The 57,671-nt window shown below is 40.7% G+C and carries 50 protein-coding genes and 1 pseudogene (1 of these 51 only partly in view); 21 read left to right on the top strand and 30 right to left on the bottom strand.

Annotation, left to right across the window (positions count from 1 at the left end; genetic code table 11):
• Positions 1 to 75: 75 nt before the first annotated feature.
• Genes AC1EU2_RS17230 through gspC form a run of 12 tightly spaced genes read right to left on the bottom strand, consistent with a single transcriptional unit; the run spans position 76 to position 11,805 of the window.
• Positions 76 to 834, bottom strand: coding sequence for a type II secretion system protein N (locus AC1EU2_RS17230; RefSeq protein WP_480299516.1), 759 nt, complete (start codon positions 832 to 834; stop codon positions 76 to 78).
• Between the two features lie 15 nt (positions 835 to 849).
• Positions 850 to 1,329, bottom strand: a complete 480-nt coding sequence (locus AC1EU2_RS17225; RefSeq protein ID WP_129945327.1) for a type II secretion system protein M — start codon at positions 1,327 to 1,329, stop codon at positions 850 to 852.
• Positions 1,330 to 2,532, bottom strand: coding sequence for a type II secretion system protein GspL (gspL, locus tag AC1EU2_RS17220; RefSeq protein ID WP_480299515.1), 1,203 nt, complete (start codon positions 2,530 to 2,532; stop codon positions 1,330 to 1,332).
• Positions 2,533 to 2,588: 56 nt separating this feature from the next.
• Complete coding sequence (gene gspK / locus AC1EU2_RS17215) at positions 2,589 to 3,611, bottom strand: type II secretion system minor pseudopilin GspK (protein WP_480299514.1); 1,023 nt, start codon at positions 3,609 to 3,611, stop codon at positions 2,589 to 2,591.
• Between the two features lie 36 nt (positions 3,612 to 3,647).
• Complete coding sequence (gspJ, locus tag AC1EU2_RS17210) at positions 3,648 to 4,427, bottom strand: type II secretion system minor pseudopilin GspJ (RefSeq protein WP_480299513.1); 780 nt, start codon at positions 4,425 to 4,427, stop codon at positions 3,648 to 3,650.
• The gene (gene gspI, locus AC1EU2_RS17205; protein WP_480299512.1) at positions 4,408 to 4,785 is read right to left on the bottom strand and encodes a type II secretion system minor pseudopilin GspI; all 378 of its coding nucleotides are present in this window, start codon (positions 4,783 to 4,785) and stop codon (positions 4,408 to 4,410) included. The genes gspJ and gspI overlap by 20 nt, the downstream gene beginning before the upstream one ends.
• Positions 4,766 to 5,362: a type II secretion system minor pseudopilin GspH gene (gspH, locus tag AC1EU2_RS17200; RefSeq protein WP_480299511.1), complete on the bottom strand. Its 597-nt coding sequence runs from the start codon at positions 5,360 to 5,362 to the stop codon at positions 4,766 to 4,768. Before gspH ends, gspI begins: the two co-directional genes overlap by 20 nt.
• 1 nt (position 5,363) lies before the next feature.
• Entirely contained in the window at positions 5,364 to 5,798 is a 435-nt protein-coding gene (gene gspG, locus AC1EU2_RS17195) for a type II secretion system major pseudopilin GspG (protein WP_480299510.1), read from the bottom strand.
• Between the two features lie 51 nt (positions 5,799 to 5,849).
• Positions 5,850 to 7,070, bottom strand: a complete 1,221-nt coding sequence (gene gspF / locus AC1EU2_RS17190; RefSeq protein WP_480299509.1) for a type II secretion system inner membrane protein GspF — start codon at positions 7,068 to 7,070, stop codon at positions 5,850 to 5,852.
• Between the two features lie 3 nt (positions 7,071 to 7,073).
• On the bottom strand, positions 7,074 to 8,642 hold the full coding sequence (gspE, locus tag AC1EU2_RS17185) for a type II secretion system ATPase GspE (RefSeq protein WP_480299508.1): 1,569 nt from the start codon (positions 8,640 to 8,642) through the stop codon (positions 7,074 to 7,076).
• 3 nt (positions 8,643 to 8,645) lie between these two features.
• Complete coding sequence (gene gspD, locus AC1EU2_RS17180; RefSeq protein WP_480299507.1) at positions 8,646 to 10,859, bottom strand: type II secretion system secretin GspD; 2,214 nt, start codon at positions 10,857 to 10,859, stop codon at positions 8,646 to 8,648.
• A gap of 25 nt (positions 10,860 to 10,884) precedes the next feature.
• Positions 10,885 to 11,805, bottom strand: coding sequence for a type II secretion system protein GspC (gene gspC / locus AC1EU2_RS17175; RefSeq protein WP_480299506.1), 921 nt, complete (start codon positions 11,803 to 11,805; stop codon positions 10,885 to 10,887).
• A 259-nt stretch (positions 11,806 to 12,064) separates the two neighbouring features.
• Here gspC and hslR point away from each other — a divergent pair, with 259 nt between their 5' ends.
• From hslR to AC1EU2_RS17155, 4 genes are all read left to right on the top strand, one after another.
• Complete coding sequence (hslR, locus tag AC1EU2_RS17170; RefSeq protein WP_480299505.1) at positions 12,065 to 12,484, top strand: ribosome-associated heat shock protein Hsp15; 420 nt, start codon at positions 12,065 to 12,067, stop codon at positions 12,482 to 12,484.
• Between the two features lie 9 nt (positions 12,485 to 12,493).
• Positions 12,494 to 13,354 carry an Hsp33 family molecular chaperone HslO gene (hslO, locus tag AC1EU2_RS17165; RefSeq protein ID WP_480299504.1) on the top strand — a complete coding sequence of 287 codons (861 nt, stop codon included), beginning with the start codon at positions 12,494 to 12,496 and terminating at the stop codon, positions 13,352 to 13,354.
• Positions 13,355 to 13,668: 314 nt separating this feature from the next.
• Positions 13,669 to 14,211 carry a hypothetical protein gene (locus AC1EU2_RS17160; RefSeq protein WP_480299503.1) on the top strand — a complete coding sequence of 181 codons (543 nt, stop codon included), beginning with the start codon at positions 13,669 to 13,671 and terminating at the stop codon, positions 14,209 to 14,211.
• A 243-nt stretch (positions 14,212 to 14,454) separates the two neighbouring features.
• Entirely contained in the window at positions 14,455 to 15,996 is a 1,542-nt protein-coding gene (locus AC1EU2_RS17155; RefSeq protein WP_480299502.1) for a phosphoenolpyruvate carboxykinase, read from the top strand.
• A gap of 189 nt (positions 15,997 to 16,185) precedes the next feature.
• Here the strand turns inward: AC1EU2_RS17155 and AC1EU2_RS17150 are convergent, their stop codons facing one another.
• A complete protein-coding gene (locus tag AC1EU2_RS17150) occupies positions 16,186 to 16,578 on the bottom strand; it encodes a flagellar basal body-associated protein FliL (RefSeq protein ID WP_480299501.1) in 393 nt (130 codons plus the stop codon).
• Positions 16,579 to 16,656: 78 nt separating this feature from the next.
• Between AC1EU2_RS17150 and AC1EU2_RS17145 the strand changes: the two genes are divergently transcribed.
• A complete protein-coding gene (locus tag AC1EU2_RS17145; RefSeq protein ID WP_480299500.1) occupies positions 16,657 to 17,217 on the top strand; it encodes a chorismate--pyruvate lyase family protein in 561 nt (186 codons plus the stop codon).
• Here AC1EU2_RS17145 and AC1EU2_RS17140 read toward each other — a convergent pair.
• Both AC1EU2_RS17140 and AC1EU2_RS17135 read right to left on the bottom strand, forming a co-directional pair.
• The gene (locus AC1EU2_RS17140) at positions 17,201 to 19,387 is read right to left on the bottom strand and encodes an MGH1-like glycoside hydrolase domain-containing protein (protein ID WP_480299499.1); all 2,187 of its coding nucleotides are present in this window, start codon (positions 19,385 to 19,387) and stop codon (positions 17,201 to 17,203) included. The genes AC1EU2_RS17145 and AC1EU2_RS17140 overlap by 17 nt on opposite strands.
• Before the next feature lie 82 nt (positions 19,388 to 19,469).
• Positions 19,470 to 20,063 carry a YhgN family NAAT transporter gene (locus AC1EU2_RS17135; RefSeq protein WP_480299498.1) on the bottom strand — a complete coding sequence of 198 codons (594 nt, stop codon included), beginning with the start codon at positions 20,061 to 20,063 and terminating at the stop codon, positions 19,470 to 19,472.
• 228 nt (positions 20,064 to 20,291) lie between these two features.
• Here AC1EU2_RS17135 and AC1EU2_RS17130 point away from each other — a divergent pair, with 228 nt between their 5' ends.
• The 3 genes from AC1EU2_RS17130 to AC1EU2_RS17120 are packed head-to-tail and all read left to right on the top strand — an operon-like array spanning position 20,292 to position 23,172.
• Positions 20,292 to 21,809 (top strand): ZIP family metal transporter, encoded by a 1,518-nt coding sequence (locus AC1EU2_RS17130; protein WP_480299497.1) that lies wholly within the window; start codon positions 20,292 to 20,294, stop codon positions 21,807 to 21,809.
• Between the two features lie 48 nt (positions 21,810 to 21,857).
• Complete coding sequence (locus tag AC1EU2_RS17125; RefSeq protein ID WP_480299496.1) at positions 21,858 to 22,427, top strand: lysophospholipid acyltransferase family protein; 570 nt, start codon at positions 21,858 to 21,860, stop codon at positions 22,425 to 22,427.
• A gap of 1 nt (position 22,428) precedes the next feature.
• The gene (locus AC1EU2_RS17120; RefSeq protein ID WP_480299495.1) at positions 22,429 to 23,172 is read left to right on the top strand and encodes a glycosyltransferase family 25 protein; all 744 of its coding nucleotides are present in this window, start codon (positions 22,429 to 22,431) and stop codon (positions 23,170 to 23,172) included.
• 40 nt (positions 23,173 to 23,212) lie between these two features.
• On the opposite strand, the gene AC1EU2_RS17115 is transcribed toward AC1EU2_RS17120, so the two are convergent.
• Complete coding sequence (locus AC1EU2_RS17115; protein WP_480299494.1) at positions 23,213 to 24,280, bottom strand: CDP-glycerol glycerophosphotransferase family protein; 1,068 nt, start codon at positions 24,278 to 24,280, stop codon at positions 23,213 to 23,215.
• Between the two features lie 139 nt (positions 24,281 to 24,419).
• Between AC1EU2_RS17115 and AC1EU2_RS17110 the strand changes: the two genes are divergently transcribed.
• Positions 24,420 to 25,262 carry an adenylyltransferase/cytidyltransferase family protein gene (locus AC1EU2_RS17110; RefSeq protein ID WP_480299492.1) on the top strand — a complete coding sequence of 281 codons (843 nt, stop codon included), beginning with the start codon at positions 24,420 to 24,422 and terminating at the stop codon, positions 25,260 to 25,262.
• A gap of 55 nt (positions 25,263 to 25,317) precedes the next feature.
• On the opposite strand, the pseudogene AC1EU2_RS17105 reads toward AC1EU2_RS17110, so the two are convergent.
• The 5 genes and pseudogenes from AC1EU2_RS17105 to AC1EU2_RS17085 all read right to left on the bottom strand — a co-directional run bounded on the left by AC1EU2_RS17105 (position 25,318) and on the right by AC1EU2_RS17085 (position 31,128).
• A pseudogene (locus AC1EU2_RS17105) lies at positions 25,318 to 26,385 on the bottom strand (glycosyltransferase).
• A gap of 387 nt (positions 26,386 to 26,772) precedes the next feature.
• Positions 26,773 to 27,897, bottom strand: coding sequence for a glycosyltransferase (locus AC1EU2_RS17100; protein ID WP_480299490.1), 1,125 nt, complete (start codon positions 27,895 to 27,897; stop codon positions 26,773 to 26,775).
• Positions 27,894 to 28,955 (bottom strand): glycosyltransferase, encoded by a 1,062-nt coding sequence (locus AC1EU2_RS17095; RefSeq protein WP_480299489.1) that lies wholly within the window; start codon positions 28,953 to 28,955, stop codon positions 27,894 to 27,896. Before AC1EU2_RS17095 ends, AC1EU2_RS17100 begins: the two co-directional genes overlap by 4 nt.
• Positions 28,956 to 29,063: 108 nt before the next feature.
• A complete protein-coding gene (locus AC1EU2_RS17090) occupies positions 29,064 to 30,086 on the bottom strand; it encodes a CDP-glycerol glycerophosphotransferase family protein (protein WP_480299487.1) in 1,023 nt (340 codons plus the stop codon).
• A 19-nt stretch (positions 30,087 to 30,105) separates the two neighbouring features.
• A complete protein-coding gene (locus AC1EU2_RS17085) occupies positions 30,106 to 31,128 on the bottom strand; it encodes a glycosyltransferase family 9 protein (RefSeq protein ID WP_480299485.1) in 1,023 nt (340 codons plus the stop codon).
• Positions 31,129 to 31,205: 77 nt separating this feature from the next.
• Between AC1EU2_RS17085 and AC1EU2_RS17080 the strand changes: the two genes are divergently transcribed.
• A complete protein-coding gene (locus AC1EU2_RS17080) occupies positions 31,206 to 31,919 on the top strand; it encodes a 3-deoxy-D-manno-octulosonic acid kinase (protein WP_480299483.1) in 714 nt (237 codons plus the stop codon).
• On the opposite strand, the gene waaA is transcribed toward AC1EU2_RS17080, so the two are convergent.
• Positions 31,901 to 33,169, bottom strand: a complete 1,269-nt coding sequence (waaA, locus tag AC1EU2_RS17075) for a lipid IV(A) 3-deoxy-D-manno-octulosonic acid transferase (protein WP_480299481.1) — start codon at positions 33,167 to 33,169, stop codon at positions 31,901 to 31,903. The two genes, AC1EU2_RS17080 and waaA, sit on opposite strands and share 19 nt — an antisense overlap.
• Before the next feature lie 140 nt (positions 33,170 to 33,309).
• On the opposite strand from waaA, the gene AC1EU2_RS17070 reads away from it, so the two are divergent.
• From AC1EU2_RS17070 to glpE, 4 genes are all read left to right on the top strand, one after another.
• Positions 33,310 to 33,963, top strand: coding sequence for a TetR/AcrR family transcriptional regulator (locus AC1EU2_RS17070; protein ID WP_480299479.1), 654 nt, complete (start codon positions 33,310 to 33,312; stop codon positions 33,961 to 33,963).
• 208 nt (positions 33,964 to 34,171) lie between these two features.
• Positions 34,172 to 35,368, top strand: a complete 1,197-nt coding sequence (locus AC1EU2_RS17065) for a glycine C-acetyltransferase (protein WP_480299477.1) — start codon at positions 34,172 to 34,174, stop codon at positions 35,366 to 35,368.
• A gap of 50 nt (positions 35,369 to 35,418) precedes the next feature.
• Positions 35,419 to 36,444: an L-threonine 3-dehydrogenase gene (tdh, locus tag AC1EU2_RS17060; protein WP_480299476.1), complete on the top strand. Its 1,026-nt coding sequence runs from the start codon at positions 35,419 to 35,421 to the stop codon at positions 36,442 to 36,444.
• Positions 36,445 to 36,503: 59 nt separating this feature from the next.
• Positions 36,504 to 36,809: a thiosulfate sulfurtransferase GlpE gene (gene glpE, locus AC1EU2_RS17055; RefSeq protein ID WP_480299475.1), complete on the top strand. Its 306-nt coding sequence runs from the start codon at positions 36,504 to 36,506 to the stop codon at positions 36,807 to 36,809.
• On the opposite strand, the gene AC1EU2_RS17050 is transcribed toward glpE, so the two are convergent.
• From AC1EU2_RS17050 to sctR, 4 genes are read right to left on the bottom strand one after another with little or no spacing between them, the layout of a single operon-like run.
• On the bottom strand, positions 36,802 to 38,001 hold the full coding sequence (locus AC1EU2_RS17050) for an EscU/YscU/HrcU family type III secretion system export apparatus switch protein (RefSeq protein ID WP_480299473.1): 1,200 nt from the start codon (positions 37,999 to 38,001) through the stop codon (positions 36,802 to 36,804). The genes glpE and AC1EU2_RS17050 overlap by 8 nt on opposite strands.
• Before the next feature lie 11 nt (positions 38,002 to 38,012).
• Positions 38,013 to 38,819, bottom strand: a complete 807-nt coding sequence (sctT, locus tag AC1EU2_RS17045; RefSeq protein ID WP_480299471.1) for a type III secretion system export apparatus subunit SctT — start codon at positions 38,817 to 38,819, stop codon at positions 38,013 to 38,015.
• Positions 38,820 to 38,821: 2 nt separating this feature from the next.
• Positions 38,822 to 39,091 carry a type III secretion system export apparatus subunit SctS gene (gene sctS / locus AC1EU2_RS17040; RefSeq protein WP_480299469.1) on the bottom strand — a complete coding sequence of 90 codons (270 nt, stop codon included), beginning with the start codon at positions 39,089 to 39,091 and terminating at the stop codon, positions 38,822 to 38,824.
• Complete coding sequence (sctR, locus tag AC1EU2_RS17035) at positions 39,088 to 39,738, bottom strand: type III secretion system export apparatus subunit SctR (RefSeq protein ID WP_480299467.1); 651 nt, start codon at positions 39,736 to 39,738, stop codon at positions 39,088 to 39,090. The genes sctS and sctR overlap by 4 nt, the downstream gene beginning before the upstream one ends.
• 278 nt (positions 39,739 to 40,016) lie before the next feature.
• Between sctR and AC1EU2_RS17030 the strand changes: the two genes are divergently transcribed.
• The gene (locus AC1EU2_RS17030; RefSeq protein ID WP_480299465.1) at positions 40,017 to 41,468 is read left to right on the top strand and encodes a M14-type cytosolic carboxypeptidase; all 1,452 of its coding nucleotides are present in this window, start codon (positions 40,017 to 40,019) and stop codon (positions 41,466 to 41,468) included.
• On the opposite strand, the gene hemG is transcribed toward AC1EU2_RS17030, so the two are convergent.
• The 4 genes from hemG to pepQ all read right to left on the bottom strand — a co-directional run bounded on the left by hemG (position 41,458) and on the right by pepQ (position 45,648).
• Positions 41,458 to 41,982, bottom strand: a complete 525-nt coding sequence (gene hemG, locus AC1EU2_RS17025) for a menaquinone-dependent protoporphyrinogen IX dehydrogenase (protein WP_480299464.1) — start codon at positions 41,980 to 41,982, stop codon at positions 41,458 to 41,460. The genes AC1EU2_RS17030 and hemG overlap by 11 nt on opposite strands.
• Positions 41,983 to 41,990: 8 nt before the next feature.
• Positions 41,991 to 43,448 (bottom strand): TrkH family potassium uptake protein, encoded by a 1,458-nt coding sequence (locus tag AC1EU2_RS17020; RefSeq protein WP_480299463.1) that lies wholly within the window; start codon positions 43,446 to 43,448, stop codon positions 41,991 to 41,993.
• 257 nt (positions 43,449 to 43,705) lie between these two features.
• Entirely contained in the window at positions 43,706 to 44,323 is a 618-nt protein-coding gene (locus tag AC1EU2_RS17015; RefSeq protein WP_480299462.1) for a YigZ family protein, read from the bottom strand.
• A 5-nt stretch (positions 44,324 to 44,328) separates the two neighbouring features.
• Positions 44,329 to 45,648, bottom strand: a complete 1,320-nt coding sequence (gene pepQ, locus AC1EU2_RS17010) for a Xaa-Pro dipeptidase (RefSeq protein WP_480299460.1) — start codon at positions 45,646 to 45,648, stop codon at positions 44,329 to 44,331.
• 350 nt (positions 45,649 to 45,998) lie between these two features.
• Here pepQ and fadB point away from each other — a divergent pair, with 350 nt between their 5' ends.
• The 6 genes from fadB to AC1EU2_RS16980 all read left to right on the top strand — a co-directional run.
• The gene (gene fadB / locus AC1EU2_RS17005; protein ID WP_480299459.1) at positions 45,999 to 48,146 is read left to right on the top strand and encodes a fatty acid oxidation complex subunit alpha FadB; all 2,148 of its coding nucleotides are present in this window, start codon (positions 45,999 to 46,001) and stop codon (positions 48,144 to 48,146) included.
• A gap of 18 nt (positions 48,147 to 48,164) precedes the next feature.
• A complete protein-coding gene (fadA, locus tag AC1EU2_RS17000) occupies positions 48,165 to 49,328 on the top strand; it encodes an acetyl-CoA C-acyltransferase FadA (RefSeq protein ID WP_480299458.1) in 1,164 nt (387 codons plus the stop codon).
• A 179-nt stretch (positions 49,329 to 49,507) separates the two neighbouring features.
• Positions 49,508 to 52,207 carry a ubiquitin carboxyl-terminal hydrolase gene (locus AC1EU2_RS16995; protein WP_480299457.1) on the top strand — a complete coding sequence of 900 codons (2,700 nt, stop codon included), beginning with the start codon at positions 49,508 to 49,510 and terminating at the stop codon, positions 52,205 to 52,207.
• Positions 52,208 to 52,359: 152 nt separating this feature from the next.
• Positions 52,360 to 54,552 (top strand): hypothetical protein, encoded by a 2,193-nt coding sequence (locus tag AC1EU2_RS16990; protein ID WP_480299456.1) that lies wholly within the window; start codon positions 52,360 to 52,362, stop codon positions 54,550 to 54,552.
• A 118-nt stretch (positions 54,553 to 54,670) separates the two neighbouring features.
• Positions 54,671 to 54,922: a sulfurtransferase TusA gene (gene tusA, locus AC1EU2_RS16985; protein ID WP_480299455.1), complete on the top strand. Its 252-nt coding sequence runs from the start codon at positions 54,671 to 54,673 to the stop codon at positions 54,920 to 54,922.
• Positions 54,923 to 55,302: 380 nt separating this feature from the next.
• Positions 55,303 to 57,671 carry the 5' portion of an amidohydrolase family protein gene (locus AC1EU2_RS16980; RefSeq protein ID WP_480299454.1) on the top strand. Its footprint extends 802 nt past the window's final position, so only the first 2,369 of its 3,171 coding nucleotides appear in the window; the start codon lies at positions 55,303 to 55,305; the stop codon falls past the right edge of the window.

The following is a 57,671-nucleotide window of genomic DNA, read 5'->3' as shown; positions in this document are numbered from 1 at the left end:
AGCTTAATCTAAATAAAAATTAATCATTGGCTTGATAGAAAATAAAAAGCCGCTAAAAAGCGGCTTGAGGATTAACTATAAAGGCAGTCGTCCTTGATAATTAATTTTATAGTACCCTTGGCTATCAGGTTGACCAAGGTACTGTAAATTATTACGAATCATTTCTGGCAAATTCTTCGTTGGTTTCAATTTTGCTGCTACTTTATATTGATTGTTTTCACCGATACTCACTGTACCTGAGACACCAAGTTGATTATCAGACTCTTTGGCTGTCAATACAGCTTCCCCTTGCTTACAGCTCAAATCAAATGCTAAGTCACCCAGTGGAAAAGCACCAAACTGATTTTTCACATTCACATGATGCAGTAAAACCTTACCCGCAAGTGCTTCACACATTGGCGCACCTTGTGCAAACTCACTAATGTGTAAAGTGATATCACCACTGGCTTTGGTACCAAATGGCAGTCGTTGACCGGCGAGCAAAAAGTCTGCATTTGTACCCAAATTTAAGTTTTCAATTTGAACACCTGAAAATGAATAACTGATATGACCTTTGGTATTAAATGACGTTGCTTTACTTCCAACGGTAATATCGGCACTGACTTTTCCAATTAATAAGGCCCATGGATTCAAATTCCAATGCACTTGATCAAAGGATTTTCCCATCACTTGTATGCTACTGGCACGGCCTTGCCACAGGCTGCCATCGATATTCGCCACTTTTACATTGCTCGGAAGTGGAACGAATGTCATCACCACTTTTGCTGGAATCAACACCACTAAAAACACAAAGTAAATGGCGACACCAATTATGATTTTCTTCGATAAACTCACGTGTTCATTCCTTCCTTATCGAGAAAACTGGATACGTCTAACTTTGACAATACCCGCTGCATCTGTTTCAGCAATATCAAGGTTATCCAGTGATAACCCTTTCTTCTGCACGACGTCATCTAAGTAACCCAGTAAAGCATCAAAAGGGACTTCGTCCATCCATACTTGAATTTTGTTGCCTTGTGGCTGCATGCGTGAAATCGCTAATCCATAAGTGCTTGCGGTAGTATTCACAATGCTGCTCAAGCTTCCACCTTTCGACGTTTTTGCACCCGATTTTTTAAGGGCAATTATTCGATTCGCTTTTTGCTTAACTTCCGTCAAGGTTCGCTGCTGTTTTTGCAGATCCTGTTGTGCGTTTTCCTCAGCATTACTTAAAGGAGTCCAAATGCCCCAATAGAAAATACCGATAACGAAGAACACTGAACACACACCTAATAATTGTTGTTCACGATAGGCTAAGCTATTCCACCAAGCCAGCAAATTATCCTTCATTTATTTGCTCCTCAAGGTGAGTGATGTAGTCACTCGATCATCTTCATTGCTGATCACGCCAGCATCAAAATCAAAGTTAGGTTGAAGTGCCGCTTTAAACTTATCAACATCCGCATAATCTTTCGCACTGATCTGCATTCTCAGCTCATTACGACGCGCATCGAAACGCAACGCTGTCGGCTTAACGTCAGCAAGTTTAGTAAACACAGGATCTAACTTATTAAGCATATCGAAGAAATTGGATGTCGTACCTGAACCTTGTAATCCCTTCAACATATTGTTCATCTGGAAAATAAGGTTTGTCGTATTTCTTCGACCTGTCGCTTTTTTATAAATGGCAGCTTGTTGCGATTTCAATTCATCAATTTGTTGGTGTGTTTGATAAATATTAATCCCTTTACTCACCATGCCCAATAACAGTGCCACACCTACAGCTATAGCGGCATTTTTCCATACCAGAATATTTTTACTGTATTCTCGTTGCGGGCGATATGGACCTGTCAGAAGGTTAATTGGATTCAGCAATGCACCTTTTGCCAATGTCAGCATCGGTAATTCAATCGGTTGCGGATGAAGCTCTGCACCCTCGAGTTCTAGATCCCCATAATTTGCAATGGTAATTCTGTCTTGCTCGTCTTCGGTATCTTGTACAGGCAACAGCCTTGGCAATACGACCTGTTGCCAGTCGGCAGGAATACTGTAGCCAAGACCATTTGCAGTCCTTAACAACAAGTCATTCCCCATAGTTAATGCTGCCCACTCACATTCCATACGAGGCAACGCTAAGCTATCTGGTAACAAACGTTTGACGATTAAGCCTGCATCTTTTATCCAGCTTAACCAAAGTGCCATTTGCTCGTGTGATACGGCCGCAACAGAGACATTGTTTCCCTCTTTTGCTCCCGTCACAAAATGCATTTGCTCAACATCCTCCGCTATCGATTCCTCAAGCATATAAGGCAAGGCTTTGAGCGCCTGTCGCTGTCCTTTCTCAGGTAACGAAACCTGAGTCAGCACCATAGCCGAAGTAGGCGCGAGTACATCCACGGGTCGATTCCCAGCTCTTTCTGCTAGCGTTGATAATAGTTCCGCATTCGCTAACTCACCAGATGCAATGATCTCTTGTTCTTGCTCAGACCAAACTAACCAAGAACATGGGTCCTCAACATTCGTGCCTAAACGTATAAAAAGGCGTTCACTCACTGTGTTTCTCCACCTTACCTTTAATCTTGAAAGATTCACCTATTTAGGTGCTTTCGTTATTTTTGTCCACCGTATTGACGTGTTAACACATCAACAACGTTATTTTTACCTACTTTTAAGACACTTTCCAAGCGAAAAACAGCATCGTCGACTTTCGCAGCCGCATCCAGTAAAAAGTATTCGCTTTTTACCGAGAATGCTGACTTTAATAATTGATTTTGCCCGGCGATACCGGACAGTTCAGGTGTATTCCAAAAATCAGTAATTTCATCATAACCACTGCCTGAACGCTGGTTAATCACGCTTTCAGCTTCTCCGACAGAGATTTTATTTTGCAGCATTGCAGCCAATAATGCGGCGTGTTCCACTTTTATGGTATTTACATTAAGAACTTGCTGGTTGTTACCAGGTATCGCACAAACATAAGGCTGTAGTTTGCGATATACATCTTGAGTAACACCAATCACGGCTCGTAATTCGCTTCGATGACTCATCAAGGTACGGGCCGCACGATAAGGGACATCCCTTGATTCATAAGCAGCATCCCCACCACCAAATGGGTTAGGTTGTGTACCATCATCAATGTAATCTTTTATGTTATAGGCCAACTTCTCAGCATTAAATGCTTCCATACCTAAATTGATAAGCAGATCAGTAAATTGCTCAACGGCGAGTGGCTTCTTCTGCTGCTGCCCATTGTTTTGGCTTGGCTTAGGAGCATTTACACTGAGCGCATTCACATTAAAGCAGCTGCGCATATCTGAAATAGTGCCTTTAATTTGTCCATTTTCAACAGGAAAAATGACATCCGATTGTGCCCAATACTGCTGTAAATGAACTTTACCTTCAGAGTCTTCTAAATCTTGTTTCAATACTTTTTTAGCTAATTCTTCCGCTGAAATCGCATACCAATACGCCTGATCATAATCGGCTAAGTTAATCGTTCGCTTCACTGCAATTTGGTTGCGCGTGGTAATATTCGCCGCAACAGCTGACACAACTGCCACTATCAATAGTACGATAATGAGTGCGATACCTTGTTGCTGGCGTTTCAACGTCGACTTATATAAACGAGTCATCAGCGCATACCTAACTTTTCATTTGAGAGCTGTAAACTAACCACCTTTACTTCCCCCATTGTCTTGATTGGTATTGTTATTGCTGCCGTTATTATTGTTGTTCCCGTTGTTATTGCTGTTATTTGTACCACCAGAATTATTATTCTGATTGTTATTGGTGTTATTACCGTTATTGGCATTATTTTGCTTAGCATCTTCTGCTTTTGCGCCTAACGGTAAAATAAATTTACGTTGGATCTTTCCGATCCCTTCAATATCAACTTCAATTGCGATGGCTTTAGGTAACTTGGTTGCATCAAATTGTTTTTGCCAAGATTTTCCATCAAAAAAAGCATAATCAATTTCGTTTACATTTTTAATGATGACAGTCTTTATCGGCTCTCCACCAATCTCTGGTTCCGGATAAGGAAAATACCAACGTTCAAGCTCATTGTTCGTCATGACGTATGCAACGGATTGAATGCTACCTCTTGGTAACATGCCATCTGGATTCAACCAGCCCAGTCGATAAAAGACTAAAGCCTTACCGTCAACGTTTGGAATGATGTCGCCAACTTGCATAACCGTATTACCACGGCCACCTTCAATTAACCTTGGCGTTCGTGCCACGATTTGTCCGAGATCGCGCTCAATAATCCCAAAACCTTGCTGTAGTGACTTCAGCTTTTGTGCAAATTGTTTTGTTACATCGTCATTGGTCAGCACAACACTTAACACTGAATTCGCCGCTATGCCCAACATCGCAAAGATTGCTATAGCAATCAGCATTTCAAGTAAGGTGAAACCTTGATGATGTTTAATTTGCTTTGAAAACATAGGTACTTACCTGTGAAATGATGCGCTGATAGCGGTCATCATCGCTAACACTGACTTTTATGAGACGAAAATCATCATCGTCGCTGGTTTTGATGACCTCTCGACGCCAATACCATTCTTTGCCTGCCATTTCAGCTCGGCCTTCTTTTTTGCCAACATCAGGGATGGTTTCTTCTAACTTGCTATCAACCAACACATTATCAGCGACCCACTGTGCGTAGGTACGTTCTTCGAGTATCGGCATATTGGCAATCAGCTCACCAAGGCTTTTAGTAATTGCCACTGCGGCTACAGCAAAAATTACGAGTGCAACCATGACTTCAAGCAGAGTCATGCCTTTAGCGTTTTTTAGTTTCATCTGGCCTCCCAAGAGTCAGCTGACCTAAAGCGCTGCCCGTGACGAGCTTATCAACCTCATTACCATCATCATTTTTAGTAACAAAGTGCAATTCGAATGGCGTCAGTTCACCACTCGGGAAAATCATAATTTGAGGTTCAGGGAATTTCTTTTTTTCATCGTCAAATTTGTCATCACTACCCGCAAACGGATCGTCATCATCAAACCATGACTCATTTTCTTCATCACTTTGAGTAAGAGGCAATCCATCTACCACCACTTCAATGGAAATCCCTTCGTCCATTTTGTGTTCAGTGACCAGACGATCTGACGTCATGGGTTGCCATTTCTGATCTTTGTACACCACAAAATGATAACCATCAGGGTCAACGACAATTCCGACAAATTGACCACTTAACACGGTTTCGTCCATGACCAGCTCAGTGAGAGCGATGAACTTTTTCGCTTGGCCTTCAAGTTTCTGCTCAGGACCAGCAGAACCAATTGAAGGAATAACAGCCACTGCCATCAACCCCATAAGGACCACCACGATCATCATTTCAAGCAGGGTGAACCCTCGGGGTTGGCGTAATGTCATGTTATTGGTAATCGCTCAGGTTCCAGTTACCGATATCATCATCGGTGCCAGCCTGCCCAGAAGGGCCTGCGCTGAAAACGTCAATCTTTCCATGCTCACCAGGACTAAGGTAAAGGTAATCATTTCTCCAAGGATCTTGAGGTAAACGCTTAATATAACCATCTTCACGATAGTTTCTTGGCTCAGGAGAAATCGTAGGCTTATGAACCAATGAGTCTAAACCTTGCTCCGTAGTCGGATATACACCGTTGTCTAATTTGTACATATCTAGTGCGTTTTCAATCGATACAATATCTGCAACCGTTTTTTGCTTATCCGCTTTTTCTTTATTACCTAATACATTCGGTAATACCATCGCAGCAAGTAGACCTAGAATCACTACTACTACCATGATTTCAAGTAACGTAAATCCTCGTTGACGTCTTTGTTGTTTCATTGAAAACTCCTTAATATAAATCGAATCTGTTTCACTTAGCGGCTGATTGCTTTATCCACTGACTAAGTTATTCAGTGCCAAAATAGGCTGCAAAATGGCTAATACAATAAATAATACAACGACTGCCATACTGATCACGAGTGCTGGTTCAAATACACCTAGCGCAATCGTCACATTTGCTTCAAATTGTCTGTCTTGATTGTCAGCAGCACGTTCTAACATTTGCTCAAGCTCACCACTCTTTTCACCCGATGAGATCATATAGAGCATCATTGGTGGAAAAAGTTTAGTCGCTGTTAACGAAGCACCAAGGCTACTACCTTCACGTACACTCGCTGTCGCTTCTTCAACGGCGAGTTTAACTTTGTTATTCAATAGCACATCACTCGCAATACGCATGCCATCAAGTAAAGGTACCGAGCTAGCAGATAGAATACTCAGCGTTCTCGCAAAGCGCGCTGTATTTAAGCTTTTACTGACTTTACCTACTACAGGCAATTTAAGAATGGCAGAATGATATTTCATTCGAAAATTTGGTTTTTGTACTGCTCGTTGAAAGATGACAATACCAAGCACAATGGTCACGACAATGCCAATGCCATAGTCTCGGACAAAGTCTGACATTGAAATCAAGGTTTGAGTCGCCCAAGGTAAATCTTGCCCCATATGCTGGAACTGACTCGCCACTTGAGGTACAACCACAGCTAATAAGATTGAAACAACTAAAATAGCCACAACTGTAAGCGCTGTAGGATAAATCATTGCTTGTTGCAGCTTCGATTTAAGCTGTTGGCGGCGCTCGGTATAGTCAGCCAGTCGATTGAGTACGACATCTAAGTAACCTGACTTCTCACCTGATGCAACCATAGCACGATAAAGATCATCAAAGATGTGTGGGAATTCAGCCATTGAATCAGCAAGACTATAACCTTCGACAACACGAGAGCGCACTGCCATGATCATACTGGCAAGTCGTTCTTTTTCGCACTGTTGGCCGACGGCTTTCAATGCTTCTTCAATCGGTAATCCTGCCGCCACTAAGGTTGCGATTTGACGTGTGATCAGGGCTAATTCAGCCACCGATATACGTTTTTGAAATAATGAAAAGCTATTTTGTTTCGCTTCTTTCTCTGTAACTGGCTCAATACTGATCGGCGTTAATCGCATTTCTCGCAACTGGCTACGAGCATGTCTTGCGGTATCGGCCTCAATAACACCTTTGGTTTGCTTTCCAGTACCGATTTCTAACGCTTTATATTCAAATGCTGCCATCGATTACTCCTCACGAGTGACACGCAGGACTTCTTCAAGTGTAGTCGCACCTGCAAGCACTTTGCTCATGCCATCATGACGAATACTTGGAATACGCTCACGGACGTACTTTTCAATGGCTAGCTCACCTTTACCGTGGTGAATTAATTCACGCACCGTATCATCGACGACCAATAGTTCATGAATACCAGTACGACCACGATAGCCATTGTTTCCACATTTCTTACAGCCATTAGCTCGGAAAATCGTACGATTATCACCTTCTTGAAGCCCAAGTAACTCACGTTCTTGTGCATCAGGCGTGTGCTCGGTACGGCAATCTTTACATAGGGTTCGAACCAATCGCTGTGCCAATACACCTAATAAACTGGATGACACAAGAAATGGCTCTACGCCCATATCTTGTAAACGAGTAATAGCACCTGATGCTGTATTGGTGTGAAGGGTTGATAATACTAAGTGACCGGTTAACGAGGCTTGCACCGCAATTTGCCCCGTTTCTAAGTCACGAATTTCACCAATCATCACTACATCAGGATCTTGACGTAAAATCGCCCTAAGACCACGAGCAAAGGTCATATCAACTTTGGTATTTACTTGAGTTTGACCAATGCCTTCAAGTTCATACTCAATCGGATCTTCAACCGTCAAAATATTCGTATCGCGAGAATTGATCTCAGTAAGACCAGCATAAAGCGTTGTTGATTTACCCGAACCTGTTGGCCCGGTCACCAAAATAATGCCGTGCGGTTTACGGATTAATGCATCAAATTGAACACGAACACCTTCTGTCATACCCAATTGCTGCAAATCAAGATTGCCAGCATTTTTATCTAATAAACGAAGCACAACACGTTCACCATGGCTGGATGGCATTGTTGACACACGCACATCTACAGCTCGACCCGCAATACGCAATGAAATACGGCCATCCTGTGGCACTCGTTTTTCTGCAATATCGAGTCTTGCCATGACCTTGATACGGGAAACTAACAGTGAGGATAACTTACGGTTTGGCTTTAGTACTTCTTTGAGCACACCATCAACACGGAAGCGAACTACTAATTGCTTTTCATAGGTTTCAACGTGAATATCCGAAGCTTCTTCTTTGATTGCTTCAGACAGCAAGGCATTAATGAGCTTAATGATTGGCGCATCATCATCGCCTTCTAATAAATCTTCAGTTTGCGGTAACTCTTCAGCAAGAGTAAATAAGTCCATCTCATTACCAATATCTTCCATCAACTGCTGCGCCTCAGAAGAATTGGTTTGATAGGCCTGAGTCAATCTCACTTCAAATTGCTGGTTATCAAGTTCAACAAGTTTCAGTTGCTTTCCTGAATAACGGCTCGCTTCTAGAATCATTTCCGCTGCTGTCGTCGGCGTGTGAAACAGCGTCAGTTGGTCTTCTGCATCCTTGTCCAAAACCACAGCATGTCGATGAGCGAAAGCAAACGGCAGACGTTCTTTACTGCTCGAGTGAAAGACTTCATCTTCCTGCTGCTCGACATCCATGCCTAGCTCGGTAGAGACTTTTGATAAATCAATATCGTCTAATTGCGTTTCACTCATGAGCTACTTCTTTTCGTCTTGTTTAGCTTTTTCAGCTTGGTCTTTTTCTTTACTTTCTGTCAGCATTTTTAGCGTTGAGTCCGTCTTTCGCATTGGTGTTCCCAAGCCTTTTCCTTCTTCATGACGCTGTAAAATATCTTGAACCTCTTGAGGTACTACTGACTGATTTTTCCATTCTTCTAATACTGGTACTTCAGTATTTGGCATTAAATTAATACCACGGCCTTGCTGTTCTATTTGTAAGGCACGGAAGTAGTTGTATTTGCGACCTGTTAATCCATTCATCGTCATGCCATCACGAACAATCGTTGGCTTGATAAACACCATTAGGTTACGTTTGGTTTTCTTACTTGAAGACGATTTAAATAAGTGGCCAAGAAACGGAATGTCACCTAATAACGGGACTTTCTGCACGCTTTCCTGCACGTTTTCAGTAATCAAACCACCAAGCACGACTACTTGACCATCATTTGCTAAAACCGTCGTTGTAAGACGTCGAGTAGAGAATGAAATATCAACGCCAGTATTACCGTTAACACCCGATACTTCTTGTTCGATGGTTAACTTAACCGCAGAGCCACCTTGGTTAATTTGCGGGGTAACCTTAAGTTTCACACCCACTTCTTTACGCTCAACAGTTTGGAATGGGTTACTGTTGTTAGAACTTGCTGTCGAACCCGTGATGACAGGAACCTCATCACCCACAATAAAGTTCGCTTCTTGATTATCAAGCGTTGTAATGGACGGTGTTGATAGTACATTCGAGTTAGTATCGCTTGAAATGGCTTGCACTAATGCGCCGAAATCGCCAGTCCAAACGCCCCATGCTGCACCATTAATTTTACCCAGTGCTGATGCAAGTAACGAAATATCTCCTGGTGTATCAGGGTTGTTGGTACAGTTTTGATTGTCTCCAGCCCCTGAACAGGTTTGTGAAGCTGGCTGATCTTTTGCTGCCCAAACACCAGCACCAATTTCACCAATCGAAGCACCAAAGTTATTAAACTGTGTGCCACCGCCAGCAGATGTTCCCCACTGGAAGCCTAAACCGACATCATCACCTTCACCAATTTCAACAATAATCGCCTGAACGAGTACCTGAGCACGTCGAATATCCAATTGATCAATAACGCTATTCAGCGTGCGCATTTCAGCAGGCTGCGCCGTCATGACTAAAGAGTTAGTCTCTGCATCTGCAACAATATTAATATCACTGTTGCCACCGCCTATGCTACTGCTGCGGTTGGTTGTTCTTGAAGATGAACTACGGGAAGACGAGCTCGTCTTTCTACTGCTCGATGACGTACTTTTTTTGGCTCCTGGTGTATTAGCAGAAATTTTATCTGCAAAACCATTCAGAACTTCAACAAGATCTTCTGCTTTCGCATAACGAAGGTAACGTACTCGAGTATTACCGGTAGTCGCTTGCTCTTCGTCGAGCTTCTTAACCAAGTTGGCAACCCGCATACGAGTTTTTTCATCACCGCTGACCACAACTGAGTTCGTACGCTCATCTGCGACAACCTTTGGTGCTTGACCTTGAAGCTGTGCCGAACTGCCATTTTGTCGATACAATGTTTCGATTATGCGTACGATTTCACTCGCAGAAGCATAGTTTAATGGGATAACTTGTACTGATGTGTCGCCTTGTTTATCAACGCGTCGAACAATCTCAACCAGCTTATTTACCACAGCTGCTCGACCCGAAATCATCAAGACATTAGAAGGGTCATAGTTTACAACGTTACCACCGCCGGCATTATCATTTAACTGACGTAGCAATGGTGCAAGTTGTTTCGCTTGTGTGTTGTAAAGCGCCACAATGCGAGTAACCATCTCGTCGCCTTGTCCAGGCTTACTATCATCTGCAACACGAATATTAGATGTTTTGGCATCTTTATCTTTAATGACTTTAATGATGTTATTGTCCATTTTAACAACAGCATAGCCATAAACTTGCAGTACATTCAGAAAGAATTGGTAATACTGTTCATCATTAAGTAAGTCGTAACTGCGGACGTTAATTTTACCGCGTACAGTTGGGTCAACAATGATGGTCTTGTTTAAGTTTTTACCAACAATATTGATAAACTCTTGAATATCAGTGCCTTTAAAGTTGGCAGCATATTGTGCAGCCCAACTTAAGGCTGGTGACATTAGGACGGCACCAGCTAGCAAGCTGGCTAAAAATTTACGTCCGAGTTTTTTGTTGTTCATTATGTAACTTCCCCTAGCCTAAATGCTATTGCGGTAAACCTAATGTAAGTTCGACGAGCTGTCCTTCTCGTTCAACAATGATGGACACTTGGGTTAACTCTTGTAACTGAGACATGACTTCTAGTGCTTGTGATATATCGGTTAAGTCATATCCATTTAATGATTTCGCTAAATCGTTGGGCTTAAACCCTGCTTCTCTGAATATCTTGCGATCTTTTCCGGGATTTAAACGATAACCCTGTAATTGACCATTTACCGTTTTTGGCGAAATTGATAAATAATCAGTAATTTTATTCGGGTCCGCTAAAATCGCTTGGCGTGTTTTCGCTAAATCAGCACTCACGCGCCTATCTTTTGATTTATCTATTTTCTTTGCTTTATTTTGAGAGACCGTTTGCAAAGGCTTATTATTCGCAATATCCGTCGTAAATTTTAGACCATCTAACATGACAGTTTCATAACGCCCTGCATTGGTGATGATAATACGATCGGCATAGACCTCTTTAAGCGATGCGGAAGTGCCTTTGATTTTATCGCCAATACTATAAGTTGCTTGTGTTCCACCTGAAGCAATAATCGCTAACCCTTTCTTTTTAGTCGTTGAGGCCACAACCCCTGTTAACTGAATAGAGAGCGAAGACTTAGGTGCATCAGTGATTTGTGTCGGCGTGTTATCTTCAACTTTTTGTGTATTTTGTTTGTCGTACTTACCAAAAAGATCAAGCTTTTTAAAACTGGCTAAATCAACACTGGCTGAACCATTTGAATTAGCAGAAACTGGTGTTGGTTTCCACGCAACGGTTTGCGTAGAAGTCGGTACAAGCCCCCACGTTATTTGGGCTAACAAATATATGATTATTACCAAGCCAAGCCAGAATACAGCGTTGCTTAGTGGCTTGTGAGGTAAGCCAATTACTTTTGTTATTACTTTATCGAGTGCATCCATATCATTGGCAACCTGTGATATTAACCTTCTTTATCCGGTTTTTAAGCAAAAAACTGTACCATGCTACCCTAGCTAGTAAACAGCAACAAGTCTTTAACAGACTCCTCATTGGCTAAAATTAGTCAATTATGCTAACTTTGCCACCCCAAATCGACGTTATTCGTGTAATAGAACATTTTCGAATAACTTTACAATGATTTACTGAATCCTAGCTGATCCATAATCCAATCATTTATAAATACTTATTATAGGAGAGAACATGAGTCATAAAAATTCCCCTCAGCTCACCGTTCGTCTCGATAAATGGTTGTGGGCAGCTCGTTTTTACAAAACACGAGCCATTGCAAAACAAATGATCGACGGCGGCAAAGTACACTACAACGGTCAGCGTACTAAATCCAGTAAGAATGTCGAAATCGGTGCTCGGATCCAATTACGTCAAGGTTTTGATGAAAAAGAGCTCAATATTTTGGCACTTTCTGAACGTCGTGGTAATGCCACGATGGCTCAAGCGTTATATCAGGAAACAGAAAACAGCATTAAAAAACGTGAATTAGCCGCTGAAGCTAGACACCTTAACCGCTTAAATAACCCTATACCAGATCACAAACCCGATAAAAAACAACGACGTCAAATTGTACGCTTTAAACAAAAAGCCAATCACATTGACAGCGAATGAGAACCAAACATGAGTATAGACAAGCTACATCGCTATTTGTTCGAAAATGCCGACGTTAGAGGCGAATTAGTCCAATTAGAAGAAAGTTATCAGCACGTACTTTCAACCCATGAATACCCAAAAGTTTTACAATTGCTCTTGGGCGAGCTTATGGCAGCCAGCTCACTGCTTACCGCTACGCTGAAATTTAAGGGTGATATTGCTGTACAAATTCAAGGTGACGGGCCTGTCTCTCTTGCGGTAATCAACGGCAATGATCAACAGCAGTTACGTGGCGTTGCTCGCTGGCAAGGCGATCTTGCAGACACGGCGAACTTACAAACATTATTCGGTAAAGGCTATATCGTCATTACGCTTACGCCAGAAGATGGTGAACGCTATCAAGGTGTTGTTGCCCTTGAAAAGCCAACGCTTGCCGCATGCCTTGAAGACTACTTTATGCAATCTGAGCAGCTCCCAACAAGCTTATATTTATTTGCTGATGGCAAACGAGCTGGCGGAATGTTCTTGCAAGTTCTCCCATCAGAAAAAATGCATACTGAAGACTTCGATCATTTAAACCAACTCACTGCAACGCTCAAACAAGAAGAAATCTTGTCATTAGACGCAACGGATGTGTTACATCGATTGTATCATCAGGAAGAAGTGCGCTTGTTCGATGCTGATGATGTCACGTTTAAATGTAGCTGTTCAAAAGAACGAACAGCAAAAGCGCTATTAACCATTTCTAAAGCGGAAGTGGACAGTGTTATTGCAGAACATGGTGCGGTCGAGATGGGCTGTGAATACTGCAATACCCACTACCGTTTTGATAGCATTGATGTCGAAGCATTATTTTCAGGTGCTCAAATTAATGAGACCGTTCAATAACTCATGATTCCCTGCTTAAAGCCAGCTCTTTGCTGGCTTAACTTCATTTATTGCTTTCTTAAAAATAAATAACCTTAGCTCCACCTCTCGTCAATGATCCCATTTGCAATAATCTCTACTATATCCCTTAAGCAGAAACTGAGTTTTATAATGGAGATGCGGCCCCTAATAAACACAACGCTTGAAAGTCCTTGGTGTCATATGGAGGCTTCTAGTAATGAAAAAGCAGTGACGATTTTATCTGCTGATGGTTCAAAAAATTGGTATACAAAAATCTTGCATGACATTGGTACTAAAAACTTTTCCATAAAGTTGTGCTGCACTTTCATGTCAAACAGCCTAACACTAACACTTCGAACGTTCGTAGATACACCATAAAAGTTTGTGAAAAAACACGCCTTATTGAAGAATATAAAAAAGGAGAAAGTACTGATAAAAGCATCCCACCAGATGCCATTGACTGCGAAATATTAAACCAATTCGGTAAACATCACCCTGTTGGGCAAAGATTTCGATTAATCGATATTGGAGGTAACCAAGTAGTACACTTCCCTATAGGTAGCCAAAAAGTCAGAAATCATATAAATACAAAATACAAGCGTAAGCAACAAGAGTTAGATATAGAATCAGTATCCAAGCATCAGGATTTCAGAAAATCAGAAACAGGTCGATATCAGAAACTCACAGGTATGGCAGGACCAGACAAACCAGATTACTCACACGTGGCTTGGAGTGAAACAGATGGATTACTTTATCATTATTCGGAAAATGCATGCTACGAGAATCTAGATTTAGAGTTGGTAAAGGAATATACAGCTGAGCTAGATTTGCCCACATATGCCCCTACTGAAACTTGATTTTCTAAACGAAACCTCTTAATTATTACTTGTCGGTTTTCAGAACTCTCTGTTTTCTTAACCAAATGCCATTTATGACACTTTTGTTGTCGTTTACGTTACAATCTGCGCCAATAAAACTACGGTAAAAAAGCACCTTTAGGTGGTTGCCGAATATATAAAAAGTCGACAATTAAGAGCGACAAATCTACTCATTCATAAGAATGAACTTAGACATCTTGCACCCAAATGGAGAGTACACTCATGGCCGATGGAGCACATCGCATTCATGCTAATTTAACCACTGCAGAATTAGTTGAAATCGCACTTGCACGTGGAGAAGCCCAGCTAACAGCAAAAGGCGCTTTAGTTGCAAGAACTGGAGTACGTACGGGGCGTTCTCCAAATGACCGCTTTGTCGTAAAAGAAGCGTCTTCTGAAAACGAAATCGACTGGGGCAATGTAAACAAGCCTTTCGCAGAAGATAAATTCAACGCTCTATGGGAGCGAGTTGAAGCGTATCTTACTGATCAAGAAGTATTTGTTTCTGATCTTGAAGTTGGTGCTGATCCAGAGCATTACCTACCAGTTAATGTTACTACTGAGTATGCTTGGCATCATTTATTTGCACGCAACATGTTCATCATTCCAGAACAGTTCAATAAAGCGGGCAAAGATACATGGCGCATCATCAATGCACCAGGCTTCGAGTGTGATCCAGAGCGTGATGGTACGCACTCAGATGCGACGGTGATCATTAACTTTGCCCAGCGCAAAGTGCTTCTTGCTGGCTTAAAATATGCTGGTGAAATGAAGAAGTCGATGTTCTCGGTACAAAACTTCCTGTTGCCAGCGAAAGGCGTATTACCAATGCATTGTTCTGCGAACGTTGGTCATGATGGTGATACCACATTATTCTTCGGCCTATCTGGAACAGGTAAAACAACCCTTTCTGCCGATCCTAAGCGTTTCTTAATTGGTGATGATGAGCACGGCTGGGCACCAGGTGGTGTATTCAATATTGAAGGCGGCTGTTATGCTAAATGCATCAATCTAAGCCAGAAAAATGAGCCGGTAATTTGGGACGCTATTCGTTTTGGAACGGTACTCGAGAACGTAATGCTGGATGACACTCGCACTCCAGACTTTGATGATACCAGCCTGACAGAAAACAGCCGCGCAGCCTACCCGCTAGAACACGTTGCACAGCGTAAAGAAGATAACTGTGGTGGCGAACCATCTGCGGTTGTATTCCTAACGTGTGACGTTTCAGGAGTGTTACCGCCAGTGTCTAAGCTCACCAAAGAACAAGCGGCTTATCACTTCTTATCAGGTTATACCGCAAAAGTCGGTTCGACAGAAGTTGGCTCTACCGCTGCTATTCAGTCAACGTTTTCAACATGTTTTGGGGCACCATTCTTCCCACGACCTGCAAGCGTGTATGCTGAACTATTAATGGAGCGTATTGAAAGCTTTGGTAGTCAAGTTTACCTAGTGAACACAGGTTGGACAGGCGGGCCATATGGTATAGGCAAGCGATTCGATATTCCAACTACACGTGCCATTATCGATGCCATTGTTAATGGCGAGCTAAAAGACGTTGAAACGACACATATTGAAAAGCTGAACTTAAACATTCCAACACAGATTTCAGGTGTTAAAGATGAATTGTTGAACCCTATCAATACTTGGGAAGATAAAGCTCAATATGATGAATATGCAGATCAACTTGCAAAAGAGTTTAATGCGAACTTTGAGAAATATCAGGTTTCTGATGTGATCAAAAATGCGGGTCCAAAAGCATAATTTCGTTCATTGATAATAAAAACCGCTCATTGTAGCGGTTTTTTTATGAGTGCCAGGTAGAGACTCATGATACGTCAACGTTCGGCGACAGTTTGACTTGAAGTAACAGTAAGCGATTCTGGTGAGAGCCACTTCGCTGAATTAAGCCTTTAGTTTGTCGATGGGCTGAGTGCTAAAGAACGTTCACAACTAATCATATAAATACTTAGTAAACAGCAAATTAACTACAGCCTCTTTGCCAATCTCTTTTCTTAGCAATTTATTTACCGTTTGTAAGCAATCTTTGCGCACCGCTTCTCGCCCGGTCATCGATTTAATTTGCGCTTCAGTCTGATTACCTAAGATTTCAACAATAGCAGCACGTAATAACGGCTCATGCATTTCGATGCTTTCAAGATCTGATTTTCCACGAACCATCAATTCCACACCGACTCGAACAAAACCGAGTTTTTTACGGTTCGCAATATAGTTAGTGACGATTTCAGGCTCAAAACCAAAATAGGCATAGCTGTTGTCATCTTCAGCATAAGCCCATGGTTGGATACTTACGACTAATGCCAGTGCCAAAAATAATCGTTTCATTTAAACCTCAAACCTCAATATCGATCACAATTCTGGTTGTGATAAACTAACCACTTTTCTTATTCTAGCGAGTAATCAATGCCTTTGCTTAACTCATGTTTTCCGTATGGTGAGTCTATCTTGTGGCAATTGCCAAACCAATGCTCTACGCTTCCTTCAGAGAATTTAACAAACTGGTTACTTGCTAACGGCAGTTTAACGGAAAAACTTAAGGCTTGCTGCAAAGAATTTGAAGTAACGGTCCTGGGTGAGCGTGAAATTACGCCATTAAATGCTGAATTTGATGCCCATGACAAAGTTTGGGTTCGTGAAGTGCTATTAAAGCTTGATAATGTGCCATGGGTTTTTGCTCGCACTCTGATCCCTTTTCCATTACTTGAGCAAACAGCTGTAGATTTTCAAGGATTAGGCACTAAACCGCTTGGCCAGCTGCTCTACAGTCATCATGAGTTTGTCCCTGGAAAAATTGAAATCGGTAAAAGCAGTACTCATGGCTCGATAGCGCAACTCGCGACCCACTTATCTCAACCTACCGAATCGATATGGGGACGCCGGCGCTTCTTCAGTTACAAACAAAACGAGATTATCGTTTGCGAATTCTTTTTGCCTGCAGCTCTAGAATTTATTGAGACTCATTAGCAAGCCATTCGTGATAGCTTAACAACAGTACCGAGGCTGACCAGCTAAAGTTGTTACAGTGCAAACCTTCGCCTGTTAACGGGTGATAATTTTCTCTTATCACCCCATTGTTCAACACACCCTCAGCATGATTCACCAGTTGTTTTGCTAAGCGTTTTGCGTGTTCATCATAACCATAATTTTTAAGCCCCTTGAGCCCAAACCAAGCTTGATCGAGCCAAACCGGCCCTCGCCAGTATCGAGCTGGTGCAAACGAAGGATTATCCGCACTAACTGTTGGGAAAGGCACTCTAGTAGCAAATTGCTTGTTCGTTAAGTGGCGCTTAACCATTAATGTTGCTTGCTTTGGTGTTGCGGCTTTAGCCCACATCGGGATCCAACCTTCGACGCCTTTACCTTGATCAACTAGTCGTACTCTACGCTTACCATTGAAGCGAATGTCATAGAAAAATCCGCTTTGCTCATCAAAGAATTGAGTTTGAATCTGTTGTGCTAATGTTTGTGCTTGTTGTTGCCACGCTTTGCTTTCATCATTCAAAGCTAATAATTTCGCCACCTGAGATAGCCAGCGTTTTTCAGCATACAAATATGCGTTTAGATCGACGGACTCTTGAGATATTGAATACCCAACAAGATCGCCTTTGGCATTGATATTTTCTAATACCAATAAGTCGTCTGCTTCATCAAAACGTGGGGCATTGTCCATACCGGACTCCCATGCTGCGGCTTCAATTATCGCTTGACGATTGGGCTTGCCCTCTTTGATATGAGCCGGATGCACATTAGCCCCATATTCAACCAAACCATTTTGGTTATGATCACGATTGCGATACCACCAGTGATGATACGCCACCAGCTTAGGGTACATAGTTTTAAGAAAACTGATGTCTTTTGAATTTTGATACACATGCCAAACCGCCCAAGTTGCGAGAGGTGGTTTGCCATTACGTTCATTCCAATTACCACCAATGCCTCCCCTTTCAGGGCTTTTGTTATAGAAGATAACATCAGGCAAGCCACCGTGATCTTGAGGACGAACAACATCATTTTTTTGAAATTGATAATCAAACATCGCTAAAATATTAGACTCGGCTAATTGCGAATCAAACTTTGCGATTGCTACCGCTTGCTTCCAACTGTCCCATGCCCAAACCCCATTAAACCATTTGAAACTGACTGAAGGTGTCACTGCGTCATGAAGAATACTGCCAGCTTTACTGCGCCAATTGTGCGTTAACGTCATGATGGCCTTTGCTGCCATTCTGCCTTCGGGCGTTTTATCAATATCTTCAGTTCGGAAATACCAACTACGTTCGTTGTCGTAGAGGCGTTGCTCAATACTGCCGGGTAATTGATGCGCAACTCGTTCAGCTTGAGTATGAAAATATTGATGAACAGCTCTGATGTTTTGTGTTGCTCTCGGCTCTAGTGTCAAAGTCGTTGACGCTAAATATCCATGCTCAACTTGCTTCTTCAGCGAGACTGTATTTGGAAACTGTATTTGATAATTAGCGTCATTAAGTAGTAAGTTCCATGTATTCTCAATCGGTGTTAATTGCCAACGTGAAGTGCTTTCCTGTATTTGATGAGATTGGATCAGCTGATAGTCTTTTACTTTGGGGTGGGCGTTAAAGGGTCGACCTCGCCATTGCAGTTGCCAGCGTCGTGTCTTGTTGGTTTTATTTATTATCTTCGTCGATACACTCGCACTTCTGTTATCAATGAACCTGAGCTCAGTGAGTAGCTTCATGTCAGGCCATTCATATTCTTGATATAAACCTTTCGGAAGGCTGTAACTATTCTGCTGTGGCGCTTCTGATAGCGTCCTTTGTTTACCTTGCTCATCAAGAACAGTCAGCTGCTGTAAATTATTTGAGAAATAAACACTGTACTCTTGAGCAATAATAAGCGGACCAGGAAAGCTACCAAAATCCTCTGCCACAGTCGGCAAATGGAAACCGTGCCATGCACCTTGATCAATGTATACCGCAGGGATCTCTAAATTCCGTTTACTGTCTCTTGGCTCAATGCTAGATATCTTTCCGGCATAAGGTAAAAGATTAGAAAAAGCGGCTGGCTGGTTTGAAGAAGCGTGAACATGTGTTGCGATAATGCAAAGTAAAAAGAGTAATTGGCGCATACTGTTATTTTTATTGAATAATGTATTCAATTTAGTGTGCCGATTTTACGTTCAAAAAACAAGCACAAAAAAGCCCCGAATCATCGAGGCGATTCATCGTTCAATTGATGTTCTAAGGTACACCGTTTAGGTAATTCGCTACGCCATCTAGGAACATCTGAACCGATAACATGACCAATATCATTCCCATTAAGCGCTCAACCGCAGTAAGCCCTTTCTCGCCTAAAATCCGTGTAAATAATGCATTAAACATTAAGATCAACGCACTTGCACCCCAAGCAAAAAACAGTGCTATTGTCCAATCTGTCATCCGCGAACTGTCAGTGTGTGCCAGTAAGATCAAAGCGGCTAAGACCGAAGGGCCAGCCATCAAAGGGATCGCCATAGGCACAATAAAAGGCTCTTCACCTGCTGCTAAACCTGCAACACCACCAGGCTGTGGAAAAATCATCTTAATCGCAATTAAGAACAAAATAATACCACCAGCAATACTGACAGATTCAGATCGTAAATTTAAAAATGTGAGAATTGATTCACCCGCATACAAAAACAATAACATGATGATCAGTGCAAAAATGAGCTCTCGGATTAACACCTTACGGCGTTTAGCGGGATCCAAATGGCGTAAAATCGACGCAAAAATAGGTAAATTACCTAATGGGTCCATGATCAAAAACAACATAACTGATGCAGAAAATATATCCATAGTTCAGTGAATCTCAGTACTCTATAATTTAATGGCAGACAATCCTGCAGTATATCCGCTTTGCAGCATAAACGATGGACTATCTTCAAACTATTACTTCATTTCATCATCTTTATACTTATGATTAACATTAAATAAAGTAATATGACACCCAGCAAATAGCCTTAGTGATATTAATTCTCAATAAAGCTATAATTGTCGGCTTTCACCTTTCTGAAGTAAAAAACCATGCTTTATCTGATCGCCAGTTTTGTTGCTCTCCTTGCCGGACCATTGTGTTATCGGTATTTGGCGTCGAGTAATGGTCTTCAAAAAGGGCTCGATGGTTTTATCTTCGTCTCTTTGGGTGGACTAGTCCTCATTCATATTCTGCCTGAGCTTATTGAGCACGGTGGTTGGTTTTCACTGTTATTCGTGATTTTAGGGATTTGGGGACCAAGTGCCAGCGAGAAGATTTTCCATCGATATTCGGATATTACTCATAAATTAACGCTTTATTTAGGTGTCTTTGGTTTATTACTGCATACACTGACCGACGGTGGAGCCTTAGTATTAGCTGACCAGCCTAACAACTCGCCTTTACTTGCTCTGGGTATCATTCTTCATCGGTTACCCGTTGGTATTGCAATTTGGTGGTTATTGAAACCTCAAGTAGGCAGTAAAGTAGCTTCGGCAGTACTTGGCATAATGATGGCTATGACAGCTTTAGGGTATTTGATGGGGCAACATTGGCTAGTAAACTTGAGCCTCGATAACACCGTCTATTTACAGGCCTTTGTTACGGGTTCAATCCTTCATGTTGTATTGCATCAACCTCATGTCGAACATGTTGAAGATAAACAAGGTAAGTATGAGTATCACGCTGGTGTCGGCAGTATTATTGGCATAGCCTTGCTCATTATGCTGCTCACACTCGATAAAGACAGCGCCCATCAGCACGATTTCCACATCCATAACTTAGAAGCGTTTTGGGGCTGGTTGTTATCCATTACGCCCGCCATTGTTTTAACATTAATCGCTGCGGCCATCCGTTTTTATTTAAAACTCACACCTAATACAGAAAAAAACCATTTAGGCTGGTTTCAAAAATTGATTGGCCCTGAGATGTGGCTGTTCAGTTTCTTAGTACTCGGGCTCGAGTTTTTATATGTACATATCCTTGTATCATTGATGGTCTATGCCGTGTTGGTTCTTACAAAAGAGAAGTCACACCTTAATTTACCTTACACCTCTCAATCACCAATACATTTTGCTTTCGCAAACCTCATCGATCGAAGTGCACCTTTTATTGTATTTTTTATATTGGGCCTAAATATTATTGGTGAACCAAGTGGCCTTCTCGCCTCCCCACTCATGCAACTTTTTTTGTTGTCCATTTTATTCATCAGCTTACGATTAAACTGTTTTAGTGCCGTCATCATTGCAAGCTGTTTGTACTTCCAGCACTGGCATATTGTGGCCGTACTCTTTACGCTCGTTGTGGCACCTCTGTTGTATTTGTCTCAGCTGCGTAAACTTAACCTTGTGACTATTTTTTCTATCACACTGATCGTTATCGGCAGTATGGCACTTGTGAACACCATTAAGCTCAATGTGGTACCGCCAATAACCTTTAGCCAGCCCGTTCAAGCTCTATCCGCTTTATTTTTAGGGATTTTATTTGCCTCTAGCTTACTGAGAATGGGGCCAAGAAACTTCATAAGCCAATTACTGGGAATAAAAAAACACGTCCACCATCATCATTAATTTTCGGGTACACTCAAAGAGTGGCTTTGTGCTTAACAGGAGTAATTGATGCTAGTGTCGTTCATTTCTTGGATTTTTCATAAGATGGGTTGGCGAATAGAAGGTGAATTACCGCCAATCGATAAATACATATTAATTGCTGCCCCGCACACCAGTAATTGGGATTTCATTATTGCGATAATGGCCAAGTTCATTGTAAGAGAGAACATCCACTTTCTTGGCAAACATCAGCTCTTTATTCCACCTTGGGGTTGGTTATTTCGAGCATTAGGCGGAAGTCCTGTAAACCGAAATAAAAGCAACAACTTAGTTGAAACTGCGGTTCATGAATTTCAGGTTCGTCAAGCATACAAATTGGCATTAGCACCCGAAGGAACACGTTCTGCTGTCACTCGTTGGAAAACAGGTTTTTATCATATTGCCCACAAAGCCAATGTTCCCATTGTATGCATTGGGCTAGAATTCAAAAATAAACAAATCGTGATTAGATCTCCCATTCATGTAGATGGGAACATCGAAAAAGACATGAATACTATTCTCGATTACTTTCGTTCCTTTGAGGGGAAATACTCAAAATTGATTCCAACCTTTAGCCACTCACAAACAGAAGAAGAGTAAAATGGACTTACCTATTTTTGTCATTAATATGCCGCAGAACGTCGATCGTAGACAAAACATAGAGTCACAGTTGTCTTCAATGAGTTTATCTATCACTTTTATTGAGGCTGTGGTTGGCAAAGAGCTAACCAAAGCTGAAGTCGCTTCGATGTATGATGAGCAAGTTAATCAACGATACTACCATCGAAATCTCTCTCTTGGAGAAATCGGCTGCTATGCAAGCCACCGTAAGATTTGGCAAACGATGATTGATAACAACATTCCGTGGAGCATAGTATTAGAAGATGACATCACGGTTTCAAACGACATTCATTCAATAATAGAATCACTAGCTGACATCAAACATACCGACATCATTAAACTTTCAGACAACAGAAACAATCCAGCTATAGACACCCGGCAACTCGAAAATGGCGTCACTTGCATTAACTACAAACGAGTGCCAAATTGTGCGACGGGTTACGTCATTAGTTTGGTAGGTGCTAAAAAACTCTTAAGCAGAAAATTTTTTTTCAGGCCCGTGGATATTGATATCCAATTTCATTCAGAGCTTAATCTGTCTGTTATTGGGCTCAAGCCATATTGTGTTAAAGAAGCCGGTTTTGACAGTGAAATTGCCGCACAAAATAATGGCAAACACAGTAACTCCAGCACTTTTTTCAGAAACTTAAAATATCGAACCAGAATGATATTACAGAGAAGAAAAGTTTCTGCCGACCTCAATGCAGTATTAAATCACGAGTAGGTACAAAAGACCGTTTCAGCCTTTTGTACCTGCTTATGTGTTACTGATTATCCATTAAGTACTGAACAATTCTGTGAGAAGATTTACCATCGATAGGCCCAACATGATCGACAGTATATTGCTGTCGCTGTTGTTGGTACTCATCTGTGTGTGACAATTGATGTGCAACGGCCTGTTTCAATTCTCTATAGTGGTTAATATGCTGACCGATCTCTTTATAAAGCACATTATCTTTACCAAAGCGTTTTTCAAAACGGTATTTAAATGGGCCACGATATGACCATTTCAATTTAAAGAAATTACAAACAATGACAGGTCGATCTAGAGCTGCGAATTCAAATAAGGTGCTTGAAGCTTCACTCAATAAAATATCAGCTGACTTTAAAAATGGAACCAAGTTTAAATCGGTCATCTTCGCTGCATAGACGTTCGAAAACTTCGACCACTTTTCAAGTTTCTTACGCTGCTCCTTATACTGTTCTCGCATAAAGGTCAGTGAGTGTGGCTTGATAAGCACGTTATAATCTTCAAATTCTGATGGCCAATCATCAGGAAAGCACTCTAAAGAACTTGGATTAAATGTTGGTGCATACAATATCGTTTGCTTTGTCTTATCTAATCCAAGTCCTTCTATATCTAAACCAAGTTCAGAACCATCAAAAATAGGGTCGAGTTTTGAAAAACCAACTTGAATAAAAGTATCGTCTGGATAAAACTGTTTTATTTTTTCTAAGCGCAGCTTACCTTCAATAAAACGCACCGTCATGGGTGTTCTAGATTTGTGATAATAACTCGGCTTTGGCCCAATACCATGTCCTAATTGAGCTGTTTTACTCACTTGATGCACTTTATCAAGGTACTTAAACTCATTACCAAAGAAGATCCAATCAGGCTTTTGCTGAGAATAATATTCTGCAGCTTCAGCATCATCATTAACCCAGTGAAGAGAATAACCTTGCTCAAGCTCTTGTTGCTGAGCGCCTAAAGACTTATTTTTATTGCGATAACATACAAATTGTACTTCAACATTGTGTGCTTTAAGCTGCAGAGCAATCGGAAGATACTGAGGCAAATAATATACATTTAAAGTATCAAAAAAAACTTTCATGGTACGACTCATTTATTGTGCTCAAATTAATTATTGAGCAAACTTGGGTCACAGTATTATGACAAAAAGATTACCTTTGTATTGAAGATTTGTTTAAAATAGCTGCGACAATAACAAAATTTAGAGCAAAACTTTATTTATGCTGAGCGCTACATTACAAAAGTTTAACTACCCAGAGAGTTTAATTAAGACTTATCAACATTGGCACCTTTTATTGCGCCCGCAGCAACCTACTTTAGGTTCATTAGTGTTAGTGTGTAAAGAAAATACCACTCAATATTCAGAAATTTCTCCTGAAGCGATTGCTGAGCAGAAAGAGATTATGTCGGATATTGAAGCGATTCTTAAGAAGCGTTTCAATTTTGATAAAATTAACTATCTCATGTTGATGATGATCGATCCTGCCGTTCATTTTCATATTTTGCCTCGCTACCAACATGGCGTTGCATTTTGTAATGCCCAATATCCTGACGTTGCTTGGCCTAAGCCAGCCGATTTAGCGCATGATTTGAAGCTCAAACCAGAAATCCATCAAGAATTACTCAATATCTTAAAGCTGGATTTTGCTCAACATAAACCTACGTTTGATACTGAGAAGAAATATCGTCGTATGTATACCTCTGGTTGCTTCGATATCTTCCATCAAGGTCACTTAAACATTCTCAAGAAGACAAAAGAATTATGTGACTACCTCATTGTGGGAGTCTCAACAGATGAACTCATCATTGAATCAAAAGGCCGTCCGCCATTGATCCCATTTGAGGAGCGAATTTCAATCCTAGAGTCAAACCGATTTGTGGATGAAGTCATTCCACAAGTGAATAAAAACAAACAGTATGTTGTAGACATGTATGACATTGATGCCATCTCTGTAGGTTCTGACTGGAAAGGAAAATACCCTGATGTCAGTTGTGAGATGGTTTACTTCGACTATACCCCTAATGTCAGCTCGACAGTATTAAAACAAAAACTGGCCGTTTAGTTTTCAACTTCAATAACAAGTAATAAGTCGATGACTTATTACTTGTTTTATTCTCTCAAGATTGAATTAAAGAAAGGTAAGCTTTGGCTACATTTACAGCATTTACTTGCTCTAGCACCCTCGCATTTGAAATATCAGGCTCGTTTTTAAGCACCAAATCAATTTTCTCCGCAAGCTGCTGAGGCTGGCGAACTGGCACGAGGTACTGAGATAATTCATCCGTTAAAATTTCATTGGGTCCATGAGGGCAATCAGTGCTCACAACCGCAGTACCACAAGTTAACGCCTCGATAAGCACCGTAGGTACCCCTTCAAAATCAGAGCTTAGTACCATTGCTTTTGCTCGCTTTATCCAAGCATAAGGATTAGTTTGAAAACCAGGGATAATAACCCTGTCCGCATCACCATATTGCTTAGCCAACTTCATTGCTTTCTTAGGGTTATTACACAGCAAATCCAAGGGCAGTGTCGATTTTGTTAACTTTAAAGCTGAAAACAAAATATCATGCCTTTTTTGTTTGGCTACTCGCCCAACATGAATTAAAAAATCACCTTTAGGAATGCTTTCATTAACCTCATTTGATAAACGCTTTATCCTCTGTAAGTCAAACGGGTTATAGATAGTTCGAATCGATTTGGGTACAAATCGCTTAACCTCATTTATTTCATTCGCTATGCCATTTGAAACACAAATTAGGTGTTGGTTCGACATGCTCTTTTTTGCGTATAACATTCTAAAGTAGGTCAGTGGGCCTAACTTTTTCTGCCGATTGAGCTGAGCTTCAACAGAATTATGCACAACGCAATACAGCGGAGACAAATCCGTCTTTGTCATCAGCATATTGGTTTTATCAAGATTAGATAAAAATAAGTCGAATTTCTTGCGCTAACTGTTTTGCTGATTTATCCCGTTTCCAAAACGCATCGAGGTGCTTTTCATTCGCCTTAAAACAGGCGTGATAAGGTATATTTTCAGGGACCTCATATTCACCTTTATTTTGCAACAAAACTAAGTAGGGTAGATGCCCTAACTGGTGTAGTGCCGTCGCAAGCATTAGCATGATTTTTTCAGCCCCGCCACCTGATAACTATTAATTACAATTGCGACTCTTCTTAATTGCATAATTTAAATTTTCTCGCTTTGGCTTAGTAACTTACTATTTAGAATCGCATTTTCAACATTGACAGAAACTTAATCAATAAGAAAAATTAGCACTTTATTCTAGAGGTCGTTCCCAATTAGTCATTTCGATTTGTTACTGCCTAAAATAGGCAAAATCGAGGCACGAAGAAAGAAGTTTAGTGGACTAAACGAAAGATGAGTAACAAAGAGTTTGCCTATTTTTGACGTAACCCGAAGGGCTGTGTATATTTTTCTGTGTTGACGAATGCTCATGTAGAGTAACTACACCTCACATTCGCCGCCTTGAGTAAACAAAAAATCTACAACAGCAAATCGAAATAGTTAATTGGGAATGGCCTCTAGATAAAGATTAAATAAAAACTTTATTCAATCTTTATCTATCAAGTCTAAATATTGCTTAGCCACATTTTCAGATTCAACCTTAGAAAGTATTTCTGCACGAGAAATAATTGGGGGCTTGGCTACCACCTCATCAATTTTATGAGCTAAAGCTGTATAATCCCCCGTTGGAACAAGATATTTTGCTAATCCTTCAGTCATAATTTCACTAGGCCCATGAGGGCAGTCGGTGCTGATTACCGGTGTCCCACAAGCTAAAGCTTCAATCAGTACCATTCCTAACCCTTCAAAGTCAGAGCTCAAAATTAGCGCCTTAGCTTTTTTCATCCAAACGTATGGATTTGACTGAAAGCCTGGAACAATGACTTTATCGCTGACACCGTATTTTTTAGCTAACGTTATTGCCTTATTAGGATTGTTGCACAGCAATACTACAGGTAATTGATTGTTCACTTCTTTGATAGCCTTAAATAAGACATCATGACGTTTCTGTTTAGCTACTCTACCCACATGAATCAAAAAATCACCTTTTGGAATTTGATGATTTTCGACATTAGACAATTCCTCAATTTGACGGAAGTCAACTGGATTATAAATAATGTTTAGTGATTTGGGCTTAATCCATCCGTTATTCGTTATTTCCGTTGCCACCCCTTTAGAAACACATATTAACTTTTGATCAGACATACTTTTCTTTGCATAAAGCATTTTGAAATAAGCTATTGGACCAAGTCTTTTCTGCCTATTTAATTGCTCTTCAACAGAATTATGCACAATGCAATGAAGTGGGGAGAGTCCAGTTTTTACCATGAGCATATTCGTTTTATCTAAGTTTGATAAAAACAAATCAAAATGCCCTCTTTCTTTCTCAATACGTTTAATGAAGTCCCTTAATCGTTGTGAAGAATTATTTCTCTTCCAAAACCCATCTAGGTTTTTTTCATTAGACTCAAAACAAGCATCGCAAGGTATGTAATCAGGAACATCGTACTCCCCTTTATTCTGTAACAAAATAAAGTGGGGGCTATGCCCTAATTTATATAGAGCTGAAGCGAGGGTCAGCATCACTTTTTCTGCGCCGCCACCAGATAGACTGTTTATTACAATGGCGATTTTTTTAGGTTTTAGCATATTATCCTTAGCATCACTCAACAGTTTAACTTTTCCCCTAACCGTTGAATGACCTTTTTAACTCCATTATTAGAGACGCTTTGAGCTAAGCTTTTTTTCAGTGTAATAATGCAATCATCAGACAACAAAAATGGAGCTTCCGATACAATATTGTCTAATGTTGTATCTAGAATTACCCCATGAGCTTTACAACTTTTAACCCTTGCTGGCTGATCTTTCGATACTGGACAGGCTATAACGGGTGTTTTTAAAGCAATGGCTTGAAGCAACGCCCCCCCACCGCTCAATACTGCGGATTTGGCATTATCTAATAAGGCCATAAACTCTGCATTATCTAATTTAGAAAGCACAACAACAGATTCAGATTCAGGCAATTTATTTGGATAACCTGGGCCCATAACCACTATGGTTTTGATCCCTGTCTCTCTAGCAATCCTTTCGGCAGCTGAATAAAAAGTATCAGCGACTAAGCACCCGTTTTTTATGTGACCACCAGATCCAGAGCTCACCATGATATATTTATTTTTTAGAATGTTATACCGAGATAAAGCTTCAATAGTTAAAGTATCGGACAGTTTATCAAAAAATATCCCAACACATTCAGGTTTCGGTTTATTCATCAATTTAAACTTAATTCGCTGAATCCAGCTTATTGGCGCAATTGCAAATTCAGGCTGTGCAACAAAATGAAAATCGGTATATCGAGCTCGTTTCCATTTCATGCCTCTTCTGCGTTTTTTTGCATGCTGACTAATGAATATCGTCGTTGCGCCGACAGATTTAGCCTTAGCCAGCTGTGCTTGACGACCTGACGCATCAAATACAACAACATTTGGACGAAACTCATCAATAATGTGATTCACTTCTTCTGTATGCATTGTTGGCGAATTCTCTAACAGCTCAGCTTCAAACGGGCATGTTGACGCATACTTAGTGTGGCGATTTAAAATGAATTTAATTTCTGCATTAGGCCACGTCTTTTTTATTTCATTCGCTAAGATGAGCGAACGCATATACTCCCCAATGCCTTTTATTGAGGAAACAGGAACAAACAAAAATCGAACAACTCTTGTACTCATAGTGCGACCTTTAATGCATAAAGAATCATTAGCATTGAGCTAAATTATGGGAAAAAACTCAGTCATCAATGAAGCTACGCTTTCAGTGAGACTTACTTTGCTAAGCATTTAACGCCATTTGAAATAGCCTAGTTTTTTTCTCATTTTGATACGTCTGATGAGGTTTAGTGGCTTAGATTTAAAGTGCTCAGTCCCTCTTTCAACTAATTGTTCCGTGGCATCGAGCACTCGAATGCTGGACAGCCCATCTCGATAAGGATGAATGTATCGACAATGACTTTCTATTTTTTCGATTTGCTCTGGCTCAGCGTTTAATGCTTTTTTCAGTGAAACACCAAGATCATTGGGTTCAGTGATATTTATCATCCAATCCTGTGGCATGCGATTATTGAAGGCAACAACAGGTTTATTCTGTAGTGCAAATTCCGCCAAAATCGATGATGTATCAGACAACAAAACGTCTGCAGCTTGCAGCAAAGGGATCACATCGCCTGTTTCAACAAATGTCAGCGTTGAGCAAGACAATGCTTTAAACATTTCAATTTCTTCAGTAGTTGCTTTGGGGTGCAACTTCACAATCCAGTGCCAACTTTCTTGTTCAAGTAACGCTTTAATTTTAGGCAGTAACTCATAAGTACTGGTTAGTTTAGGCGAAAATGTCGGGGCATACAAAATCACTGGTTGCTCTGATTGAAATAGATGAGTATCGGTATGCAGTTGAAATAATGGATCGAGTTTAGCCCATCCGGTCTCAACAACTTCAAAGGTACCATCTTGTAATAGATTGAACGCTTCGGTGATGTTTGGCCCTTGTGTACAATACAAGTCGTAAAATCCACGGACGTTAAACTTATTTTTTTTCCCTGAATCAAAACCATGAAAGACTTGTACTTTTATGCCCGGAAAAAAATCAGGAATGTAATTTCCTGGCGCAATAACGGCATCAGGTGAATATTGTTTTACTTTATCCACTGAATGTAAGCGAACATCATCCCGGCCAATAAAAGCTTCCGCTTCCGAATCTTGAGGGATAAACCATGCAACTGAGTCTCCTCTTTTTTTTATCTCATCTTCTAGAGGTCTGAGTACACTGAATGAATATGAAAGCGTAACGTAAAATAAATAGCGCATTGTTTTTATAAAGTCCTGTCTATCCGATTTTCAATTGCTTTTTCACACTTTCGACATCAATAAGTGACATCAAATCAGCACCCTTTGCTCTAACGCCCCAAGTGATCGCACCGTCCACTTGTTGTTTAATTACATCATCATAAACACTGACTACACGATTTTGATAATTATATGGCCCAGTTCTACCTGGATTAGAGTGCGCGTAAAGACCAATAACCGGTGTGTCTTGTGTTGTGGCCATATGTGCAGGGCCAGTATCTGGTGCAAGGACTAAATTCGCCTGTTTGAGCAATGCCAAGAGCTGTAATAAGCTGCTTTTTCCAACAAGATTAGTTAAGCCATGTTTAGTGCTTTTTATAATGCTGTTGGCAAGGTTACGTTCTAACTGAGACGGGCCACCACACAGCATAACTTGGTAGCCTTTTTCAGCCATATAATCGGCAACTTCAGCGTAACGCTCTGGGAGCCAATTTCGCTCCGCCTTACTCGCTGCGGGACAAATAACAAAAATATTATCTTCCGTTGCTTGTTGTTTTGCCCATTTAAGATCTTCGCTGGATATTGGTATATCCCAACTTGGATGGGTATTTTCAACACCAATTGCTGTTGCGAACCCCATAAAACCATCGAGAACATGAGGTTGATCTTGCGGTGATATTTTATGGTTGGTAAATAACCACTGCCCTTCTTTGGCTCTGGCTTTATCAAAGCCAACTTTAATATCGGCACGAATCATTAAGGATGCGATACTTGCCCGGAGCGCCACCTGCATGTGTAATAACACGTCAAACTTTTGCTTTAATAGAGCTTTTCTTAAGTTGGTGTAACTTCGCCAACCTTGTGATTTATCGAAAATAACAAAATTAATATTTGGCAGATTTTTGACCAGCTGATATTCAACCTTTCCAATCACCCAAGTAATTTCTATGTGTGAATATTGCCTTTGAATGGCTTGAACCATTGCTACTGCATGACAGACGTCACCAATAGCCGATAGCCTCAATACACAAAGAGTACGTTTTGTCGATAAATCTAACTTCATGCTTTTCCCAGCAAATTAGCGTAAGAAATGGATCTTAATGTAGAATACTTTGCAGTACCATGACTAAGCGAAAAATAATGCTGCTTTCAACCCATAAAAATATCACTCTAGCTTATTCAAATCCTAAGCATCACTCGCTCACAACCAATCATTTCAACGCTGATTTTTGGCAAGAGAGTAATGCTATCGTTGGCACATCAACGGGTAGACGTACAACTTGGTTTGTCTCCTATGACACAAAACCTTGGGTTTTACGTCATTATTGGCGTGGTGGCTTAATGGCGAAATTCAGTGACGATTTGTATTGTTTTCCAGGTATCCATCAAACTCGCCCAATTGCAGAGTTTCGTCTACTTGAAGAAATGCATCAACTCGGGTTACCCGTACCAAAACCCATAGCAGCAAAAATCGAGCGTATCGCATTTTGGTATCGTGGTGACATTCTGATTGAACTCATTGAAGGGTCGAAAGACTTACACGCTGTTTTATCTGACTCACCTCTGCCTCAGAATTTATGGCATCAATTAGGCAAAGAAATCGCTCGCTTTCACAATCACGGTGTATTCCACGCTGACTTGAACATTAAGAATATTCTGTTAGCTGAAAACAAGTTCTATCTCATTGATTTTGATCGAGGTGAATTGAAAACACCAAAACCTTCTTGGCAGCAAGCGAATATGACTCGATTACGTCGCTCATTCGATAAAGAGAAAGGAAAGCTTGCCAGTTTGCATTTTAATGACAACAACTGGCAGAACTTATTATCCGGTTATCAATCTGCACTCAAATAAGTACAAAACAATGTAAATTGTTTTTCTACCGCACCTTTATTAGCAAGTACCACTGATTGAGCTTGGTTTTGACGCTGTTTAAGTAATTGAAGATCTGTAAACCCGTCATTGAGATGCATTGATAATGTTTTTTCATCTGAGCACTGAACCATGACTCCTGAATCGGTTAATAGCTGGCAGATATCGGTGAAATTATAGCGTGACTCTCCCATAACCAATGCTAAACCAACGGCTGCAGCTTCAAGTGGGTTTTGGCCGCCATGATCTATCATCGAGCCACCGATATAAGCTTGATCGGCGGTCGCAAAAAACAACATCATTTCCCCCATGGTGTCCCCAAGTAAAACTTGAGTTTTTGCGTCAATGTGATCGCCAGAACTTCTGCGACTCATCACTAAACCTGACGATTGTGTTTTTTCTGCCGCTAACTCAAATTTTTCAGGATGCCTTGGCACCATAATTAACAATGCGTCAGGGTGATTTACCAGTAATTGTTGGTGAGCCTCTAGAACCTGAGTAAATTCACCAGGGTGGACACTACTAGCAATCCAAACCGGTGCACTTTTCTTTTGCCATTCAGCTCTAAGCTCGTGTCCACGTTCAATTAGCTCTTCACTCACCGTTACATCAAACTTCAAACTTCCTGAGACATGAATGTTGGAAGAGGCAAAACCTAACTCAATAAAACGCTGCTGCTCTGCTTCTGTTTGTACTGCGATGACATCAATGCTGTTTAAGATATTTTTAGTCAGCTTTGGCCACTTTTGATAATTGGTTGCAGACTTTTTAGATAAACGTGCATTACTGATGAATGTTTTCGCGCCATACTTTTTGGAAAAGTGTAATAAGTTAGGCCAAAGCTCGGTCTCTAGAATAACCACTTTTTTGGGTTGTAACCGAACCAAAAAGCGTTTAACACAATAAGAAACATCAACAGGTAAATAGACGTGCTGAACCGTATCACCAAAGGCCTTAATCACTTGGGCAGAACCAGTTGGACTGGTTGTGGTAATGGTCAACTTAATATCCGGGGCTGATGCTAAAATTTTACGAATAAGCGGTAATGCTGCTATGGTCTCACCCATAGATGCAGTATGAACGAGTACATCTGTGGCTTTCAAAGGTGCAAACCCGAATCGTTCTTTCCAACGTACACGATAATCAGGGCTCTTAACCGCTCGAATGGTCAGATATAAAATTATCAAAGGGAAGGCAAGGTATAAAATCACCGAATACCAAAAGCGGTTCATGAAAAAGTGCCTTATTTTAGAGTTTTGCGTCAATAATGTGAGCAATGCTACCATACCCGAAAAAATAGCGTAAACGGGCAGCCCTATTAATTACCGTTAGTGATTTTAATTTCAACAAGTATCAATCATTGGAAAACAAAATGAAAACTCGTGACAAAATAATTCAAGCTAGTATCGAGCTGTTTAATGAGCACGGTGAGAGAACGATCACGACTAACCATATCGCGGCGCATTTAGGGATCAGTCCGGGCAATCTTTATTACCACTTTCGCAATAAACAAGACATCATCCAAAGTATATTTAAACAATACGAAGCACATTTAGAATCGAGTTTTCAACCTTATCAAGAGCAAAAGCTTGATGTTGAAATGCTGGTAACTTATTTTGATGCTATGTTCTACGTTCTCTGGAAGTTCCGTTTCTTTTACGCCAACCTTACAGACATTCTAGGCCAAGATGAGAAGCTTAAAGCAGATTATTTGCATATTCAGCAAATGGTACAAATGCGTGCAACTCGTATTATTGAGCAAATGAACAATGACAACGTCATCACGCTCACGGAAGATGAAGTCCCTCAATTGGCCGATACCATGAAGTTGGTATTAGCATCATGGATCAGCTACAAACTTGCGCAATCAAGCAAAACCACGATCACCAAGGCGTGCTTATATGAAGGTGTACTTCGAGTGATTATGATCACTAAAGCTTATGCTACGGCTGACTCAAGAGATACTTTTACTCGCCTTGAAGCGCACTACAATCAATTAATGGTTCAAGCTAACGAAGTCGCATAACACGTCTTATGTTTACCACACTGCATTAGTAAAACTAATGCAGTGGATTGAGATAACTAGTCAAAAAAGCCCACATATTTTCCTTCCTAGGGCTTTTATCAACATGAAATAAAGAGTTAGAATCCCAAGCACTCCCAATAACAAGCTTAATGGTCAGTATTTTCTGAGTTAAGCCTACCCACTTTATTATTAGTAAAGGAGAGACACTGTGGCCTCACCATCGTTTTATGAGCAAATGAATCAGCAGTTAACAGATATCAAAGCTGAAGGTTTATATAAAAGTGAGCGAGTGATTGTTTCGCCACAGCAAACTGCGATTCAAGTAAACAATGAAGAAGTCATTAACTTCTGTGCAAATAACTATCTAGGCCTAGCGAATCATCCTGAACTGGTTAAAGCCGCCCAAGAAGGTTTAGACGCCCACGGTTTTGGTATGGCTTCAGTCAGATTTATTTGTGGTACTCAAGGGATCCACAAAGAGCTTGAAGCTTCTATTAGTGAATTCTTAGGTATGGAAGACACCATTCTTTACTCTTCTTGCTTTGATGCCAACGCAGGTCTTTTTGAGACGATATTAGACGCTAATGATGCCATTGTATCTGACGCACTAAACCACGCTTCGATCATTGACGGTGTGAGACTGTGTAAAGCCAAGCGTTTCCGTTATGCCAATAACGACATGACAGATCTTGAACAGCAGCTAAAAGCCGCAAAAGAAGCTGGTGCTCGCAATATTTTAATTGCGACCGATGGCGTCTTCTCCATGGACGGCGTGATAGCTAATTTACAAGGCGTGTGTGATTTAGCCGATAAGTACGGCGCACTAGTGATGGTTGACGATTCTCACGCCGTGGGTTTTGTAGGGCAAGATGGTCGTGGTACCCATGAACATTGTGACGTGATGGACAGAGTAGACATCATCACAGGTACGTTGGGTAAGGCATTAGGCGGCGCCTCAGGTGGTTTTACTTCAGGTAAAAAAGAAGTGATTGACTGGTTGCGTCAACGTTCTCGCCCATATCTTTTCTCAAATTCATTGGCGCCTGCCATTGTAAGCGCCTCCATTACGGTTTTAGAGATGCTAAAACAAGGCGCTGATTTACGTGAACAAGTGAAAGCTAACGCCGCTTATTTCCGTGAAAAAATGACAGCCGCAGGCTTCACACTTGCCGGTGCTGACCATGCTATCGTGCCAGTGATGATTGGTGACGCAAAGGTTGCAAGTGATTATGCAGATCGATTACTTGCTGAACACATCTATGTCATTGGTTTTTCATTTCCAGTCGTCCCTAAAGGACAAGCTCGTATCCGGACGCAAATGTCTGCGGCACATACTCGAGCACAACTTGATAAAGCCATTGAAGCCTTTACTCGTATCGCAAAAGAAATGGGCATCATTGCTTAATATTATTGTTCAGCCCAGATTTTCTGGGCCATTTTAGGATTGTGTTTTAAATGAAAGCGCTAAGTAAATTAAAACCTGAAGTCGGCATTTGGATGGTTGATGCTCCAAAACCAGAAATGGGCTATAACGACCTACTGATAAAAATCAAAAAAACCGCCATCTGTGGTACAGATATTCATATTTATAACTGGGATGATTGGTCGCAAGCTACTATCCCTGTTCCAATGGTCGTTGGTCATGAGTATTTGGGCGAAGTTGTTGGTGTTGGTGAAGGTGTAAAAGGCTTCGAGATTGGCGATCGCGTTTCTGGCGAAGGACACTTAGTGTGTGGTCATTGCCGTAATTGTCGTGGTGGCCGCACACACTTATGCCGAAATACGTCTGGTGTCGGTGTAAACCGTGAAGGTTCATTTGCTGAGTATTTAGTCATCCCCGCTTTCAATGCCTTTAAGATCCCTGATGATGTGAGCGACGAGTTAGCCTCGATTTTTGATCCGTTTGGTAATGCTGTTCATACCGCATTATCCTTCGATCTCGTTGGTGAAGATGTGTTAATTACTGGTGCTGGCCCTATTGGTATTATGGCTGCCGCTGTTTGTAAGCATGTTGGTGCTCGTCATGTTGTTATCACTGACGTTAATGAGTACCGTTTGGATTTAGCTCGTAAAATGGGGGCAACTCGCACCGTAAACGTAGCTAATGAAAGCCTCGGTGACGTCATGCAAGAGTTAGGTATGACAGAAGGGTTCGATGTTGGCCTAGAAATGTCAGGCGTCCCTTCAGCATTCAGCGCCATGCTTGATTCAATGAATCACGGCGGAAAAATTGCCATGTTAGGTATTCCACCAGAGGATATGGGCGTTGATTGGAGCAAAGTGATCTTTAAAGGGTTAACCATTAAAGGCATTTATGGTCGTGAAATGTTTGAAACTTGGTACAAAATGGCCAGTTTAATTCAGTCTGGCTTGGATATTTCTCCGATTATCACCCATAGCTATTCTGTTGATGACTTCCAAGAAGGGTTTGATGTCATGCGCTCAGGTCAGTCAGGCAAAGTCATTCTCAATTGGGATTAACCTTCATTCAGTATGGAAATGACTCGTAAGGTCATTTCCACACATTAAAGGAATAACAGATGTCACAAGTTAAACATATTAATGTTGAACAACTCAAAGCGCTAACAGGCGAGCATCAGGTTCAAGTGGTCGATATTCGTGATCCACAAAGCTACGCTGCCAGCCATATTGAAGCTTCACAACACCTTACTAATGACAACATTGCTGACTTTATGCGTGAGGCGGATCTTGACGCAACAACAGTTGTGGTTTGTTATCATGGAATAAGCTCAGTTTCAGCAGCAGAATATTTGATAAGCCAAGGCTTTGAAGACGTTTACAGCTTAGATGGCGGGTTTGAAGCTTGGTCGCAGAGTTCTACTTAGTAACATCATCGGGAAGATCTTCTTCAGTATCAGGATCTTCCGGTTCTTGTTTTTCTTCAAATTCCCCTTCTATTGCATCCTCTTCCAAATCCTCACCATCTTGTTCATCTTCGTCATCGTCATCCTCATCTTCTTCGTCTTCATCATAATCAAGCTCCATAACAAAACGTAACAGTTCAGCGACGGGTTCAAATAGCTCTTCAGGAATAAAGTCTCCGCTGTCCACTTCCGCATACAAAGTGCGAGCCAAAGGGACGTTTTCGACAACGGGAATTTGATTTTTTTCAGCAATCGACACAATGTGTAATGCCATATGATCTTTGGCTTTTTCTAATACCTTAGGGATCGGTGAGTCTTGAGCATCATAAAATAAACAAACGGCAATATGGTTGGGGTTTCGCACCACCGCACTAGACTTTTTAACATTATTAGCCAAACTACCTGAAGCAATTTCGCGTGCAGTTTCACGACGTTTTTGTTTGATCTCAGGGTTACCTTCGGTGTCCTTGGCTTCTTGTTTAGTTTCTTGTTTTGTCATCTTCAACTCTTCCATCGTTGAGTGACGTTGGTAAGCATAATCAATCGCACCGAACACAAGATAACAACCGACAAAGCACCCCCATAGCCACAAAATCAGCGTCATCATGACTTTCAAGCCGCACTGTTCATCACAAATGGGTAAGTACTGAAATGAATTGGCATACTTGGCGAGAATGTAATAAAACACCAGACTAAGCACAAACACTTTAAGAATGTTCTTAGCCAGCTCAAACACACTCTTCATTGAAAACAATTGCTTCAGGTTATTAACCACGTTGAGTTTGTCGAACTTTGGCTGAACAGCTTCTGTTGCCCACATAGGCCCAGTTTGCAACACATTTCCTATAACAATGACAAAGGTCAGCAGTAAGCCTAAGCCACCAATATACTTCAAAAACAAATCAATGAATGCTTCGTGAATGATTTGAGAGGCATTGCGCCAATCTAGGCTAGAGACTCGAATGGTTAAATCTATCAGCTCAATATTGGATTGCATGAAGTCATGGCCTTGAGCCAGAAAAAAAGCAAGAATAGCCGCCATTTCTAACCCAGTGACAATTTCATCACTTCGAACAACTTGTCCTTTATTTCTGGCTTCACGGAGTTTTTTCTCCGTGGGTTTTTCGGTTTTTTCTCCGCCACCTTCAGCCATCGCACTTCACCTTATTTCCCACCCATTAAGTGGAAAAGTACTTTGAAGTGACTTTCGGCATTATTGGTTCGCTCTAGATAATCATGAAATGCAAAGTTTATGCTGTAAATCATAACCAAAATGACCAGTACACTTTTTACAGGCATTGAAAGAAAGAACACATTAAGTTGCTGCGCTGAACGGTTAACCAAACCAAAAGCCGTATCCGTTAACAGCATGATCACCATACCAGGCATAGCAAAGCCCATAAAGAGTGCGTTCATCAGTCGCCACTCTTGGTTGATGAAGTCAATTAATGGCTTATTATTAACAAGGTCAAGCCCCACCCCTGGCGGCAAAGATACATAAGATTCATACATTGCCGTTAATAAAAAGTTCATTCCTCCAGTGGCTAGAAATAGTACACTCAATACTTGTGCAAATAACACTCCATAAACTGAAGATTCAAAACCGAAAAGTGGATTCAATACGCTTGAAAGTGATGAACCACGCATGGTATCAATCAAGAACCCTGACATATCAATCGCCCAAAAAGGGACTGCAGCACAAAAGCCAAGCGTTAGACCTATCACAAACTCACGCATATAAAGTGCTGTAAGCTCTAAATATGAAGCCTCAAGTAAATAAGACTCCATATGCATTAAGCTTGGAACAGTAGGAATAGCAAATAACATAATGAAACCATTGCGAACTAAAGCTACGTTGAGTGAACCGCTTTTAAAAATCGGCAATAGCAACATCAGCCCTAATGGACGCATCATGGCGAGAGATAAAACCGGCATATATTCAACAAGAGCTTTATATAAAACCGTGTCCAAATTTAGCCTCCAACTTGGCTAATTAAATTGAAGGTTTCATTAGCATAATTGAGCATGGCAACACCCATCCAATCATAGGTCATGGCCATAACCACACTCACTCCCACTAATTTTATGAGGAACTGTAAAGTTTGGTCTTGAATCTGAGTTAACGCTTGAATCAAACTTACCAAAATACCGAGAATTGACGCCACTAATACGGTCGGCATCGACAATAATAGCGTGATCCACAATAGCTCGGACGTAAGATGTATTAAGTCACTTTGGTTCATGTGTACGACAACATTAATTGAGCAATGAGTTTTTGCCAGCCGCCCATCATAATAAAGATCAAAATCTTAAACGGCAGAGCAATCGTCATTGGTGACACCATCATCATCCCCATTGCCAAAAGGATGTTGGACACAATGATGTCAATGGCTACAAACGGCAAATACAACAGCAATCCAATCTTAAATGCCTCAATAAGTTGGCTCATGGTAAAAGCCGGTATGAGTACAATCAGTGAGTCTTCATTGAGGTTTTCATGGTATTGATCAGGCCATAATTTATGGCCGATTTTGGCGAAATAATTCAGCTGGGTAATATGGCTGTGTTTTTTTAAAAACACTCGATACGGATCGCCAGCTTGCTTATCGAGCTGTTGCAAAATAGTCGGAGAGTCTAATGAAATGGGGTTTTTCTGAACACTGTTATAGATGTCTTGGCCTATCGGCGCCATGATAAACATGGTCAATATCATTGAAAGCCCATAAATTGCCATGTTGGGTGGAATTTGCTGCACCCCGAGTGCCGTACGGAGCATTGACAGCACAATTGATATTTTTAAAAACGACGTCCCCATTATTGCAAACAATGGCAACAATGAGAGTGCAAATAACACAATAATCAAATGAACGGGATGATCAAGTAAGTTCATTGGAACTTCCTGTTTTGTTATCAATCTTCAGGGTAGCGCTAAGCTTTCATATGTCTCAATCAGGTGTTCACCTGAACTCATTGAAATCACAGAGGTAAACTTTGCAGCAACACATTCTTCCAAACCTCTTATCAAGAATAGACCGAGATCAGATATTCAGCCATTGAATGAATTATCATGTTTTGGCTGAATCTTTCCTGACATCACAGTGATTATTACTCGACTCTTTGAGCCTTCAATTTATGGTGTGTTTGATAAAAATAACCATGAACAGTGCTATGACCCGATTACGCCCAATGACACTGAGCTTGCTCAGTTGCCTTTTAATATCAGCTTGTCATACCGATAAAAACTCGACAATGTCAGATGACTTTGCTTCAGGAAATCTTGGTAAGCCAGAAATAGCCAAAATTTCTAATAAACAAGCCAATATCCAGCTTGATAATGACAACCACAACGCCATGCTGGATTTATTCCCACTTTGGAGGAATTGGTGGTATGTAAAGCTCAATAATGTCAAACAACATAAACGTTTTTCACTTACCATCGATGATATTTTCTCAGCTGAAACGCCGGGTTGGACTAATTCATATACGCCTGTCTACTCCTATGATAAAAAACAGTGGCAGCGATTTGATGAAAGCCAAGTCACGTCGTCAACCGTAGACATAGGCAACGGTCAACAGCAGCAACGCATTTCAATTGATGCTAAATATGATAAAAGTCATGTCTATATCGCCCGCTTTTATCCTTATACTCAACAGGATTTTAATGATTACTACCAAAACCTAAAATCGGAACATCAGGATAAATTTGACCAAGGCTTTATCAAACGTGAAACGCTAGGGAAGTCCTCTGTACATCACTTTCCAATCGACATGGTCACCATTACGGATCCCAATGTGAACAGCGGTAAAAAGCGCATATGGATACAAGCAAGAACCCATCCAGCAGAAACTGGAAGTTCATTTGTCGTAGAAGGTCTTATTAATTGGTTATTAAGTGATAATACTGAGGACGTTGATTACGCTTTATCTCATTTCATTTTCAATATCGTACCAATTCATAACCCCGATGGCGTTTACGACGGCAATTACCGAACCAACAGCCTAAGCCAAAATTTAGAAAGTGCTTGGGTACGAAGCAGCTCTAATTCAGCCGTATTATCTCAAGACTCTCCACTCGAAAACCAAATTCTCAGTCGTGAAATGTTCAAATTGAGTCAATCAGCCTCTCCTTTCATAATGGCATTGAATCTTCACTCCACTCAAAGCGATGCTGATAGACAAGCATTTTTCTTCCCTCATTTTGGTCCGGAATCTTTGGGTTACAATGCCAGTGAAGCTCAGTTATGGAACAACACCATTCGCTTTATTAATGGCGTGCGAGATAACTATAAAAATGCACAAGGTGAACCGTTAATTGAAGCAACACCAGATCAAGGTGGTCGCAGCTTTGTGACTAATACCTATCCCGAATCCTGGTGGTGGGCTAATTTTGGTGACAATGTGATGGCCGTTACCATGGAAACGACCTATGAAAAAGCGGGTTATCAACAAGGTTATGTTACGCCTGACAGACTACGAAACTTAGGGGTAGCTCTAATGAAAAGTCTCATTGAATATAATCAGTCGAGCGCAACATTTAAAGCAAATGCATTACTCAAAGAGTCAACGTTAAACTCACCGCTTGAGCCTAACAGACCAACAGAAGAACAAACTAAGAATTAGCAAAGCGTCTCGCAAAACGTTCAACGTGATCCCAGTCGGTAAACTCGAAACAACCACTGGTATCAGTTGGACCTTTTGTTAGCCACATAATAAAACGAATCATGGTCTTATCGAAAAAACCGTATTGCGGGTAATTAATTTTACCGGCGAACACACCTTTCACTTTAGGTTGCCAAGGTGATAACAACAGAAACTTTTTCATATAAGGGTTCGTTTCTGGAGTATTCTTTTCAGGTTTTCTGGCCACAACATTAACCGTAAAAAAACCATTTTGTTTTTCATCTAACACAGGCTGAAATTGCTTAGCGAATGCCAACAATTCTGGGCGGTGTTTACCATAACGAATGCTTGCACCAACCAATACCTTATCTGCTTTCTCTAGAAGCTCACTGTCCACTTTATCCAGTTCGACCAACTCTACTTCAGCTTCAACAGACATCGCTGTGCGCATACGCTCGCATATGCTCTTGGTCTGGCCATCAACGGTAGAATAAATAATGATGATTTTTTGCATGATAAGCCTTAGTTTTTCCAAAATGTCGGTGTGAACAATACTAATAAGGTAAACACTTCTAATCGCCCAAATAACATGGTGATCAACAACACCCACTTTGCACCGTCGCCTAGTGTAGCGTAATTCGCTGCTGCTTCACCGAGAGCTGGGCCTAGATTATTTAAACACGCTGCAGTCGCACTGAATGCGGTTATGTCATCTAACCCTAACGCCAACAACGATAACATGGCGATTAAAAATACCAGCGCATATGCTGAGAAGAAGCCCCAAACCGCATCGATGACCCGATTGGGTAATACTGAATCACCCATTTTAATGGTAAAAATCGCTCGTGGATGCACAAGGCGCTTCATCTCACGAGAACCTTGTAATACCAATAAAATCACCCGAATGACCTTAATTCCACCAGCAGTTGAACCACCACAACCACCAATGAAACTAGAAAATATCAACAACATAGGCAAAAATAATGGCCAACTGTGAAAGCTTTCAGTACCAAAACCTGCAGTTGTAGACACAGACACAGCTTGGAATAATGAATGATCTAACGTGTCCTCTGCAGAATCGTAAATGCCTGAGTGATACAGAGTAATAAAACAGATAGCCGTTAAAATGAGTTGTACTGCCAATAACACCTTAAATTCAGCGTCTTTGACATAGACCTTTAAATTAAAGCCCCGATTAGAAAATGCAGCAAAATGCAGACTAAAGTTAATCGCTGATATCAGTAAAAATACCACGGTAATTAGGTTGATCGCAGGGCTATCAAAATAACCCATGCTCGCATCATGAGTTGAAAACCCGCCAATAGCAATGGTAGAAAAAGAATGACAAATGGCATCAAATACCGTCATACCCGCCATCCAAAACGCACCTGCACATGACAGGGTTAAGAATAAATAGATAAACCACAACACCTTGGCGGTCTCTGCAATCCTGGGGGTCATTTTACTGTCTTTTACCGGACCTGGGATTTCCGCTCGATATAACTGCATTCCACCAATGCCAAGCACGGGAAGAATGGCAACCGCAAGCACAATGATCCCCATACCGCCGAGCCACTGTAATAAATGGCGATAAAATAAAATCGCTTTCGGTAAATGATCTAGGTCGGTTATGACCGTTGCCCCAGTGGTGGTTAGTGCTGAGAATGACTCAAAAAAGCTATCAGTCCAGCTTAAATTTGGGGTGTCAGCAAAGATTAATGGCAACGCACCAATAGAGCCCAGTACGGTCCAAAATAACACCACAATTAAGAAGCCTTCCCGGGTTCTTAATTCTGCTTTTTTGTCTCGGTTGGGATACCAAAGAGTGAAACCAAGAAGTAAACTCACGACAAATGCTTGTATAAAGGCAATACCCTCGCCGTCTTTATAAATCACAGCAACTAGGGCTGGCGGCAACATGGTTATCGAAAACAGCCCCATCAACAGGCCAGTTATTCTTATAATTGTTCGATATTGCATAAGCGCTGGTTTGCATTCCTTTGAGTGAGGTTTTCATTCTGTTACTGAGGTAACAAAAACTTAAAGCCGTTCATTATATCAACACTCGCTAGAGAGTTATCATTCAGCGGGAAATAAAAGTTTTTAAAGCAAGAGGTAAGATTAAAGGACTATAGGACATAATACCAAATCTTACTTCGCACCGATAAAAGCTTTTAGACACACCTTATTAGTTTTATAGCCCAAACAATTTAGGTTCTATTGAACGTTAATATCAATTATTCCACAAATTTGAGGAGAAGTTGACCTTGAGTTAAGGTTGAAATCGATTGGATCAATTCGGCTTTTTTCGAGACAGGTACAGCAATCGACAATTCGACTTGTGCAGCAAAGGTTTTATTTTCAATTAAGCAATCATACTTAGACAGTAAATATTCCAAATCTGGCAGTTGCTGATAATCACAAACCAAACTGGTGCTGTCTCTCAGTTGTTTTATTCTAGTGCTCAGTTGCGGTAATGCTCGTTTTATTCCTGCAGTGTAGGCACGAACCAAACCACCAACTCCCAGCTTAGTGCCACCAAAATATCGAATAACCACCGCACCAATTTCACCAATGCTTGAACCATGCAATACCGACAGCATCGGTCGCCCTGCACTTCCGGATGGTTCACCATCATCGGTTGAGCCACATTTGAATAGGTTTCCTGGTTCAGCAGCTACATAGGCCCAGCAATAATGCCGAGCATCAGGATACTTCACCTTTAAGTTTGTAAGCGCTAACTTCAAATCTTTTTCAGATGAACAAGGAAAAAGAACCGTAATGAAACGGCTCTTTTTTATTTCTTCTTCAATCGTAAAAGTCTCAGCAATTACATCGAAACTGTCACAACTCATATCAATTAATTCAGCCCGAAGTTACGAGTGATATTTTCACTACCATCAGCGGTAATGATCACATTATCCTCGATACGGATACCACCGAATGGACGATATTCTGCGACGACATCCCAATTGATTTGCTGATTTCTCTTATCTTGCTTAAGACCATCTAGCAATGAATCAATGATGTATAGCCCAGGTTCAATGGTAAGCACTTGGCGCTCATCTAAGATGCGAGTGCAACGTAAAAATGGGTGTGCCGCAGGTGACGCAACATGAGTGCCTTTTTCATCATGACTAAAGCCTGCAACATCATGCACTTGCAAACCAAGCATGTGTCCTAATCCATGTGGGAAGAACACACCAGTAATGCCCTGCTCAACTAAACTTTCAACGCTGCCAAAAGCCAATCCAAATTCAATTAAAATTTGTGCGATTTTATTATGCGTTTCTATGTGTAAATCAACATAACTGACACCTGGTTTCATCATTGCAATGATCTCGAGTTGTAACTTATCCATCGCTTGAATTAAATCATTGAATCGATTTTGCTCTGCACTATAAGTACGAGTGATGTCTGAGGCATAACCACCGCAATTCGCACCTGCATCGATCAAGAATGAACGATGCTCTTTAGGCTTTTCAGAGTCTAAAACCATGTAATGCAATATTGCGGCATTCTCATTAAGAGCGATAATCGTGTTATATGGAATTTGATTTTCGCTTTGCTCAACCGCTTTTAAATAAGCACGTTGAATATCAATTTCGCTGCCTTTTGCTAAAAAGGTATCTCTTGCCGCACGATGACCGATCACCGCAATACGATTCGCTTCTCGTAAACACGCAAGCTCATAATCGGTTTTAAATGAGCGGTAGAAATGTAAATACTGTAAAACACTATCCGGATTACGCTGCTCCATTCCCAATACTTGAGCTACGTCAAGGTGCTCGCCAATGTATGCCCATTGTGCAATATTGTTTGGCAATAATTCGGCAACTTTATCCGCTTGCGTTAGGAATTTGATTTCAAAGTGTTCAGTCCAGAATGTCTGAGGTAAGTCTTCAACTTTATGCCAGAAATCAACTGGACGGTAATAGATAAGCACAGGCTTATCAGTACCATTGGTCACAATCCAGCAATTTGGATTATCAATCAATGGTAACCAAGCCTTAAAATGAGGATTGACCTTAAATGGGTAATCCATATCATCTAAGAACTGACGATGAGTTTTGCCTGAGTGAATAACAAGACCTGCTAAATTCTCCTTCTCACAAACCGTTTTGACGCGTTGATTCAGTTCATTGATATGTAAGGCGTAGTCTTTTCCGATGCTTGTCATTGTTATTCTCTTTGGGCAATTAAATTTTTCACGGATTCTATCACAAACTCTATTCGAGCTCATTTTCAAACAAGCGTTTAAATTTAAGTTGAATTTTTTCTTTTTTGGACGCAAACTGAGCAATGGTCAATATCGTCCAATGTACTTTTAATCATTCTAAATACCGGTATGGATACCACAACTAGTTCAAATAACACAGGTATTCATCATCCTACAATAAGCGATTATTACGGTTAATTTCGTCTTATTGCTTGTTTAGGTTCAACTACACTGAATATTGAATTTACTTATATTTCTTAGATGCGTGTCCTAACCCTACAAGGCTGACTTTTGAAAAAAGGAAACGAATAATGATTTATCAAAGTCCTGTCATTCAAGTCGAAATGCTTGAAAATCAGATTGCTAACCTCTGTTTTAACTCCCAAGGCTCAGTAAACAAGTTTGATCAACAAACCTTGAAATCCCTCAGTGAAGCACTTGATGCCACTGTTGCAGCCAATCCAAAAGGCTTATTGGTCACTTCAGGTAAAGGTGTATTCATTGTTGGGGCCGACATCACTGAGTTTTTAGGGCTTTTCAGTGAAGACGAAGATACATTGCTTACTTGGATTGCTGAAACAAACCGAGTCTTCAATAAGCTAGAAGATGTTCCCTTTCCAACCATTTCAGCCATCAATGGTTATGCTCTGGGTGGCGGCTGTGAAGCAACATTAGCGACTGACTTACGAGTCGCAGATACTAATGCTCGTATTGGCTTACCTGAAACAAAGTTGGGGTTGATTCCAGGTTTTGGTGGTACGGTGCGCCTGCCACGAGTGCTCGGAGTTGATAACGCACTTGAGTGGATCACTACCGGTAAAGAACACCGTCCAGATGCCGCAATGAAAGTTGGCGCAGTTGATGCGGTTGTCACACCAGAGCAACTTCAACGTGCCGCACTTACTATGTTACAACAAGCCATCGACGGCAAACTGGATTGGCAACAACGTCGCCTTAAAAAACAGACGGTGATGCCATTGCCAAAAATGGAATCACTGATGGCATTCACGACAGCAAAAGCGATGGTTTTTCAGGTGGCAGGAAAACATTATCCTGCGCCTATGGCCGCCGTTAATGTAATTGAACAGGCTCATCTATTAGATAGAGAGCAAGCACTGCTGCTCGAAAATAAAGCCTTCGTTACACTTGCCAAAACTGAAGAAGCCACCGCTCTTATTGGTATCTTTATGAATGACCAAATGGTCAAAGGTAAAGGTAAAAAACTGGCCAAGCAGTCCAACCCCATTGAACACGCTGCCGTATTAGGCGCAGGGATTATGGGTGGTGGAATTGCATATCAAAGTGCTAGCAAAGGCACGCCGATTGTGATGAAGGACATTGCAACGTCATCACTTGAGCTTGGTCTCAATGAAGCCTCTAAACTGTTAAATAGCCAAATTAAACGTGGACGTTCTACACCTGAAAAAATGGCTAAAGTGTTGAACAATATTACCCCGACTTTGGACTACTCACCAATATCACATGCTGATATTATCGTTGAAGCGGTAGTAGAAAATCCTAAGGTCAAAGCAACCGTATTAAAAGAAGTCGAAGCGCATACCAGTGATGACACCATTATCGCCTCAAACACATCAACCATCTCAATTGACTCATTAGCCAGTCATTTGTCTCATCCAGAACGTTTTTGTGGCATGCACTTTTTCAATCCAGTACACCGTATGCCATTAGTCGAAATCATTCGCGGAGAGAAGTCCTCTGAGCAAACCATTTCGTCGGTTGTCGCTTATGCACTCAAAATGGGTAAAACACCTATTGTCGTCAATGATTGCCCTGGCTTTTTTGTAAACCGTGTTCTCTTTCCTTATTTTGCTGGTTTCAATCAACTGTTACTGGATGGTGCTGATTTTCATGTTGTCGACAAAGTTATGGAAAAACAATTCGGTTGGCCAATGGGTCCAGCCTATTTGCTCGATGTTGTCGGTTTAGATACCGGCTACCATGCTCAAGCGGTGATGGCGGAAGGTTTCCCTGAACGAATGGGACTCCCAGAAAAAGACACCATAAAGTTGATGCTGGACAATGAACGCTGGGGTCAAAAAAATAATAAAGGTTTCTACCAATATGCTCCGGATAAACGTGGTAAACCTAAAAAGGCTGTCGATGTGCATGCCAGTGAGTTACTGGCAACAATCTGCAAAGCGGCTCAAGCGTTCACTGCAGATGACATTGTTGCTCGTTGCATGATTCCAATGGTGATTGAAACCGTTCGTTGCCTTGAAGAAAACATTGTTGCTTCAGCCGCTGAAGCAGATATGGCTTTGGTTTATGGCTTAGGCTTCCCGCCATTCAGAGGTGGTGTATTCCGTTATCTGGATACAATGGGCGTAGCTAAGTTTGTTGAACTTGCTGATTCTTTTGCGCATTTAGGTCCACTTTATCAAGTGACTGACAATATGCGTAAACTGGCTGCCGATAATGGTCGCTACTACTCAGCCTAACGACAAAGGATTAATATTATGAAACAAGCTGTAATCATCGATTGTATTCGTACTCCCATGGGTCGTTCTAAAGGCGGAGTATTCAGAAATGTGCGCTCAGAAACCTTATCTGCCTTATTAATGAAAGGTCTTATGGAGCGTAACCCACAAGTAAAACCTGGCATGATAGAAGATGTTATTTGGGGTTGTGTAAAGCAAACATTAGAGCAAGACTTTAACATTGCCCGTAATGCGGCATTGCTTGCGGGTTTTCCAAAAACTGTCCCGGGCGTAACACTGAATCGCCTTTGCGGTTCATCTATGGAAGCCATTCATCAGGCTACTCGCTCTATTATGACTGGCATGGGTGATATTTTTATTGTTGGCGGCGTTGAACATATGGGTCATGTCCCAATGATGCATGGTGTCGATTTCCACCCCGGACTCGGCCATAACGTAGCTAAAGCTTCTGGAATGATGGGGTTGACGGCTGAAATGCTTGGGCGCATGCATGGCATTACTCGTCAGCAACAAGATGAATTTGCTCTTCGTTCACATCAACGCGCACAGGCTGCAACAGTAGAAGGTCGCTTTGATAATGAAATTTATCCCATTGAAGGACATGATGCTGATGGTGCACTCATTAAAGTAACTCATGATGAAGTGATACGCAGTGATGCTTCATTAGAAGCGCTTGGCTCTTTGCGCCCAGCTTTTGACCCAGCAAATGGTACAGTAACCGCTGGCAGTTCTTCTGCAATGTCAGATGGTGCATCGGCTATGTTAATCATGGAAGAAGAAAAAGCCAAAGAACTGGGCCTCAAAATCCGTGCTCGTATTAAATCTATGGCTGTTGCCGGTTGCGACCCTGCAATCATGGGGTATGGCCCAGTACCTGCAACCCAAAAAGCATTAGCTAGAGCAGAGCTAACCATGGATGACATTGGTGTCGTTGAACTCAATGAAGCATTTGCCGCTCAATCTCTCCCTTGTGTCAAAGATCTAGGACTGGAAGGGTTGGTAGATGAGAAAGTGAACCTCAATGGTGGTGCGATTGCTTTAGGCCATCCACTGGGTTGTTCTGGTACGCGTATATCCACGACCTTAATCAATATTATGGAAGAAAAAGATGCTAAATACGGTTTAGCCACTATGTGCATTGGCCTAGGCCAAGGTATTGCAACCATATTTGAGCGAGTTTAATCCTAGATGGGCTACAATCTAGTGGCCCTTTCTTTTTAAAAATACTCTTTATTAATTTCAGTATCTTACGCACCAAACTCACTGCCATTAAATTAATTTAATAAAAACATAAGCTTGGGGTAATCCTGCTTACTCTTTAAACCGTTATAGTTAATATAAACAACACTTACTTATTAATTATGTCGGGCACTAACAAAGTACAGACTAGTGGGCATCATTCATATACAGCTGTTCCCTCCACTCCAGATGATCTGGAGATTGAGTGTTCCGTTCTACATTCGAGTAAAACTCTCGAGGATATACGTGCTGAGCGACAGTTAGAAATCACTCACCAAAAAGAATCTGATACAAGTTCTTATCGCCGTGCGTGGTATGGCTCAAAAAATTCAGCCTCTCTTAAAGATTGCTTTTCAGCCTTACAGATACAAGCAAAAATGTCTTCTAATTCTGAAAGGGTATCAGAATTGTTCGATTCTATTATCGGAAGCAATGAGATAAACGAAGTAGCAGAGCCAATAGAACAACTCTCTGCAATTTTTAAGGATATGATTCAGTTCAGAATACAAAAACAGCAAGATGGTTTTAAAGTTAGCTTCTTCTATAAAACAGCGAGTGGAGAATGGTCAAGGTGTGAGTTTTCACATTTAAAGTCTGGCTCACTTCCACTTGCTCAAACTCTCTCAGCTTTAGCTGTTGATGACTTAAAACCTGCCAAGTTATCAGATGATTCTGTAGTTACCACAAAAGTCATAGTTGGTGACTTTCAAGCTCAACCGACTTCCTGCAGCACTGAAAGTATCGAAACGTCCACAAGCAACTTTAGAAAATTGGATACCTATGAGTCAGAGCTATTTACTTTGTTAAAACTGTCAGAATTGGTAGCAAATGAAGAAGAGTACTTTAGTTATTTCCCTGAATCACCTTACCAAGGTCTTATTGATAAAGATCGACAAAAAGCCATTGAAATAGCCAAAACATTTAAAAATGGTAACGTTGCTTTTTGTAAAAATTCAAATGTTACCTCACTGAGCAGACAAGCACATTCTTTAACACCTTGTTTAATTGGAAAATTACAGTTATTTAAAGCCATACAAACCTATGAGCCCCTTTTAAATAATGCAGATTTTACCCATGTTTTTGATGATGACTTTCCACACTTTGATACGATTAAAACATTTTTCGCTAATGATATTAGTATGCAGTTAGAGGTCACGACCGAATTGGACGATGGAGATAGTTTCGACGAAACAATCTCAACACAAGATATTGCAAAATCTTCACTTGAACTAATCGCAAGTAAACAAAATAGAATCCCTTCTACAGATTTGCCTTTACGGATATCAAAGTGTGACGGAGTGGAGCCTGCAGGCGTTGGTTTGCATAACTGGACAAGCTCTTGCTTTATGAATGCTGCTTTTCAAATGATGGCTACGACATTAGATAAGTCGGATACTTGGAGCCAAGTAAGCTCTCCAGCTACAGTTCCTTGTATTTCTTTAGAGATATTACTCGAAAAAGCACTTGAAACGACACCAATAGATTTTGGGGCACCTACACTTAATTTTCAATTAGGTGAACATTCATTTTCTGTTACAACAGATAAACTAAACAAAGCAGAAATCATAAAAGCTATTGCCACTGAACTTTCAAACATCCCCATAGATGATATAAGCTCTCAAGAATTTGTCTATAAAACATCTTCTGAGGATAAATCTATTAACTTGGAAGTATCTAAATGGTTAGCTTTTAATGAAGCAACATGCAACTTAATAGAGTGTATAAATAACAAACAACAAATAACAGAAATACCTGTACAACTCCAAGTCAATTTTCTAAATGCTTATTACGAACTTGCAAAACATCTTAACCGTAATGATTCATTAGAGCTGCTTTTACCTCGAGCTAATTTTTCAGCTCTAATGCGCAATTTGCCCTCAGAATTAAAATACGCAACGATTGATCAAAATGACCCTCAACAATTTATCAGTGATATTTTTGATTTAATGGGTATTTTAAAGCAAGAGGATCGTTTTTTAAGAACATCAGAGTACTACCATATTGAAAATAAATTATCTGATGAACAATTGAGCAAACATCAATCAGGCTTATCAAGCGCATCCCATTTCATTTCGATAGATAACAAAACCACTTCCCCAAATTTAGAAACCATTATTCAGCAGTTTGTTGCTGCAGAAGAATTATCATATTCTGATACTAAAGCTTTGGATCCTATAAAGGCATTAGCTTTACGCAGTAAACATTTATTTCTAGATGATGTTTCAGATAATGACTTGCCGGCAGCATTATTAAACCTATCAGAGAACGATTTAAAAGAAGGGATAGATTTGCTTTCCGAAGAGCAGTTTGAACAGTATTTAGAAATGATTTGCGACCAATACCGAGTGCGTAAACAATTAAACTTGGTTTCTGACTCTCAACACGTTCCTTCTCGATTAATGATTCAACTCAAGCTATTTGACCATACTGAGGATGGAGATACGATAAAACCCACAACAACATTTACCTCAAATGATAAAGAAATAAGTGGTGATTTAGGACAACACAGCTTGATTGAATTAATTCGCAATAAAGGAATTGTGCAAGTCCCAATGCACTTAGATGGCGAAGATACACCTACACTCGTTAAATATAGAGTTGATTCAGTCGTGTGCCATACAGGATCAACTGTGCGAGTTGGTCATTACACAGCATTAAAGTTTGATTCTGATGGCAACGCCACTTTTTATAATGATGATACAGCAGTTTCTTATTCCGATTATCAAAAACTTGAACAAAAAGACCCTAATGTTCCTCTAGAACAGTTCATCAAACATCAAAGGTTATCCGGATATTTATTTTCATTAGTTCGGGTCGCTTAGCAAGATGTTCCACGTGAAACATCCTCTTTCTAATTTATTCATCAATCAGCACAAAAGTAATAAATTTCATTACTCCTATATGAAACATATTTAACACTGAATTTAATCAGTATCGGCTAAAATTATAAGACAATGAATTTCGAATAGACATTATGGCAACAGCAGATATCACTTCAGTTCAGCCTAAAGAGCTACTCGTTGATCATTATAAAAATCCACAACTGCAAAAGGCCACAGAAACTTTTGTTTATCAGATTTGGCCTGAGATACTTCACCATTGCTATCGACATTCAATTAATCATGTTTTTCAGATTGCTACTCTTCTGATAAACGCTAATGACTACGATCAAATTCAGAAGCTCATTCAAGAACTCAGCAACCATCTGCATACAGAAGCTCAGATAACGTTAGAAATTAAAATTCTTGAGAATAAACCAGCTAAAATTTCTGTATCTTTTAGAGGGAAATCAAACACAATTCATTGGGTTCTTCCTTGCCAATTACTAGGTGGTTCAATATTGCATGGCGAATCGCTTTATCAAGCTATGCCCATTCGTGGGCCTTTGGCAAGTAAGTGGACTAAATTTTGGCAATCATATTCATCACCTATCAATAGTGACGTTATGTTTCATCCGAAAATAGAGCCACGTATTCGTAAACATACATTACCTCAAGTCAGCTCAGGTCTACCAAATTTTGGCGCTACTTGTTTTATTAATTCTGGACTGCAAGTGTTAGCATTTGAGTTACGTAACTTTGAATTTAACGACGAATATCGAGTAAATTCTAATCAAGAAATCTTGCTACAAATAATTCAAACAAAGCTTCCTCCAATAACTGATAAAAGCTCGCAATTTAAAAATCCTTTTGAACGATATAAGACTATTTTTGATGCTGCGATAAAGCACGCCCAACTGCCTGATGAAGAATTAGTATGTCATCCAATAACGGTAGGTACTAAGACTTTAGATTGTAGTAAGGAGATCAGTTGTTTTGTGTCTTTTAGGAGTGCTTTTTTTAGCCTTTGCGCTGAACTTAATAAACGACATGAGAATGACAATAACGCCTTAGTCACTCACCCGCCCATAGGGTTGGTAATAAACGCTTTAATGACATATATACAACTTTCAAAAACACTCGGATTGAAATCATCCCAAGCCATTTTAAATTCAGGTGATTCTTCGACGATACTATTATCGAACATACCGATGGCAGACAGTAGTGAGTTGATCATCAATGTTTGCCAATTACTGACATTACAAAATCACTCTCCCTCGATAAAACCCACATCATTTTTAAAAATCTATGATGATCAAGATTCAGTACTTGATGGAAGAGAGATTGCCTCTAATGACCCAGCGAGTAACTGCTTTACTATTCCAATTATTGAGCCCAAGCTTTGTTTGTTAGAAACTTATTTTGAAAAATTTAAGTTTGCTGAATCAACATTAGATACTCTTCCTACTGGCTTTCCTGATGAAAAATTACAAATTGCGGTTAAAGGAACTCGTGAAGATGGGTTAACGTTAGAAAGGTCAACTTTCCCAGATACGGTGCACTTATGCCTAAAACTATCTAATAGCAGTGGAATCAAATTAAGGTTTGCTACTGAGGATCCTGAGCAATTCTGTCTAGAAAAAGAGGAACTTGAAATCATTTCTGACACAGATGAAATGTGTCATATAGAAGCCCCTGTGACACCTCATCCATCTCAAGCAGATACATCAGTAATTTCTACACCTCCTTGCAATGAAACTTTTACTGGCTCTGTTAATCAACCTAATGAAGATGCAGAAGAAAAAGAGCGCAACTTAGAAAGGGCTGAAACCCCATCAAATACATCCTCTAAGTCACCTAAAGAAGTTTCAGCCTCAAATGAAGAACAACAAAAATACTCAGAAGCACTTCTTTATGCACAAAGAAATGAATTTGAAATTATTGATGCAATTGAGGCACAACGGAAATCTAGATTGCAATGGCTGGAAGAACAAAAAGAGAATAGAAACACACGTGATGATGGACAAGTAGATTTAGGCGCTGCTGTACTCGCAAATCAACTAGAAACGAAAGCTAGGACAGTAAATTTATCGGTAAACGATAACAGTAGTGAAAAACGTTATTGTAAATATCAAATCGAAGCCATTTCTTGCCATATAGGATTGAACCAAACATCAGGCCATTATGTCGCACTGCGCTTTGAAGACAATGGTGATGTTACCTATTGTGATGATAGAGAAGTTTATAATTTAACGAAAATATTAGAGTCTAAAAGTTTAACTCTAGCGCAACATGTTAGGGAACGGAGTTTAAGTGGGCTAGTCTATATTTTGAGAAAAATAAATTAGTGTTGTCCCACGTGAAACATTGATCATAGTCTGACTATTGTTTCACCAACTTGGTTTTCAATGATTCTGATAGTAAAATAGCCAACTTATTCATCTATGTAGTAAATACGATATTTCTATGAGCGATCTTTTTGAACTAGCAAACCACCAACTCGATGCGTTAGGTTTACGTTGTCCAGAACCTGTAATGATGGTGCGCAAAAAAGTTCGTCATATGGCTGATGGTGAGACCTTACTGATCATTGCTGATGACCCGGCTACCACTCGTGATATTCCAAGTTTTTGTGAATTTATGGATCACACCTTAATCGCAAGTGAAATTGATGGCACTCCATATCACTATCTGATCAAAAAAGGGCTGGAGATATAATTCCAGTCCCTATTAGCTTTCCACAACAACCTACAATATTCACCTTATCCTAAAAACATCAGTTGGCTACGTCCTCAAACGTAGAAAAAATTGCTGATGGCAAGGCGTAGCTTGCAGCAAGTAGCCCATCTACTTGCAAAAGTTACAACGCAGTCAGCAGTCATTTTAGCAAGTTTGTGGAAGTAGAGCAGTTCAAATCATTAAGTAAAAGCCAGCTTATGGCTTGTTAGCTAAAGCGTACAACTGATGCTTTTAGGTTTATACAGTTACCCCCTTTCTTGTTAACGGCATTTATGCGATAAATATCACACTGATTTTTATGCGCACTCTTAACCTTAATTTAGGTTAACAACCAATAATAACGAGAATGGGAATTCCTAATGAAATCCAAATTGAGCCCAATTTATGCGGCTGTCGCATTAAGCTTAAGTCTTAATGCTGCCCATGCCAAAGATGACGATAAAAAGTGGTCTGTTAATGAGCCAGCAAATCAACCATTACAAACGGTAGACATCAATGTAAACCAAGGTACATGGATGAACGTATCCTTAAGCCCTGATGGTAAAAACATTGTATTTGATTTATTAGGTGATATTTACCAAATGCCTGCTGAAGGTGGTGAAGCAAAGCCATTGGCATCTGGAATCGCATGGCAAATGCAACCTGTGTACAGCCCTGATGGAAAGTACATTGCCTTTACCTCAGATCAAGATGGCGGCGATAACATTTGGATCATGGATGCCGATGGTAGCAACCCACGTCCAGTGACTGATGAAACATTTCGTCTACTCAACAGCCCTGCATGGAGTCCTGATTCACAATATTTAGTCGCCCGTAAACACTTTACCGGTAGTCGCTCGTTAGGTGCGGGTGAAGTTTGGCTATATCACGTTGCAGGTGGCAAAGGCGTTAAGCTAACCAAACGTCCTAACGAACAAAAAGATCTCGGTGAGCCAGCCTACTCTCCAGACGGTCGTTATGTCTATTTCAGCCAAGATGCCACACCAGGAAAAACCTTCCACTATTCAAAAGATTCTGTAAAAGGCATTTACAAAATCAAGCGCTATGACACCCAAACTGGTGATATCGAAGTTATGATTTCAGGCACGGGTGGTGCAATTCGCCCAACACCAAGTCCTGATGGTAATAAACTGGCTTACATTAAACGTGATGGCTTCCAGTCTTCTTTATATGTATTGAACTTAAAATCAGGCCAGAAAACTAAAGTTTATGACAAGCTTGATCGTGACATGCAGGAAACGTGGGCGATTCATGGTGTTTATCCAACCATGGCATGGACACCAGACAGTGAAGACATCGTTTTTTGGGCCGGTGGTAAAATTAACCGCTTAAACGTTGAAGATAAGAAAGTTGCCAACATTCCATTCAGTGTCAAAACACAACGTCAAATTCAGCCAGCGGTAAAGTTTAAGCAAAACCTAGACAAAGATACCTTTGATGTAAAAATGCTGCGTATGGCGCAAGTATCACCGAATGGTAAAAAGGTTGTGTTTGAAGCGCTCGGAAAACTGTACGTTAAAGACATCAAATCAGGTAAACAAAAGCGCCTGACTCGTCTCAACGATAATATCTCAGAACTCTTCCCACAATGGTCACGTGATGGCAAACGCATAGTATTCACCACTTGGAATGATGACAAACAAGGCAGTGTTCGTATCATTTCAGCGAAAGGTGGCAAGCCAAAAGTATTGACCAGTGAACCGGGAAAATACGTCGAACCCACCTTTTCACCTGATGGTAAGACGGTAGTTTATCGTAAAGCGCGTGGCGGTTACATCACACCTAAAACTTGGTCACAAGAACCTGGTTTATATAAAGTCGACACCAAAGGTAAGAAAACACAAAAAATAACAGCAAGTGGTTACCAACCACAATTTGGTGCCAACGGTGACCGAGTCTATTTTATGGATTTTGGCAAAACACCTGAATTAGCCTCCATCAGTTTAAATGGGCATGACAAACGTACCCACTACACCAGTGAGCATGCTACTGAATTCCGTGTATCGCCAGATGGAAACAACCTCGCCTTCGCAGAACGCTTTAAAGTTTTTGTGACGCCGTTTGCTAAGCATGGTGAAACCATTCGAATCAGCCCAAGCGCATCTAACTTACCTGTCACCAAATTAAGCACGCGTGCAGGGGAAAGCATCAGTTGGAATGCAAAAGGCAATGAGCTTTATTGGACACTTGGTCCTGAACTGTATCAAGCGAAAGTCGATACGGATTACCATGATGTTGAAGAATCGAAACCTACGATAACGGACATTGGCTTTACCAAAAAAGCTGATGTTCCACGTGGAACAGTGGCATTTGTTGGCGGCCAAGTGATCACCATGGAAGGCGACAAGGTCATTCCAAATGGTGTTGTAGTTGTAAAAGATAACCATATCGTAATGGTAGGTGATGCGAATACTGAACTGCCGAAAGATGCACAAATTATCGACATCAAAGGTAAGTCAATCATGCCTGGGATTTTCGATGCACATGCTCATGGTAGCCAAGGTGAAGATGAAATCATTCCACAACAAAACTGGAATTTGTACGCAGGGTTAGCACTAGGTGTCACCAGCATTCATGATCCATCAAATGATACTACCGAGATTTTTGCGGCCAGTGAGCAGCAAAAAGCCGGTAAGATTGTTGGTCCACGTATTTTCTCAACCGGTACCATTCTTTATGGTGCAAACGCTCCGGGTTATACCTCTCACGTTGATTCACTTGAAGATGC

This window comes from Parashewanella sp. 2304DJ23-3, assembly GCF_056591695.1.
The sequence above is the reverse complement of the archived record's forward strand: the minus strand, read 5'-3'. Positions and strand labels throughout refer to the sequence as shown.

Excerpts from the sequence above, each read along its gene's own strand:
- AC1EU2_RS17225 (WP_129945327.1), bottom strand. The coding sequence starts at position 1,329 with ATGAAGGATAATTTGCTGGCTTGGTGGAATAGCTTAGCCTATCGTGAA.
- gspK (WP_480299514.1), bottom strand. The coding sequence starts at position 3,611 with ATGACTCGTTTATATAAGTCGACGTTGAAACGCCAGCAACAAGGTATC.
- gspJ (WP_480299513.1), bottom strand. The coding sequence starts at position 4,427 with ATGTTTTCAAAGCAAATTAAACATCATCAAGGTTTCACCTTACTTGAA.
- gspI (WP_480299512.1), bottom strand. The coding sequence starts at position 4,785 with ATGAAACTAAAAAACGCTAAAGGCATGACTCTGCTTGAAGTCATGGTT.
- gspH (WP_480299511.1), bottom strand. The coding sequence starts at position 5,362 with ATGACATTACGCCAACCCCGAGGGTTCACCCTGCTTGAAATGATGATC.
- gspG (WP_480299510.1), bottom strand. The coding sequence starts at position 5,798 with ATGAAACAACAAAGACGTCAACGAGGATTTACGTTACTTGAAATCATG.
- gspF (WP_480299509.1), bottom strand. The coding sequence starts at position 7,070 with ATGGCAGCATTTGAATATAAAGCGTTAGAAATCGGTACTGGAAAGCAA.
- gspE (WP_480299508.1), bottom strand. The coding sequence starts at position 8,642 with ATGAGTGAAACGCAATTAGACGATATTGATTTATCAAAAGTCTCTACC.
- gspD (WP_480299507.1), bottom strand. The coding sequence starts at position 10,859 with ATGAACAACAAAAAACTCGGACGTAAATTTTTAGCCAGCTTGCTAGCT.
- gspC (WP_480299506.1), bottom strand. The coding sequence starts at position 11,805 with ATGGATGCACTCGATAAAGTAATAACAAAAGTAATTGGCTTACCTCAC.
- hslR (WP_480299505.1), top strand. The coding sequence starts at position 12,065 with ATGAGTCATAAAAATTCCCCTCAGCTCACCGTTCGTCTCGATAAATGG.
- hslO (WP_480299504.1), top strand. The coding sequence starts at position 12,494 with ATGAGTATAGACAAGCTACATCGCTATTTGTTCGAAAATGCCGACGTT.
- AC1EU2_RS17155 (WP_480299502.1), top strand. The coding sequence starts at position 14,455 with ATGGCCGATGGAGCACATCGCATTCATGCTAATTTAACCACTGCAGAA.
- AC1EU2_RS17150 (WP_480299501.1), bottom strand. The coding sequence starts at position 16,578 with ATGAAACGATTATTTTTGGCACTGGCATTAGTCGTAAGTATCCAACCA.
- AC1EU2_RS17145 (WP_480299500.1), top strand. The coding sequence starts at position 16,657 with ATGCCTTTGCTTAACTCATGTTTTCCGTATGGTGAGTCTATCTTGTGG.
- AC1EU2_RS17135 (WP_480299498.1), bottom strand. The coding sequence starts at position 20,063 with ATGGATATATTTTCTGCATCAGTTATGTTGTTTTTGATCATGGACCCA.
- AC1EU2_RS17130 (WP_480299497.1), top strand. The coding sequence starts at position 20,292 with ATGCTTTATCTGATCGCCAGTTTTGTTGCTCTCCTTGCCGGACCATTG.
- AC1EU2_RS17125 (WP_480299496.1), top strand. The coding sequence starts at position 21,858 with ATGCTAGTGTCGTTCATTTCTTGGATTTTTCATAAGATGGGTTGGCGA.
- AC1EU2_RS17120 (WP_480299495.1), top strand. The coding sequence starts at position 22,429 with ATGGACTTACCTATTTTTGTCATTAATATGCCGCAGAACGTCGATCGT.
- AC1EU2_RS17115 (WP_480299494.1), bottom strand. The coding sequence starts at position 24,280 with ATGAAAGTTTTTTTTGATACTTTAAATGTATATTATTTGCCTCAGTAT.
- AC1EU2_RS17110 (WP_480299492.1), top strand. The coding sequence starts at position 24,420 with ATGCTGAGCGCTACATTACAAAAGTTTAACTACCCAGAGAGTTTAATT.
- AC1EU2_RS17095 (WP_480299489.1), bottom strand. The coding sequence starts at position 28,955 with ATGAGTACAAGAGTTGTTCGATTTTTGTTTGTTCCTGTTTCCTCAATA.
- AC1EU2_RS17090 (WP_480299487.1), bottom strand. The coding sequence starts at position 30,086 with ATGCGCTATTTATTTTACGTTACGCTTTCATATTCATTCAGTGTACTC.
- AC1EU2_RS17085 (WP_480299485.1), bottom strand. The coding sequence starts at position 31,128 with ATGAAGTTAGATTTATCGACAAAACGTACTCTTTGTGTATTGAGGCTA.
- AC1EU2_RS17080 (WP_480299483.1), top strand. The coding sequence starts at position 31,206 with ATGCTGCTTTCAACCCATAAAAATATCACTCTAGCTTATTCAAATCCT.
- waaA (WP_480299481.1), bottom strand. The coding sequence starts at position 33,169 with ATGAACCGCTTTTGGTATTCGGTGATTTTATACCTTGCCTTCCCTTTG.
- AC1EU2_RS17070 (WP_480299479.1), top strand. The coding sequence starts at position 33,310 with ATGAAAACTCGTGACAAAATAATTCAAGCTAGTATCGAGCTGTTTAAT.
- tdh (WP_480299476.1), top strand. The coding sequence starts at position 35,419 with ATGAAAGCGCTAAGTAAATTAAAACCTGAAGTCGGCATTTGGATGGTT.
- glpE (WP_480299475.1), top strand. The coding sequence starts at position 36,504 with ATGTCACAAGTTAAACATATTAATGTTGAACAACTCAAAGCGCTAACA.
- AC1EU2_RS17050 (WP_480299473.1), bottom strand. The coding sequence starts at position 38,001 with ATGGCTGAAGGTGGCGGAGAAAAAACCGAAAAACCCACGGAGAAAAAA.
- sctS (WP_480299469.1), bottom strand. The coding sequence starts at position 39,091 with ATGAACCAAAGTGACTTAATACATCTTACGTCCGAGCTATTGTGGATC.
- sctR (WP_480299467.1), bottom strand. The coding sequence starts at position 39,738 with ATGAACTTACTTGATCATCCCGTTCATTTGATTATTGTGTTATTTGCA.
- AC1EU2_RS17030 (WP_480299465.1), top strand. The coding sequence starts at position 40,017 with ATGACCCGATTACGCCCAATGACACTGAGCTTGCTCAGTTGCCTTTTA.
- hemG (WP_480299464.1), bottom strand. The coding sequence starts at position 41,982 with ATGCAAAAAATCATCATTATTTATTCTACCGTTGATGGCCAGACCAAG.
- AC1EU2_RS17020 (WP_480299463.1), bottom strand. The coding sequence starts at position 43,448 with ATGCAATATCGAACAATTATAAGAATAACTGGCCTGTTGATGGGGCTG.
- AC1EU2_RS17015 (WP_480299462.1), bottom strand. The coding sequence starts at position 44,323 with ATGAGTTGTGACAGTTTCGATGTAATTGCTGAGACTTTTACGATTGAA.
- pepQ (WP_480299460.1), bottom strand. The coding sequence starts at position 45,648 with ATGACAAGCATCGGAAAAGACTACGCCTTACATATCAATGAACTGAAT.
- fadB (WP_480299459.1), top strand. The coding sequence starts at position 45,999 with ATGATTTATCAAAGTCCTGTCATTCAAGTCGAAATGCTTGAAAATCAG.
- fadA (WP_480299458.1), top strand. The coding sequence starts at position 48,165 with ATGAAACAAGCTGTAATCATCGATTGTATTCGTACTCCCATGGGTCGT.
- AC1EU2_RS16995 (WP_480299457.1), top strand. The coding sequence starts at position 49,508 with ATGTCGGGCACTAACAAAGTACAGACTAGTGGGCATCATTCATATACA.
- AC1EU2_RS16990 (WP_480299456.1), top strand. The coding sequence starts at position 52,360 with ATGGCAACAGCAGATATCACTTCAGTTCAGCCTAAAGAGCTACTCGTT.
- tusA (WP_480299455.1), top strand. The coding sequence starts at position 54,671 with ATGAGCGATCTTTTTGAACTAGCAAACCACCAACTCGATGCGTTAGGT.